The 57261-nt window shown below is 44.7% G+C and carries 54 protein-coding genes and 1 tRNA gene (2 of these 55 running past the window's edge); 31 read left to right on the top strand and 24 right to left on the bottom strand.

What is annotated here, in order from left to right; all coding sequences use genetic code 11:
* From LEP1GSC058_RS03395 to LEP1GSC058_RS03345, 11 genes are all read left to right on the top strand, one after another.
* Positions 1–2003: the 3' portion of a flagellar biosynthesis protein FlhA gene (locus tag LEP1GSC058_RS03395; RefSeq protein WP_016547951.1), read on the top strand. 115 nt of this gene lie to the left of the window's left edge; only the last 2003 of its 2118 coding nucleotides appear in the window; the start codon falls outside the window, past its left edge; it ends in the stop codon at positions 2001–2003.
* 39 nt (positions 2004–2042) lie between these two features.
* The gene (flhF, locus tag LEP1GSC058_RS03390; RefSeq protein WP_016547780.1) at positions 2043–3320 is read left to right on the top strand and encodes a flagellar biosynthesis protein FlhF; all 1278 of its coding nucleotides are present in this window, start codon (positions 2043–2045) and stop codon (positions 3318–3320) included.
* 39 nt (positions 3321–3359) lie between these two features.
* Positions 3360–4268 (top strand): MinD/ParA family protein, encoded by a 909-nt coding sequence (locus LEP1GSC058_RS03385; protein WP_010569452.1) that lies wholly within the window; start codon positions 3360–3362, stop codon positions 4266–4268.
* On the top strand, positions 4265–4753 hold the full coding sequence (locus tag LEP1GSC058_RS03380; RefSeq protein WP_016547954.1) for a hypothetical protein: 489 nt from the start codon (positions 4265–4267) through the stop codon (positions 4751–4753). Before LEP1GSC058_RS03385 ends, LEP1GSC058_RS03380 begins: the two co-directional genes overlap by 4 nt.
* Positions 4754–5001: 248 nt before the next feature.
* Entirely contained in the window at positions 5002–5802 is an 801-nt protein-coding gene (gene whiG / locus LEP1GSC058_RS03375) for an RNA polymerase sigma factor WhiG (RefSeq protein WP_010418741.1), read from the top strand.
* 148 nt (positions 5803–5950) lie between these two features.
* Positions 5951–7936, top strand: a complete 1986-nt coding sequence (locus LEP1GSC058_RS03370; RefSeq protein WP_016548044.1) for a FapA family protein — start codon at positions 5951–5953, stop codon at positions 7934–7936.
* Between the two features lie 6 nt (positions 7937–7942).
* Entirely contained in the window at positions 7943–8308 is a 366-nt protein-coding gene (locus LEP1GSC058_RS03365; protein ID WP_039947946.1) for a hypothetical protein, read from the top strand.
* Between the two features lie 69 nt (positions 8309–8377).
* Entirely contained in the window at positions 8378–9595 is a 1218-nt protein-coding gene (locus tag LEP1GSC058_RS03360; protein ID WP_016547779.1) for a hypothetical protein, read from the top strand.
* A complete protein-coding gene (locus LEP1GSC058_RS03355; RefSeq protein WP_010418751.1) occupies positions 9596–9877 on the top strand; it encodes a DUF370 domain-containing protein in 282 nt (93 codons plus the stop codon). It abuts the gene before it with no gap.
* A 2-nt stretch (positions 9878–9879) separates the two neighbouring features.
* Positions 9880–10443 (top strand): guanylate kinase, encoded by a 564-nt coding sequence (gmk, locus tag LEP1GSC058_RS03350; RefSeq protein ID WP_016547962.1) that lies wholly within the window; start codon positions 9880–9882, stop codon positions 10441–10443.
* Between the two features lie 212 nt (positions 10444–10655).
* On the top strand, positions 10656–11603 hold the full coding sequence (locus LEP1GSC058_RS03345; RefSeq protein ID WP_232224596.1) for a DUF3089 domain-containing protein: 948 nt from the start codon (positions 10656–10658) through the stop codon (positions 11601–11603).
* A 40-nt stretch (positions 11604–11643) separates the two neighbouring features.
* Here LEP1GSC058_RS03345 and LEP1GSC058_RS03340 read toward each other — a convergent pair whose 3' ends face one another.
* The 8 genes from LEP1GSC058_RS03340 to fliF form a co-directional block, all read right to left on the bottom strand.
* Entirely contained in the window at positions 11644–12036 is a 393-nt protein-coding gene (locus LEP1GSC058_RS03340) for a TOBE domain protein (protein WP_016548131.1), read from the bottom strand.
* The gene (locus LEP1GSC058_RS03335) at positions 12036–12677 is read right to left on the bottom strand and encodes a periplasmic-type flagellar collar protein FlbB (protein WP_016548208.1); all 642 of its coding nucleotides are present in this window, start codon (positions 12675–12677) and stop codon (positions 12036–12038) included. The genes LEP1GSC058_RS03340 and LEP1GSC058_RS03335 overlap by 1 nt, the downstream gene beginning before the upstream one ends.
* Before the next feature lie 5 nt (positions 12678–12682).
* Positions 12683–12853 (bottom strand): hypothetical protein, encoded by a 171-nt coding sequence (locus LEP1GSC058_RS20120; RefSeq protein WP_016548250.1) that lies wholly within the window; start codon positions 12851–12853, stop codon positions 12683–12685.
* Positions 12834–13406 carry a flagellar export protein FliJ gene (gene fliJ / locus LEP1GSC058_RS03330; RefSeq protein ID WP_016547882.1) on the bottom strand — a complete coding sequence of 191 codons (573 nt, stop codon included), beginning with the start codon at positions 13404–13406 and terminating at the stop codon, positions 12834–12836. Before fliJ ends, LEP1GSC058_RS20120 begins: the two co-directional genes overlap by 20 nt.
* A gap of 3 nt (positions 13407–13409) precedes the next feature.
* On the bottom strand, positions 13410–14774 hold the full coding sequence (locus LEP1GSC058_RS03325; RefSeq protein ID WP_016548194.1) for a FliI/YscN family ATPase: 1365 nt from the start codon (positions 14772–14774) through the stop codon (positions 13410–13412).
* A gap of 486 nt (positions 14775–15260) precedes the next feature.
* Positions 15261–16184, bottom strand: a complete 924-nt coding sequence (gene fliH / locus LEP1GSC058_RS03315) for a flagellar assembly protein FliH (RefSeq protein WP_010418769.1) — start codon at positions 16182–16184, stop codon at positions 15261–15263.
* Positions 16185–16187: 3 nt separating this feature from the next.
* Complete coding sequence (locus LEP1GSC058_RS03310) at positions 16188–17156, bottom strand: FliG C-terminal domain-containing protein (protein WP_016547980.1); 969 nt, start codon at positions 17154–17156, stop codon at positions 16188–16190.
* The gene (gene fliF, locus LEP1GSC058_RS03305; protein ID WP_016548026.1) at positions 17156–18856 is read right to left on the bottom strand and encodes a flagellar basal-body MS-ring/collar protein FliF; all 1701 of its coding nucleotides are present in this window, start codon (positions 18854–18856) and stop codon (positions 17156–17158) included. Before fliF ends, LEP1GSC058_RS03310 begins: the two co-directional genes overlap by 1 nt.
* Positions 18857–19044: 188 nt before the next feature.
* Here fliF and LEP1GSC058_RS03300 point away from each other — a divergent pair, with 188 nt between their 5' ends.
* A complete protein-coding gene (locus LEP1GSC058_RS03300; RefSeq protein ID WP_016547942.1) occupies positions 19045–19761 on the top strand; it encodes a TrmH family RNA methyltransferase in 717 nt (238 codons plus the stop codon).
* A 20-nt stretch (positions 19762–19781) separates the two neighbouring features.
* Here LEP1GSC058_RS03300 and LEP1GSC058_RS03295 read toward each other — a convergent pair whose 3' ends face one another.
* The 6 genes from LEP1GSC058_RS03295 to LEP1GSC058_RS03270 form a co-directional block, all read right to left on the bottom strand.
* The gene (locus LEP1GSC058_RS03295; RefSeq protein WP_016548147.1) at positions 19782–20897 is read right to left on the bottom strand and encodes a M23 family metallopeptidase; all 1116 of its coding nucleotides are present in this window, start codon (positions 20895–20897) and stop codon (positions 19782–19784) included.
* Positions 20894–21913 (bottom strand): N-acetylneuraminate synthase family protein, encoded by a 1020-nt coding sequence (locus LEP1GSC058_RS03290; RefSeq protein WP_016548279.1) that lies wholly within the window; start codon positions 21911–21913, stop codon positions 20894–20896. Before LEP1GSC058_RS03290 ends, LEP1GSC058_RS03295 begins: the two co-directional genes overlap by 4 nt.
* A 135-nt stretch (positions 21914–22048) precedes the next feature.
* A complete protein-coding gene (locus LEP1GSC058_RS03285) occupies positions 22049–23998 on the bottom strand; it encodes an LTA synthase family protein (protein ID WP_016548188.1) in 1950 nt (649 codons plus the stop codon).
* Between the two features lie 79 nt (positions 23999–24077).
* Complete coding sequence (gene feoB / locus LEP1GSC058_RS03280) at positions 24078–26204, bottom strand: ferrous iron transport protein B (protein ID WP_039947991.1); 2127 nt, start codon at positions 26202–26204, stop codon at positions 24078–24080.
* Between the two features lie 17 nt (positions 26205–26221).
* Positions 26222–26464: a FeoA family protein gene (locus LEP1GSC058_RS03275; protein WP_016547811.1), complete on the bottom strand. Its 243-nt coding sequence runs from the start codon at positions 26462–26464 to the stop codon at positions 26222–26224.
* Positions 26461–27762 carry an ABC1 kinase family protein gene (locus tag LEP1GSC058_RS03270; RefSeq protein ID WP_016547812.1) on the bottom strand — a complete coding sequence of 434 codons (1302 nt, stop codon included), beginning with the start codon at positions 27760–27762 and terminating at the stop codon, positions 26461–26463. Before LEP1GSC058_RS03270 ends, LEP1GSC058_RS03275 begins: the two co-directional genes overlap by 4 nt.
* A gap of 203 nt (positions 27763–27965) precedes the next feature.
* On the opposite strand from LEP1GSC058_RS03270, the gene LEP1GSC058_RS03265 reads away from it, so the two are divergent.
* The gene (locus LEP1GSC058_RS03265) at positions 27966–29969 is read left to right on the top strand and encodes a phenylalanine--tRNA ligase subunit alpha (protein WP_016548185.1); all 2004 of its coding nucleotides are present in this window, start codon (positions 27966–27968) and stop codon (positions 29967–29969) included.
* A 53-nt stretch (positions 29970–30022) separates the two neighbouring features.
* Here the strand turns inward: LEP1GSC058_RS03265 and LEP1GSC058_RS03260 are convergent, their stop codons facing one another.
* Together LEP1GSC058_RS03260 and LEP1GSC058_RS03255 are read right to left on the bottom strand one after the other, a co-directional pair.
* Positions 30023–30295, bottom strand: a complete 273-nt coding sequence (locus LEP1GSC058_RS03260; protein WP_039947990.1) for a hypothetical protein — start codon at positions 30293–30295, stop codon at positions 30023–30025.
* A gap of 106 nt (positions 30296–30401) precedes the next feature.
* The gene (locus LEP1GSC058_RS03255; protein WP_016548005.1) at positions 30402–32945 is read right to left on the bottom strand and encodes a methyl-accepting chemotaxis protein; all 2544 of its coding nucleotides are present in this window, start codon (positions 32943–32945) and stop codon (positions 30402–30404) included.
* Between the two features lie 182 nt (positions 32946–33127).
* On the opposite strand from LEP1GSC058_RS03255, the gene LEP1GSC058_RS03250 reads away from it, so the two are divergent.
* The gene (locus LEP1GSC058_RS03250; protein ID WP_016547893.1) at positions 33128–34072 is read left to right on the top strand and encodes a metallophosphoesterase; all 945 of its coding nucleotides are present in this window, start codon (positions 33128–33130) and stop codon (positions 34070–34072) included.
* Here the strand turns inward: LEP1GSC058_RS03250 and LEP1GSC058_RS03245 are convergent.
* Entirely contained in the window at positions 34069–35193 is a 1125-nt protein-coding gene (locus LEP1GSC058_RS03245; protein ID WP_016547955.1) for a tetratricopeptide repeat protein, read from the bottom strand. The genes LEP1GSC058_RS03250 and LEP1GSC058_RS03245 overlap by 4 nt on opposite strands.
* A 360-nt stretch (positions 35194–35553) precedes the next feature.
* Here LEP1GSC058_RS03245 and ilvB point away from each other — a divergent pair, with 360 nt between their 5' ends.
* From ilvB to LEP1GSC058_RS03230, 3 genes are all read left to right on the top strand, one after another.
* The gene (gene ilvB, locus LEP1GSC058_RS03240; protein ID WP_016547788.1) at positions 35554–37263 is read left to right on the top strand and encodes a biosynthetic-type acetolactate synthase large subunit; all 1710 of its coding nucleotides are present in this window, start codon (positions 35554–35556) and stop codon (positions 37261–37263) included.
* Positions 37260–37739 carry an acetolactate synthase small subunit gene (gene ilvN, locus LEP1GSC058_RS03235; RefSeq protein ID WP_016548163.1) on the top strand — a complete coding sequence of 160 codons (480 nt, stop codon included), beginning with the start codon at positions 37260–37262 and terminating at the stop codon, positions 37737–37739. Before ilvB ends, ilvN begins: the two co-directional genes overlap by 4 nt.
* A gap of 269 nt (positions 37740–38008) precedes the next feature.
* Positions 38009–40078, top strand: a complete 2070-nt coding sequence (locus LEP1GSC058_RS03230) for a methyl-accepting chemotaxis protein (protein WP_039947944.1) — start codon at positions 38009–38011, stop codon at positions 40076–40078.
* A gap of 75 nt (positions 40079–40153) precedes the next feature.
* On the opposite strand, the gene hemW is transcribed toward LEP1GSC058_RS03230, so the two are convergent.
* Together hemW and nagZ are read right to left on the bottom strand one after the other, a co-directional pair.
* Entirely contained in the window at positions 40154–41314 is a 1161-nt protein-coding gene (gene hemW, locus LEP1GSC058_RS03225) for a radical SAM family heme chaperone HemW (RefSeq protein WP_016548114.1), read from the bottom strand.
* A gap of 1 nt (position 41315) precedes the next feature.
* Positions 41316–43079, bottom strand: coding sequence for a beta-N-acetylhexosaminidase (gene nagZ, locus LEP1GSC058_RS03220; protein WP_039947988.1), 1764 nt, complete (start codon positions 43077–43079; stop codon positions 41316–41318).
* A 132-nt stretch (positions 43080–43211) separates the two neighbouring features.
* Between nagZ and LEP1GSC058_RS03215 the strand changes: the two genes are divergently transcribed.
* Together LEP1GSC058_RS03215 and LEP1GSC058_RS03210 are read left to right on the top strand one after the other, a co-directional pair.
* On the top strand, positions 43212–43892 hold the full coding sequence (locus LEP1GSC058_RS03215; RefSeq protein ID WP_016547934.1) for an arylesterase: 681 nt from the start codon (positions 43212–43214) through the stop codon (positions 43890–43892).
* 103 nt (positions 43893–43995) lie between these two features.
* Positions 43996–46152 carry a molybdopterin oxidoreductase family protein gene (locus tag LEP1GSC058_RS03210; protein WP_039947943.1) on the top strand — a complete coding sequence of 719 codons (2157 nt, stop codon included), beginning with the start codon at positions 43996–43998 and terminating at the stop codon, positions 46150–46152.
* On the opposite strand, the gene LEP1GSC058_RS03205 is transcribed toward LEP1GSC058_RS03210, so the two are convergent.
* Positions 46149–47225, bottom strand: coding sequence for a HesA/MoeB/ThiF family protein (locus LEP1GSC058_RS03205; RefSeq protein WP_016548097.1), 1077 nt, complete (start codon positions 47223–47225; stop codon positions 46149–46151). The two genes, LEP1GSC058_RS03210 and LEP1GSC058_RS03205, sit on opposite strands and share 4 nt — an antisense overlap.
* Before the next feature lie 161 nt (positions 47226–47386).
* Here LEP1GSC058_RS03205 and LEP1GSC058_RS03200 point away from each other — a divergent pair, with 161 nt between their 5' ends.
* From LEP1GSC058_RS03200 to clpX, 8 genes are all read left to right on the top strand, one after another.
* Entirely contained in the window at positions 47387–48331 is a 945-nt protein-coding gene (locus LEP1GSC058_RS03200) for a GTP 3',8-cyclase MoaA (protein ID WP_039947942.1), read from the top strand.
* A gap of 4 nt (positions 48332–48335) precedes the next feature.
* Positions 48336–48578 carry a MoaD/ThiS family protein gene (locus tag LEP1GSC058_RS03195; RefSeq protein WP_039947941.1) on the top strand — a complete coding sequence of 81 codons (243 nt, stop codon included), beginning with the start codon at positions 48336–48338 and terminating at the stop codon, positions 48576–48578.
* Positions 48579–49019: a molybdenum cofactor biosynthesis protein MoaE gene (locus LEP1GSC058_RS03190; protein WP_016547986.1), complete on the top strand. Its 441-nt coding sequence runs from the start codon at positions 48579–48581 to the stop codon at positions 49017–49019. It abuts the gene before it with no gap.
* Entirely contained in the window at positions 49003–49614 is a 612-nt protein-coding gene (mobA, locus tag LEP1GSC058_RS03185; protein ID WP_016547840.1) for a molybdenum cofactor guanylyltransferase, read from the top strand. Before LEP1GSC058_RS03190 ends, mobA begins: the two co-directional genes overlap by 17 nt.
* A 328-nt stretch (positions 49615–49942) precedes the next feature.
* Positions 49943–50014, top strand: a tRNA-Gly gene (locus tag LEP1GSC058_RS03180).
* 32 nt (positions 50015–50046) lie between these two features.
* Positions 50047–51432, top strand: a complete 1386-nt coding sequence (gene tig / locus LEP1GSC058_RS03175; protein WP_016547997.1) for a trigger factor — start codon at positions 50047–50049, stop codon at positions 51430–51432.
* Positions 51429–52025: an ATP-dependent Clp endopeptidase proteolytic subunit ClpP gene (gene clpP / locus LEP1GSC058_RS03170; protein WP_016547863.1), complete on the top strand. Its 597-nt coding sequence runs from the start codon at positions 51429–51431 to the stop codon at positions 52023–52025. The genes tig and clpP overlap by 4 nt, the downstream gene beginning before the upstream one ends.
* Positions 52026–52044: 19 nt before the next feature.
* Positions 52045–53316, top strand: coding sequence for an ATP-dependent Clp protease ATP-binding subunit ClpX (clpX, locus tag LEP1GSC058_RS03165; protein WP_016547936.1), 1272 nt, complete (start codon positions 52045–52047; stop codon positions 53314–53316).
* A 41-nt stretch (positions 53317–53357) separates the two neighbouring features.
* On the opposite strand, the gene LEP1GSC058_RS03160 is transcribed toward clpX, so the two are convergent.
* The 4 genes from LEP1GSC058_RS03160 to LEP1GSC058_RS03145 form a co-directional block, all read right to left on the bottom strand.
* The gene (locus LEP1GSC058_RS03160; RefSeq protein WP_016547981.1) at positions 53358–53744 is read right to left on the bottom strand and encodes a DoxX family membrane protein; all 387 of its coding nucleotides are present in this window, start codon (positions 53742–53744) and stop codon (positions 53358–53360) included.
* A gap of 84 nt (positions 53745–53828) precedes the next feature.
* Positions 53829–54086 carry a hypothetical protein gene (locus LEP1GSC058_RS03155; RefSeq protein ID WP_016548101.1) on the bottom strand — a complete coding sequence of 86 codons (258 nt, stop codon included), beginning with the start codon at positions 54084–54086 and terminating at the stop codon, positions 53829–53831.
* Entirely contained in the window at positions 54083–54886 is an 804-nt protein-coding gene (gene tatC, locus LEP1GSC058_RS03150; protein ID WP_016548049.1) for a twin-arginine translocase subunit TatC, read from the bottom strand. Before tatC ends, LEP1GSC058_RS03155 begins: the two co-directional genes overlap by 4 nt.
* Positions 54887–54962: 76 nt before the next feature.
* Positions 54963–55202 carry a Sec-independent protein translocase subunit TatA/TatB gene (locus LEP1GSC058_RS03145; protein WP_016548230.1) on the bottom strand — a complete coding sequence of 80 codons (240 nt, stop codon included), beginning with the start codon at positions 55200–55202 and terminating at the stop codon, positions 54963–54965.
* Positions 55203–55309: 107 nt separating this feature from the next.
* Here LEP1GSC058_RS03145 and LEP1GSC058_RS20255 point away from each other — a divergent pair, with 107 nt between their 5' ends.
* The 4 genes in view from LEP1GSC058_RS20255 to LEP1GSC058_RS03130 are tightly spaced (at most 52 nt apart) and all read left to right on the top strand, a layout consistent with a single transcriptional unit that may run on beyond the window.
* Positions 55310–55477, top strand: a complete 168-nt coding sequence (locus tag LEP1GSC058_RS20255) for a hypothetical protein (protein ID WP_016547896.1) — start codon at positions 55310–55312, stop codon at positions 55475–55477.
* A 4-nt stretch (positions 55478–55481) separates the two neighbouring features.
* Positions 55482–56291: a hypothetical protein gene (locus LEP1GSC058_RS03140; RefSeq protein WP_016547856.1), complete on the top strand. Its 810-nt coding sequence runs from the start codon at positions 55482–55484 to the stop codon at positions 56289–56291.
* 52 nt (positions 56292–56343) lie between these two features.
* Complete coding sequence (gene trxA, locus LEP1GSC058_RS03135; RefSeq protein ID WP_016548032.1) at positions 56344–56658, top strand: thioredoxin; 315 nt, start codon at positions 56344–56346, stop codon at positions 56656–56658.
* 35 nt (positions 56659–56693) lie between these two features.
* A protein-coding gene (locus LEP1GSC058_RS03130; protein ID WP_016548011.1) for a cAMP/cGMP-dependent 3',5'-cyclic-AMP/GMP phosphodiesterase crosses the window boundary here: on the top strand, positions 56694–57261 show its 5' end (the start). The gene runs 1583 nt beyond the window's last position; the window shows 568 of its 2151 coding nt (coding positions 1–568); it begins with the start codon at positions 56694–56696; its stop codon lies beyond the right edge, outside the window.

Genomic DNA, 57261 nt, shown 5'->3' with positions numbered 1-57261 from the left:
TCAGTTTAGCGGTGAGTCTTTTGATCGTATTGACTTCTCTTTCGATCAAGGAACCCGCCGAATTCTCGGTTTTCCCGAGTCTTTTGTTGATAACTACGATTTATCGATTGGCGTTAAACGTATCCACCACTCGGCAGATTCTATCCAAAGGACCTGCGGTAAATAGCGCGATTATCGACGCATTCGGATCGTTTATCGTCGGAAGCGAATCCGGTTTGAGCAAATACGTAGTAGGATTCATCATCTTCCTGATCTTAGTGATCGTGCAAGTGCTGGTGATCACCAAGGGTGCGACTCGGATTTCGGAAGTCGCCGCTAGGTTCACGTTGGACGCTTTGCCCGGAAAGCAAATGGCCATTGATATGGAACTCTCTACGGGCAACATCAATGAAGAGGAAGCTAAGAAACGAAGAAAGAAGATAGAAGCCGAAGTGGATTTTTACGGATCCATGGATGGTGCGAGTAAATTCGTGCAAGGAGACGTCCGAGCCGGATTGATCATTACTGCGATCAATTTGATAGGCGGAGTCGTCATTGGCGCTAGCATTCGCGGCGAATCTTTCGTTTCCGCGATAGAGACCTACGGAAAATTCACGATCGGAGACGGATTGGTCTCTCAGATTCCGGCGTTGTTAACTACGGTTGCGACCGGTATTATCGTAACCCGCTCCGGTTCCGAATCGGATTTGGCGAAGCAGTTCAAGACTCAGCTATTTGCAAATTCGAAGGTTCTGTATGTCGTGGCTGCCTCGATGGGATTGGGTGCTTTCATTCCCGGATTGCCGTTAATACCGATGCTTTTGCTATCGGGCGGACTCGCGTATCTGGCATATTCGATGGAAAGAACCGTTCAGGAGCAATTGGACGTTTTAGAGAAAAAGGAAAAAGAATCCGTTTCGGATCGTAAGCCTAGAGATTATTACGATGAACTTAGGATCGAACCGATCGAAATCGAATTCGGTTATCATTTGGTTCCTCTGGTAGATACGTCTCAAGGCGGAACGCTTATGGATCAAATTTCCAATCTGCGCGCCAAATTTGCGAGAGAAAGCGGCATAGTTATTCCGCCGATTCGTATTTTAGATAATTTGGAAATTCCGCCGGATCAGTTTACGATCAAAATCAACGGCGTGGAAGTAGGTTCGAGCACGATTAGGCCGGATAAACTCATGGCGATGCCTTCGGCGGAAAGCCAAGAGATCACTTCCATCGAGGGTGAAGCTTTCGTCGAACCCGCGTATGGAAGAACGGCAAAATGGATTTCCTCGGATACGAAGGGAGACGCCGAATCGAAAGGATTCATCGTCGTGGACGCTTCGACGGTAATCATCACTTATCTACGGGAATTACTCGCGACTCATGCTGCGAGTTTATTGGGAAGAGAGGAAGTGAAAAAACTATTGGATCATTATCGCTCTCAATATCCGACATTGGTTCAGGAACTGGAAGCGGACAAACCGGGAAATCTCGGAATGCTTCAGCAGGTTTTACAGAATCTTCTTCGGGAAGGTTTGGGAATTCGAAATTTGGTGCCGATTTTGGAAACTATAGCAAACAAGATGCCCAAGTATCCGAATCCCTACGTTCTTACTGAATTCGTAAGACAAGCAATCTCGAACACGATCGTAAAAGATTACATGGTGGACGGGAAGCTGCAGGCTGTCGTCGTAGAAGGAAGAGTCTTGGACCGTTTGAACAAATCGCTCGCGCAGGATCGTCTCGAAGGTAGAGATATTTTGGTTCTACCTCCCGAATTTCAGCGACGTCTTTTGGAATCGGTGGCAGAGATGAATCGGAAAATTCAGGAGAGCAGGGGCTTTCCTATTTACGTAGTAAATCGAGAGGTTCGAATGCCCTTCGCTTATTTCCTTGCTAAGGAATTTCCTCCGCGAAATTTTGCGGTTCTTGCATTGGAGGAAGTTCATTCTTCCGTTCCCACAGTCATAGTGGGAGAATTGCGAGTCACCCAAGCGCAGGCAGCCGAGACCGCCGAGACAGTTTAATCAAAAGAATTATATAAGCTTAATAGAAAGGGAGGATGTATGGATTTCGCAAAGATTAGAGGCAAAGACCTACAAGATTGCTTAATGCAGATGAAAATGAAGTATGGACCGGAAGCTCACGTTATCGAGCATCGAATCCTGACCGAGGGAGGAGTTTTCGGAACCGGGCTAATGGCAAAAAAAGTCATCGAGATTCAGGTGGGAATTCCTGAAAAAGCGAGTTCTCGCGAAAAAGTGGAGAAGAAGCTTCAGGATCTAAAAGAACTCCTAAAACAGAAATCCAGTCAAAAGGTCGAAAGGCATAAAAACTTGGACGAAATTCCTTCCTGGGAAGAGCGTTCACGCCGCACGATTCCCTCCATCACTTCCTTGCCCGAAGAACTTATTTCCGACGCGCAAAAAGGAGAAGAAAAACTAGGAATCTCCTTTGCCCAAGAATTTGAGCCTAGATCGAGAAGCATTCGGAAATCCGAACCTGATTCCCATTTAAGTCGATTGAAAGATCGGTTAATTCAGGAAGGAATGAGCGTCAGATATGCCGACGAAATTGCATCGGCCGTCGAGCAGCGTTTATCTCCGTTAGATAGATCTAGGTCCGCGTCCGTTCAGGAAAAAGCGATCGAAGTACTTTCCGAGAGAGTGCAAGCCGAGGAGGATATTTTCAAGGGTACGGGACGCGGACAGAGAAAGGTGGTTTTTTTTGTCGGTCCGACCGGAAGCGGTAAGACTACCAGCATCGCAAAACTCGCGGCGAAATACCATTTGCATATGGGTAAAGCCGTTTCCCTGTATACCACCGACAACTATAGGATTGCCGCAATCGAGCAACTGAAACGGTACGCCGATACCATGGAAATGCCATTTTATGCGGTAAAGGATCTAAAACGTTTCCAGGAGACTCTTGCGAGAGACGGTTCCGAATTGATTTTAATCGACACTGCTGGTTATAGCCACCGGAATATGGATCAACTCGGGAAGATGCACGGTTATCTGTCGGCGTTCGGGGAAAAAGATAGTGTTGAAAATATCCTTGTATTATCGTCTACCTCATCGTATCATCATTCCCACTCGGTGATGAAAGCCTACGAACCTTTGGGTTTCCGCAGAATTTTATTAACCAAATTGGACGAAGCGGAATTTTTAGGTGGATTTCTGGAACTGGCCGATACACTAAATAAGGGTTTTACCCATCTAAGCGTCGGTCAAGAAGTGCCTTTTGATATGATCCCTGCGGATAAGCATCTACTTGCCGAGTGCGTGGTAAATCCGGAAAGAATCAAAGATATCAGGGGCGAAATCTTCTCTACAATCGGTTAAATCGATTAGGGACGAAGAACGTTCGAGAAAGAGGTTAGGATGGACCAAGCGACCCAACTACGGAAATTGACCGAGGGTAATACGAGTCTTAAACTCGTTTCTTCAACCAAACCTATGACCAAAATTATTGCAATAGCTTCGGGAAAAGGCGGGGTCGGAAAAAGTACGATTTCCGTGAATCTCGCTATCTCGATGGCTAAAGCGGGACAGAAGGTTTTGGTTTTCGACGGAGACTTGGGTCTCGCAAACGTAAACGTTATTTTGGGGATTATTCCCAAATACAATTTATACCACGTAGTTAAGGGACATAAGAGTTTAAAAGACATCATCATTCAAGCGCCGGAAGGTGTGGATATCATAGCAGGGGCGAGCGGTTATTCACAGCTTGCAAACCTGAACGATACGCAGAGAAACAATTTAATCAAAGGTTTTGCGGATCTAGAATCCTACGATTACATGATCATCGATACCGGGGCCGGAATTAGTTCCAACGTAATCGGACTAACTCTGCCTGCCGATGACGTCATCGTAGTGACCACTCCTGAGCCGACCGCAATCACCGATTCCTACGGTTTGATTAAAGCCATCGTCTCTCAGAGTAGGGACAAAAACCTGAAAATGGTCGTGAATCGAGTTCGCTCGGCGATCGAGGGGAAAAAAGTTGCGGATCGAGTCATCGATATCTCCGGCCAATTCCTGGAAGTCAGAGTCGAAAATCTAGGCTTTATCTTTCAAGACGACGAAGTTGAGAAAAGTATCCGGGAACAAAAACCGTATATTATTCATTCACCAAAAAGTAAGGCTGCTGCCTGTCTCAATCGGATCACTTATTCTCTATTGAATCAAGAAATGGATTCACAAGAGGATTCCGGAATCGGCGGTTTCTTTAAGAAATTCTTCAATTTCGTGGATGTTCGTGAGAAACAGCAAAGCTTAGACGACAATTGAACCTCCAGATCGCCTTCCTCGCTTTTTTTGCCTTCCTTGGCTTAGTCGTCAGCGCCGTCTGCGGATTCATGGCGGGAAATTATATTAGCCATATCCTTTTCATCACGTTTCTTTCTACGGTCGGAATGGGTGTCTTCGGGTTCGGAGTATATACGATTCTCGAGATGAAAGTTCCTGAGTTTTTAGAGCTATTACGAAACTTCGGAGGTTCGTACGTCTCTGCCGAAGACGGGGAAGCGAGAGAAGGAGGATCTGCCGGATTCTACGGAGAGAGGATCGACAGCGATATGTCCGGGGTAAATTTCGATTCACCAAGCAGTCCGGATGAAATTCGAACCACCGTTGCAGGAATTCCCCGTAAAAAGGCGGATAAATTCGGAGATCATATAATGGTCGAAAATATAGCCATCAAAAACGAACCAAAGCTCATGGCGGAAGCTATCCGAACCATGCTTGCCAAGGACGATGGCAGTTCGGAAAAATAATATTTCTAAATGGGATGCCTTGAGTCCGAATGCCGTGATTTTTTCTAAGAACTTTTTTCTTATTCTTCTTTTTTCATGAAACCGAGACCTATTTTATCCGAGGAGGGCATATTTTTCCCTCAACCGGCCCTCATTTACTAATGAGACAAAAAACTGCTTGATTTCCCCTTTTTTGCGACAAAAAATGCTATTGCAAATCGGTTTGGTCCACGACACTCTTAAACGAGGGACCTTCCCAGTCCGATGTTATGTCCAAACTTTTTGATAAATATAATAATACGGATGAGACGGAACTGTGGAAGTCCTATCGGGACACCAAAGACCAGAACATACGCAGTTATCTCGTAGAAAAATATTCTCCTCTAGTCAAACACGTTGCAGGTCGTATTGCGATCGGAATGCCCCAAAATGTCGAGTTCGATGATTTGGTTTCCTACGGAGTCTTCGGGCTTCTGGATGCGATCGAAAAATTCGATCCGGATCGGCAGATCAAATTCAAAACCTATGCAATGACTCGGATACGCGGTTCTATCTTTGATGAACTTCGTTCCATCGACTGGATTCCGCGCTCGATTCGTCAGAAGGCCAAACAGCTGGAACAAATCATCGGGATGTTGGAGAACAAAGAGGGCGCTCATGTCGAAGATGAAGCGATCGCTAAGGAAATGGGTATTTCCGTCGAAGAGTTCAATACCCTTTTAACTAAAATCAGCGGCACCTCTCTAGTTTCACTTAACGATATATGGTTTCTCGGTGATGAGAACGACGAAGTCTCTTTTATGGAAACTTTGGAATCTCCGATGAATATGAATCCCGATACGATTATCGAAAAGGAAGAAATCAAGAACGTAATCGTCGAAGCCATTAAGACTCTTCCGGATAAAGAAAAGAAAGTAATCGTCCTATATTATTACGAAGATCTAACACTGAAAGAGATCGGAGAAGTCCTGGAAGTCACCGAGTCGCGGATTTCACAGTTGCATACACGAGCAGTCGCAAGGCTTAGAAGCAAACTGGGAAAAGTGAAATCGGTCATAACCAAAAAATAAATTCTCCCTCTATTTTCGGAAATGCGGGCAAAACTGTATGCGAAGATTGCTCGATAATAAGGGCGTGTGCACCTGGGAGGAATCGCAGAATGATAACCGCAGTTCCATTCCCGAAACTAACCCTGCATCCAATCCCAGGTAGAATGATATGTCTTCCTTAACTTCTTTCTTAAAGGACCAATCCAAAGAATTAGATCGACTCCAGAAGGAGCAGGTTGAAGTCATTGCCGAAACATTGGAGAAGTGCGTGCAGCTTGCCGCCTCCCATCTTCGGAAAAAACCGCACGAGATCGACTATATCGTATTAAAACGAGGGAAAAAGAAACTCTTCGGTTCCGAACCTTGGCATATTCGAGCTTCCATCATTCCCGAAGACAATTTTCTGGACGAACTTTCCGAGCTGGATCAAAAGCTTACTGGCGGATCCGGTAAATTAGTCTCCAAGGATCTAAAGGAGTTCCTACAACCGAAAGATAGAGACGGTCGTATTTTAGTGCAAATACTTCGCAATGGAGTATATCTAACCGTTTTTCCTCCGTCAGGAGAAGGCAGAACGGTCGAGCTTTCCGAAGTTTCTAAAAAGTTATCCGTTAGGGGCGTTGATCAGGTCGACGACGGACAAATTCGGAAGTTGGTCAAAGAAGCAAAAGGGGAACCGATCTACATCTCCAACATGAAGGCTCGGCCTGGAATGGAAGCTAAGCTTGTCTTAGATGTCGCTATGGATCGGATGAAGGCAAAAGTAACCTTAGTTCCTCCAAAACCCGGGGGCCGTGATTTAGAGGTTCGTGATGTGATCAACTATCTCAAAAATGCAGGCGTTAAATACGGCATCAAGGAAGATGAAATTCAGCGTCGTCTTGAGGAAGAGTTCTATAACCAGCCCTTTACAGCCGCCGAAGGTGATCTACCCATCAACGGAAAAAATGCCACGATTATCTATCGAGTTCGTACTCAGAAGAACGTCATATTCAGGGAGGATGAATCCGGCCGCGTCGACTATAAAGATATGGACCTAATCGAGAATGTGGTAGTAGGTCAGTTGCTCGCGGAAAAGATTCCCGCAGAAAAAGGGAAATACGGTCGGACTCTGTTTAACGAACTTCTACCGGCCAAAGACGGATTAGATACGGAGTTGAAGCAAGGAAAGGGAACTATCCTGTCCGAAGATAGAACCAAACTTACTGCGGAAGTAAATGGACAAGTCGTTTATGCTGCCGGCCGCCTCTCCGTAGAAACGGTATATAGAGTAAACGGCGACGTAGGAATTAAAACCGGAAATGTTACCTTCCTCGGTTCGGTTATTATTACCGGCAATGTGGAAGATAACTATTCCGTAAAAGCTGCGGGAAATATCGAGATTTACGGGACTGTGCAAAAAGCGAATGTCGAAGCGGATGGCGATATTATTATCAGGCAAGGTGTTTCCGGACGTGACGAAGCTCGCATCGAATCTACCGGCGGAAACGTGATCGCTAAGTTTATACAGAATGCAACTGTCATAACGGAGAAGGACGTAATCGTGCAGGAAGGGATTCTGCATTGTTTTGTCAGCGCAGGCGGCAAAGTGGTCTCAAACGGGAAACGAGGTCAAATTGTAGGAGGAACGATTCGTGCTGCCGAACTTATTGCCGCGAAGGTGATCGGGTCCTCTGCCAATCCTCCGACGGAACTCGTGGTCGGAACCGATCCGAAAGTCTTGAAGCAGATCGCAGATTACGAAGAAAAATTGGCGGAAAACCGCGGCAAATTCGAACAGCTTACAAAAAGCCTCAAGACCTTGAAAGCGCGTAAAGAAAGCGACCCAGCTTCGTTCACACAGGACCATGAGCAACAATTGGCCAAGACAGCTAAAGCGGTGGAGAAACTGGAAACTAGAGTTCGAGAATACGAGAACGAGATCCAGAACCTTCAAAATTATATGGAAGATAGAGCCGCCAATGGTAAGATTTGTATTGAAAAGACTTTATACGGCGGCGTAACTCTCAAAATCCGTAATTCCGACTTTAAGACTAGGAACGAAATCAAACATAAGACTTTCGTCGAGGAAAACGGCGTTATTAGGCAACTTCCATACCAAGACCCGGAACCCGAGAAAAAAGACTGGAGAAAAAATCGAAGTCGAGTAAAATAAGAGGCGATGAGGCTAAATGAGCCCTTGCTGGGATATGGCGCCGCTACGGAGATCCTTCGTCGCACGATGGTGGAGCATCCTCATACTCTGACAAACGTAATCGCCCAAAATGAAAAGGCGGTTCGAGAGTACAATATAGATAAAAAATATGCGGTGCAGATGTATGCGGAAACGTTTTCACTTTCTCCCGAATATAGGGAAAGACTGAGGACTGCATACACTCAAAAAATCGGCGAGATCGAAAAGGAAATTCGCTCGTTTAAAGGGCCTCGTCCGGAAGGTGGCAAGGATAAGATCGTATCCTATGATAAGTCAGGAAGAAAGATAGAATACAAAACCGCTTCCCGCTCATCATTGGATTTGATAGCTTAGGAAAACGCAATAATCTACAAAATCCACTCGGAGGAATGTTGTTGGAAACCCTCTCCCGAGGTTGGAAAGATGGAACTCTTTGCCGTATTTTTTTTAAACGTAGTTATCGGTGTAGGTCTGTACATCGGAATCACCGCTCAAGTAACGAAGCGGATTCGTACTCATATGATCCGCCGCATAAACGAAGAGGTCCGCACCCTCGTCGACGAAATTCAGACGGAAACCGAAAACCATATCGAACTCCTGAATTCAAAAGTACAAGCATATAAAATTCTGGTTCAGAAGACCGATTCGTTGGAAGAAACGTTACGCTCCATTCTCAGAAAAGTCGAAGAACTACCGAATCGAGTCGTAGAAAAGGTTTCCATCGATCTTGAAACTCCGTCGGATATTATTAAGGAATTTGAAAGTGAACCGGAATTGGAAGTTCGTTCGGAAGAAACTGTTTTCACTCCGAATGAAGCCAATTGGGAAGAAATACCGAAATCGACAGAGGCGGCTTTTAGGGACGAATACCTCACCTTGATTCGTGAGAAACAAAAGGAATTAAAGAAGTTGCAAGATCCTTTGGAAGACAAACGTACCGCTTTGACCTCCAAAGCAGGAACCGGAGTCGGACATTTGTATAAGCAAAATCTTCCCGAAGAGATTCCTTCGACTTCAGGTAGAAAGCCTTCAATCAAGACTTCCGCTAGAATCGGAAACATCGAGACTCAAGGTTTTTCGGAGTCGGATTCCGGAACGATCGGAATTCTCAAAAATTTCGGGAAAAAAATTAAAGACGCGCTAGGTTGGAAGGACCCGGAGGAATTACTGGCTTCCCCATCTCCGACTCGACCTCCGCAGCCGATTTATAATCCGAGTTCGACATTCGATATTTCCTTGGACGGGGATCCCTTCAAGGAAGGGAGTTCTCTTTCATCCGAGGCCGGAGGAACCGGAAGTCTAAAATTCCAATCCGGTTATAAAGCCGGATCGGGATCGGAAGATTATACGACTCCATCGAACGCAAAAATTCGAGACAATAAAATTCCGATCGAGCAGGATTTCGGAAGACTATTGGAAAGAAAAATTTCCGGCAGAGAACCGCAGAAGCCTGATACCGCAAAAATTTCCCCGGAAGCGATCTTAAAGGAATTACCCGGCGGAACGACGAAGATAGAGAAAGTAGTTTTCCTCTTGAAAAAAGGTTACTCTCATGCGGATATTTCAGAAGCACTGGATCTTGCGACCGGAGAGGTGGATATAATTGAACGATTTAGACTTGAAAGAAACCGGAGGGTTTAGATGTCTCAATTCAGCGTCCTGAACGTCGGTTTCGGGAATATAGTGATGGTCTCTAAGATCGTCGGCATTATTCATTCCGATTCTGCGTCCGCGAAACGGATTCGAAACGAAGCCAAGAGTAATAATAGTTTAATAGACGCTACGCAAGGAAAGAAGACCCGTTCCATCATAATCACGGACTCGAATCATTTGGTTCTTTCAAACCTTAGAGTGGAGGCCTTGACTCGCAGAATCGAAAGTAGGGATAATTCGATTGCTGAGGAAGAGGAAGAAAAAGACTGAAATTGTCTGCAAAGCTTTTTGTTCTTTCCTCCGTGGCTGGTGGCGGCAAATCCACTTTAATCGACCGAATTCGTGAAAAGCACCCCGAGATTGCGTTTTCCATTTCTTGCACCACTCGACCTCCACGCCCGGGAGATCAGGAAGGTGTCACCTATTTCTTTTTAACCAACGATGCTTTCGAACGGGGAATTCAAGAGGGTGAATTTTTGGAATGGGCCCGAGTCCATGATTTTTATTACGGAACGCCTAGGAAATATATCGAAGAATGCCTCTCGAAAGATCGTTCGGTTATCATGGACCTTGACGTACAAGGGGCCGCTCTTGTTAAAGAAAAACTGAAAGAGATAGCCGTTACTATTTTTATTCTTCCTCCGAGCGAAGACGAATGGGAGAAAAGACTTAGAGGACGCGGAACCGATTCCGAAGAGAGTATTACTAAGCGAATTCGAAACGGCAAACAGGAATTAGCGCGAAAAGACGAATTTCAATACATAATCGTTAATGATGATTTGGAAAAGGCGGTTGCCAGGTTGGAGCATATCCTTCTTTCCGGATCCAAGCTCTGACTGAGCAAATTTTTGCCTGCGAATTCTATTATCTTCCGAGAGTTGACCGGAAATCGGAGTCAGGGTAGGTTTGGCGAATGAGATTACTACGAATATTGCGGATCATTTTTCGTTATTCGATGTCGTATCGTTCCCTTTTGCTTCTTTTGATGCCCGTTTTGTTTTGCGGAATTTCATGTTTATTTTTACTGAAACCTAAAGAGAACATTGAAATGAGTAATCGATTAGCTTCTCCGGATTACTCAAGCTTGAAATATTGGGCTTCGCATCCGGATAAGATCGATCCCGCCGACGATGTGCCCAAGAATTCAGGATTTGTAGATCGGCAATCGGACGCTAAAGCCGACGTATTTTTCGTACATCCGACTACGCTTATCATCGGCGGCAAATATTGGAACGCGGATCTGGCGGATGAAAGCTTAAATAGTAAAACCGACAAAGGACCGATTCGATCTCAGGCAAGCGCATTTAACGATTGTTGCAAGATTTATGCCCCTCGCTACAGACAGGCAACATTTTACGTTTTTGTGGAAGAGACTTCACAGGGAAACGCAGCAATCGATTTCGCCTATGCAGACGTCAAAAATGCGTTTTTGTATTATATCAAAAATCTAAATAAAGGTCGCCCTTGGATCATCGCTTCTCATAGCCAAGGGACTCGGCACGTTAGTCGACTTCTGAAGGAGGTCATATCTTTTTCCGATTATAAGAGAAATTTGATCGCTGCTTACGCCATCGGATTTCCCTATCGCGCCGAAGAAGTAGGGCTTCCCGCTTGCGAATCTCAGGAATCCATCGGATGCGTAATCAATTGGAATTCGTATAAATGGGGAAAAGCGCCGAATCGACTCGTTGATCGGTTTCGCACTTCCTTATGCGTAAATCCGCTTACATGGAAGAAGGACGAGAATTACGCTGCGAAAGAACTGAATTTGGGCGGTCTTCCGATAAGTTTTGATCGAATTTTACCGACGATTGCGGATGCAAAATGTAACGACGGGATTCTTTGGGTGCACGAACCCGACAGTAGGGGATTCCCGACTATCGGTAAGGACGATACGTACCATCTAGTCGACTATCATTTATTCTATTCGAATATTCGACAAAATGCAAAGGTACGTGTGGAAAAATTTCTTTCTCTAACTTCCGGAACAAAGTGATGCGAACGGGATAAATTATCTCGGCCGTCTAAAATTAAACTCAATTCGAGCAATAAGGTTGTTCTACCACTATGGAAGGCATATCCGTTCGCTTACCATCCAGTTCGAGTTTTTTATTTTTTAAATAGAAACCGCATACTTCCACGTATGCACCTACGTTGACTCGATTTATTAATCCTGAATCGTCGGAATCGAGAACGACCGGTTTGCCGGAAAATTGAAGTACGAATCTTACGGAATTTCCTTTATACAAAACATGAGAAACATTCCCCGACAATCGGACGGTTTCTCCTACGGCTTTGGACGGATCTCGGACTAGATCCTCGCCGGTTACGTATTTTGCTTTTTTTCCCTTTGCGGAAAGGGAAACCGAGTACAACACGATAATTACGAATGAAAGAAATAAATGTAATGGTTTTCTTATGGAGTTCATTATAATTCCTCGGATTCAGGTGAAGATTCCGGCGCGCGAATCGTATCGGAACGTGACAGCCACTTATTCGTAATAGTAGCTCTACGCTCGGCCGGAAATAAAGTCAGTAAATAAGTCGTAATTGTCTGGCGTCCATCTTGCTCGGCATCCTTATCCATTTGAATGAATACATCGATGATATCCTTATCCGGCCAATTCGTCAGCATTTGAACCGCGTTGTCTGGCGGCATATTTGCTACCTTATCCGCCAGAACTTTGACCAGCTTTTCCCTGCTGTTTTTTTCGGCTTCTGCGGACTTTAATTCTTTTTCTTTTGTCGTTAGCCCGCGTTTTAACTCCCCGATTTTTTCCAATTCGGCATCGAGACGTTCTCGTTCTTTTTTTATTTCTTCCTCTTTTTGCAGGATCTCGTCCCTATCTTTCGCGAGCCGTTCCATCTCTTTTCGAAATTCGAGCTTTTCCAATTCGGAAGGCGATTCTGAGTCGGCATTGACCAATCCGGGTTCTTTTCTTAGAAACGGAAAGAACTCAGACGCATCTATAATCTGAAAATAATCGAACGCAAAAAAACCTATGAGTAGGAGGAAGAATATTAATAAAACGAGATAAACAGCTCGTGCTTTATCGGTGAGGCTTGCCATAATCCTTAAACCCGGATATCCAATCTTGATCCGGAAATCCTTTTTTCCAATTGATCCGCTTTAGTTTCAAGGTCGGTTATTTTTTCCCGTAGGTTAACCATAGAACTTACCACCGGATCCGACTGGACGCTTTTTTTCACTTCCAGAAAGGGCAGTTCACTTTTTAAAACGCTCATAAAGTTTTCTGAGCTCAGAAAGTCCCGCATCTTCCGCACCGGTCCGCTCGACGCTTCCCGTATCGTAGGTAAATACTTTCGGATCCCTTCCAGTTTCTTTAATTCCATCCCTTTCCTCCCGTTGTTCCCTAAAATATCTGACTAAGAAGAGTTCTTCCGCCTCGACTTGTTCGCCCTTCTTATAACGTTTAATGTATTCCGCAAAGCGCTTCTCCTTAAGGAGTTCCATCACTTTCTTATCTTTTCTCGCTTCCGTAACTTCGGCCCTTTTTTTCGATACGGGCTCGTCGTAAGAACGGATTTCTTCGAGCAGTTCCGTATTTCTAGTAAGAAGCTGGCGAATATAAGTTTGCATATACGAATACTCTCGCAAGCCCGAACTTCCTTCCAAAGGGGTAGAAGCGATACTTTGAATCTTGGATTCGTTCTCCTCGATTTCAAGGTTTCGAAGATTGATTTCCGCTACGAGTTCGGACAATTCTTGCAGCTTCTTATCTTCCGCAATTTTCCGAAGGCGAAGAACCGGATCCAGTCGAAATCTAAATCTCTTCATGGATTAGAATTCCTCCTCCTCTCGCTCTTCCCTTAGAATATCGCGAAGTGCGCTCAACGTTTGCGGAAACGGACTTTTTTCGGATAGTTTTTGTCGAAGAAATGTATCGATCTTTTCTTTTTTCCGAATCGCCAAATCCACTTTAGCATCCGAACCTCGAACATACGCGTTGAGAAGTATTAATTCTTCGACCGAATTGTATGTCGAAACTAATTCACGTATCATACCGGCTCTCATAAAATGATCTTCGTCGGTAATCGATTGCATTACCCGCGAGAGAGACGCAGGGATATCGATAGCGGGGTAATGATTACGCTCCGCGATCTTTCTAGACAGAACGATGTGACCGTCTATGTACCCGCGCACGGCATCCGCTACGGGATCTTCCATTTCGTCGGTATCCGTTAGGATCGTATAAAAGCCGGTGATGCTACCGCCACCTTTGGAAGTTCCTGAACGCTCGACCAGCCTAGCGAGCTTACTGAATACGGAGGAACTGAATCCTCTAGTTATCGGCGGCTCATGATTGGAGACGGAGATTTCTCTGTTTGCATGAGCGAATCGAGTCAAAGAATCCATCATTAAGTTAACGTGAAGTCCTTGTTCTCGGAAATATTCCGCTACGGAAGTAGCCAGAAGGGCGCAGTTGACTTGCTCCATTTTCGGCGAATCGGAAGTTGCGGCAAATACGACCGATCTTGCAAGACCTTCCTTCCCGAGGTCGCGCTCAATAAATTCATTCACTTCTCGGCCACGCTCTCCTACTAACGCGATTACGTTTACGTCCGCATCGGTGAATCGTGCGATCATTCCTAAGAGGCTGGATTTTCCCACTCCGGAACCTGAAAAAATTCCCAATCGTTGACCGCGACCGACCGTTAAGATCCCGTCGATCGCTCGTACGCCGGTCAATAAAATATCACGAATGATCGGGCGATCTAAAGGATTGATACTTTCGCCTTCAGGGGATTTTTCATCGGAAGTAATGATTAAGCCTTTCTTATCGATCGGTTTTCCGACTCCGTTTAATACGCGCCCGAGAAGTTCCCTTCCTACGGGAACGTTAAGGCGTCGCCCCGAAGAAAAAACAAAAGCGTCGGGATAGACTCCTTCGACTGGGCCGAGCGGCATCAGTGTGTAGACATGATTTTCAAATCCGACGATTTCGCATTGGAGATAGCCTTCTATGCCGGCTTTTTCGACATCCATGATTTCGCCGATTTTCGAATCAGGAGGTCCTTCCGAGTATATGACGTTTCCTGCGACTCGAACGACTCGACCCGATTTACGGATTGTCTCTGTTCGATCCAAGATGAGGAAATACTTGGAGATGACGTCGACCTTCTCGTGAAATTTCTTCTCAATCATTATAGCTGAACCGGGCCTATGAATAAGTTTACAGTAGGGAAAAATTTCTCTAGAGTCAAGTTATAATGTGAATATAATAGAATTATGTCGCATACTTCCGAATGGAAAGACAGCTGGATAAAATTCAGAGAGTTTCGCCAAAACGGAAGTGGTAGGCAGGGAAAGTCAAGAGCAGCGAGGTGGGACCTGGCTACCGACGACTCCGCCCTTTGACGGAGCGAGAAGGATTTTGTAGGAGCTCCTACATTCGGGCACGTTAAGAAAAGCATTGCAAAATTGTTTAAAAAAATGTATAGGGCGTACTTCCACCGATCCGGCCCCCGCCCAGGAGGGTGGGGAACGTCCAAAATCCTTCTCTCCTTTCCCTTTCTCAATAGGCCCGAATGCGGCGAAACCCCTGCATTGGCAGCGAAGAGATTCCCCATACCCGGCCCCCTCTTTGAGAGGAGACCGGGCAGGAGAGTAGGGATAGACGTGAATGGTAGATTATATCGGCTCCGCATTTCGGATGGCTTCTTCGATTTCTTTGAGTTGGGTGGAAATACGGGCGTCGATTGCGCCGACATCGGTTTCAATAATAACTCCGCCTCTGTCCACGCGAGAATCTTCGTAAATATTGACTTTTCTCAGAGACTCCATGAGTTTAATGAGTTCGTCTTTATGTGCGGTAGTGATTTCAAGATCGGCAAAGTTAACTCGAATGTCCACTCTGTCCCTATCCTTGATTCTTTTAAGAGCTTCCCTGATATTGTTTAGTACGATTTCTTTTCGTTCGATGATCTCGTCTTTGATGATCTTGCGCGCGATGATCAAGATCATTTCGACCATTTGTTTTTCCGATGCTTGGATCAATTCGGCCCGAATATCTATGGCTTTTCCGACGATGGTTCCTAAGCGATCGATCAATCGTCGAACCTCTCCTTGACCTTTCCGGAACCCGACTTCTCGACCAGCCTCAAAGCCTTTGAGATACGCTTCGTGTTCGATTTCGGCCGTCTTCATTTCGGCCTCTTTGATCATCCGTTCCGCTTCCATCTTGGCTCGTTCCAAGATTTGCTCGGCTTTTGCTTTACCGGAATCCTCGTCTAGTTTGATTTTCTCTTTCGAGTCCTGGATCATTTGGAAAGCTTTCTTACGGCCTTCCTCTTCGATTTCCTCGGCTTTACGACGGGAATCTTCCAGCATCTTTTTGATGCTTTCTTCCGTTTCTTCCTTATAACGATTTAGCTCCGCCTCGATTTCTTCGATTGAAGGACCTTGGTATTGCTCGATGATGTTTCCTTCCTGGTCGACCTCGAACTCTTCTGCGTCTTCGTCCCGGTGGAATTTTTTATACTTATCCGGTATTTGCAGCTCGACCTGATCTTGCATGTCGGCGATTTGAATGGGTTTAAAGACGAGTTTGGCCATAGTTCAGACGTTTCTCCGGAACTTGATTCTTCCCGATTCTACGGAATCCTTGAAAATTTCAAGAATACCGTTTTGGGCGGTTTCGATCTCCGCTAGAGATATCGGACCCATCGAATCTTCCTCTAATCGGACGACCGAAACCAGAGAAGGTTCCATCCTTTCTAAGAGTTGTGTACGGGTTTCAGGTTCGGTTCCTCTAAAGGCAACTGCGACCACGATCGGGTGAATATCTGAAAGAAATTTATTCAGATTCTCCCGATTTAGCTCTAGAAAATCTTCCATCCGAAAGAAGTGTTCATTTATATTTTCGGCAAATGCGGGGTTCTTTTCGCGTATCCGAGTGAATAATTTCCGAGAATCTTGCGGGTCCATTTTTCCCAACAGATCCGCGGCGCGTTTCCCCATTCTGTCTCTTATCGGTGTGCTTATTCCGGGATGCTTTATGGCCTCTTTCTTAAAGCGTAGAAATCGTTCCAGGGAATCCTTTCCGGATTCCGAGGATAAATCCAAATCTCGAATTTGAAGTAGAATGTTTTCCTGGAGCTCGTAAGGGAACTCCTCCAATACGCGAGCTGAAACATCCGGATCGGCAAAACAGAGAATGAATGCAATTCTATCGGGTTCTTCCCCGGCGACAATTCTGGATAATTCTTCCTTATTAAATTCTTTTAGCTCGCTGAGCCAGTCGGGTTCGGTTGAAAGTCCCTCTTTAAGAATGGACTCCAATTCTTGGATGAGGGCGAACGTATCCTTATCCAATCCTTCTTTCGTGACGGAGGAAATTCCTTCCAGAAAGGAGCCTAATAATTCACGTTCCTCTTTGGCTTCGAGCTTACCGCTCTTGTGGAAGCTCTCCAAGAGTCTGCTCGTATCCTTAGGACCGAGGTGGCGAAATACTTCCGGGGGAAGGTGCTCCCCCAATATTCGGAGGAGGCGACCCGCCCGGTTTTTATTACCGGACAGGGATTCCATTAAGTTGCTTCCTCTTCAGATAACCAAGTGCGCAGAAGCTGTGCGACTTCTTCCGGTTTTTCCTTGGATAGGTTGATCGCATTTTCGAGAAGTTCCCTACGAAGTTTTTCATCGAGAGAAAGTTCTACTTCCGCACTGCCGTCATCCATAACTCGGAGGGCTGCTTCACGCATCATTTGCTGCATTGCTGCCAGTTCTTCTTCGCGGAGTCTGCGGCGTCTTGCGATTTCTTTCTTGATAGCTCTGTAGATTAGGATGGTTAGAATCAAGAAGAGAATGATCACTAAGGACGCGATTACCATTTGGCGGATCGCTTTTTGTTTTTTCAGTTCCTCATCTTCGGCGGCAAATTGCGCCGATCGATCCTTAGGAATACTGATCACGGAGATTTGATCGCCTCTTGCTTTATCTATTCCGACAGCCGCTTCTAAGTTCTTACGGATCGTCCTAAGATCGTCGTCGGAAACGGGTATATACGTTCTATCGTAACCTGTTCCGTCTTCTTTTTCTTTTTTGGTCCATTGTCCGTCGATGACCACTGAGAGATTGACTTTTTCGATCTTCCAGGGTTGTTTTTGGACTTCGCTTACTCGACGGTTAAATTCAAAGTTATTGATGTTTTCGGTCTTCTTATACTCGGCTTTTTGGTAATCGGTATCTTTATAGCCTGGCGGAAGGTTGGGTTCGCTTCCTGCCGGGCCGTCCGGGGTAAAACCTCGACCATTAAACTGTTCGCTGGTTTCTTTCGAAGAAACTTTTAAACTGTATCCGTCGACTATTTTCAATTCCGAGTAAGGAGTGTTCGGATCATCGGGTCTTTCTACAACGGGTGTTACGGTATTGTCCTTGTACGATTCCTTGTCCCAGTTGAGCATATATTCGAAGCGCGTAATATCCACACGGTCTTCTCCGCCTAAATACCAGCGTAAAGTATTTCTAACGTCGATTAATCTTTGAATCCTTTGTTCTTCTTGAATTCGCAGTTTTTCCTGCACGACTCTGAGTTCCAGTCGTTCTTTCTCGAGATCTTCCTCGAAGTCGGAGATGATTTTCCCGTCCGCATCCGCGACAACGACGTTCTCCGGCTTTAATTTAGGCACCGCTCTTGAAACGAGATTTACAATTCCTTTAACTTCTTTTTTTGACATCCCGTCTACACCGGGGATAAAATGAAGAATCACGGATGCTTTTACCGGAGAAGCGTTCGAGCTAAATAGTTCTTCCTCCGGAATTGCGATGTTTACGAACGCCTTGTCGACGGGTCGTAGTGTCATCAAGGATTGCTCGATGGCGCCTTTTAAAGCTCTATACTTTTTGATGTCTTTGTCGAATTGAGTTTCGGTGAATTTCTCGACGTTGAATAATTCCCAGCCTTGAACTCCGGCAGGAATTAAGTTTTCTTGGGCAAGCTTAGTGATGATTTCCTGTCTTTGTTCCGGATCCACACTCACTACACTGGTGTCCGAAGTTCCGTACTGGTACCCCATAGAATCCAGCTTTTTGGTGACTTCTGCAAAATCCTTAGACGTCATATCTTTGAATAGGATGATCCTATTCTTTTGGGAAGAAACGGTCGCTAAAAGTCCGACAGCTACTAAAACCGTTAAAGCGACACCGCCCAGAATTAGCTTCTTGGTCATATCTAAGGAGCCGACAAACTCCTTAATATTATTTAGAATCTTTTGTAATTGCTCGGGCATATTTCTTCACCACCGACTAGATAGGGGACATAATAGATTTTCGGAAACAAAGTACAATCTCTTTTTAAAAAAAACTTTAGAAATTTTTTTTTCTTACGTTCTAAATGTTAAGTATTGTTTTCCTTTCTCCGCTTTACGATCGACTTGTCCGTTTCTATGTATCCGCGTATGTTGAGAATATGCGGCCAATGATTGAATTCGAGGAAGTTCCGAACCTAACAGAGGCGCGAGCTCTCAATCGATATTTTTCGGAGATGCTATCCGAGTCTCGGCGTCAAAAAATCGAGGAAGTTCTCTCGTTTCGCACAAAGTACTTAACAATTGTGTTGGAGGATATATTCCAACCTTTTAATGCGAGTGCAACATTGAGAACTTCCGAATGTCTGGGTTTAAGCGACGTCTATGCGGTTGAAAATCGGAATTCATATAAACCGAATGCGGGAGTTGCAAAGGGAGCTCAAAAATGGCTGAGAATTCATCGCTACCAATCGATGGGTGAGGACAATACTACGCTTTGTTTGCGTCATTTGAAAGAATCAGGATATAGAATCGTTGCGACGTCTCCTCAGGACGGGGAAACCCGTCACTCGCTTGAGGACTTACCGTTGGATCGACCGACGGCAGTGTTATTCGGAGCCGAAGAAATAGGTCTTTCGGCAATCGCCTTATCCCAAGCCGACTTTCACTTGCGATTGCCGATGTTCGGATTTACCGAAAGTTATAATCTATCCGTAACCGTTGCGATTGTTCTTTCTCATCTAATTCCTCGTGTGAGGAGAGAGGTAGAAGGATGGACTCTCAACGAGGAAGAGGCCGTTCATCTGCGCAATTTTCTATATAAGAAGACGATCAATAACGGTCCGGTTATCGAGGCTGAATTTTTGCGCCGCTGGAGAAGAGTCTAATCCGTAATTCTGTTCCCGATCTATTTTAAGAGAAACTCGGAGCGAGAAAAAAAGAATTGAAGCAATTTTCTCATTTGCGGTCCGGAAACTCCGGCTCCAAGATATTCGCCGTCGACCCAGATTTCGAAGTGTAAGTGAATATTTTCGTCGGATTCTTTTGCTTCTCCGATTAAACCGGAGTTTCCGGCTGTGCCGATTTCTTCCCCTGCTTTTACGTTAGATCCGATACCAAGTCCTTTTTTAATCGAGGATAGATGGTTAAAAGAGGACATCACACCGTTTCCATGATCGATCCAAACCTGCCTTCCCCCAAAATCCTTCTCCACATAAGTGACTCCGTTTTTTTGCGCTTGGGCGGAGTGAAACTGAAATTCGGATACGGTCATCGGCACGTAATCCAAGTCCGCGCGTACTACGATCCCGTCGCCCGGGGATATTAGAGAATCGGAAAAGGTAAGCTTCCGCGTGGTTCCGTCTTTTTCTTTTTTGAAATAAATATCAAGACCTTTGTGAATTCCATTTCTATACTCTCTCGGTGCGCCCGGCAGTTGAGCTTCCTTCGGCGGAAGCAATCCTTCCGGAACGGGATACATATAGCCGGTTAATCGTTTTGGCACCTCATTCAAAGGGATATCGTTGAGTAAAACTTTGAATTCGCTGATTACGATGCTTTTGTCTTCTTTCTTAGGAAAATATATCCGAACCAGGGAGGCATCCATCGGTGGAATGCGATGAGTGTTTACTAACTCCACCCGGTCATTTTTAAAAATCGTCTTCCATGTTTCCTGATACAATACTTGAATTTCATACTCATCGACGGAGCGCTTACCTCGGAAGACGGGTACGACTAATTCAATTCCGTTGATCAGACGTTTGGATCCGAAATCGACGGTTATCCATTCCGGATTTAGGCTTGAGGCGGAATACCAATGAGTTTTCGGGTCGGAATCGAAAAGATTGAATGCTCCGTATTCTTCATGAAAAATCGACGAAACGGAGTAAGAAAACGGAGTTACCAGCGATCTCCCAAAATCCAGATAATCGATTTCCGAGCCTAAGGCGCCGAACGTTTTAGGAACGGCATGGATCCGGAAAGAGAATACGAAGATAAGAAAAAAATAAACTCCTCGTTTCATACTTCGGATCGGAACGCGTCGCCGGGCTTCAATGCTGCTCCTTCCTTTAGCAAGGTATTCGCTTCTTCGATTTTCCATGAATCAAGATAGGTTGCGTTTTCTTGACTTAAATCCGGTCGTAACGCGATCGGGTTCCCGTCCTTTCCAAGATACAAGGATCTGCGACCGAAAAATCGTCCCGCAGCCTCTTCCGGTTGGACGATTTTTTTTCTCTCCCCTCTCATATGAAATGCAAGGCGGGCATTTTCAGCATAGGCGGAAAATTCTGTGGGATCTACCGAGACAATGTGATCCGGACCCGAAAGTTTTTTATCCAGCGTAAAATGTTTTTCTAATGCGGTCGCGCCCATACTTACCGCTAATGCCCCTGCCAAGGTTCCGCCGGTGTGATCCGAAAATCCTAAAGGACCCGGGAATATATGGCGGTAATAAGATAAGGTTCTTAGATTCGCCTTTTCAGGCGGAGTGGGATAAAGAGACACGCAATGAAACAGTAGGAGGTCACTCACGCCTTGACGTTCCAAAAATTCCAAGGCTCGCAGTACTTCGAATCCATCCGCTGCACCCGTAGATAGAAAAATCGGCAGCTTAGTGGACGCGCATTTTTCTAGAAGTGCCTTGTTTACGATATCCCCGCTTGCAATTTTTAGCGCACCTACGCCAATCGATACTAGCAGATCTACGCTTTTCGAATCCAAAGGAGTGGAAAAGAAAAATAGTCCCTCATCTTCCGCGGTCTTTTTGAAATCGCGATGAAGAGCCTCGGAAAGTTCGTACTGTTTGAATATATCCACCAAAACTTTCGCTTTCGGATTGGAGACGTCTAGGAAGTCTTGAGTGTGATAGGTTTGAAATTTCACGGCATTCGCGCCCGATTTTTTGGCGGCTTGTATGGATCTTTTTCCGATTTCCGGATCGCCGTTGTGATTGAGTCCGATTTCCGCGATTAGAAAGGGGGGAGTGTCGGAACCGAGTTCTCGTTGACCGTCCAATTTAAATTGTTTCGAAAATGCCATTCATATATACCTGAAAGTTTGTATTCTAAAGATCGGTTTTTTTTTTGCATTAGAAAGCCGGAATTTCTGCCCGAATGCAACCAATGAGATTTTCGGAAACATAAGGGGATCCAAAAGTGGAGATTCTTTTCGTATTTATTTTTCCTTGGGGGGATAAATCGAGTTCGAATTTAAAAGTTCATAGCTTAAATTAAAGAAGGCTTTGGCTTTCTTTTCATATTGATCGCAAATTGATTGCGATGCTTTACAAAAATTGGTTTTCTTTGCCGGTGAAAACGGAGTCGCGTCTCTTAGGTCACCGTCGGTGAATCGATAGAAAGATATATCATTTTCTATCCAACCGATTACGCTCGAAAATGCGAAGTACGCTTTCCCTTCTTCCCGATCCGAAAGCAAATCTCGGCCCATGGCGGCGAATTTTAGTTTTTTTCCGACCAATCCCAATATGGTAGGCAATACGTCTAATTGCGAGGAAATTCGAGCGTCGATTCCAGGTTTAATATATTTCGGAGAATATAGAAGCAACGGAATATTTCTATCCTCGTACGGATTTAGATTTCTATGATGCGTGTGGTCGGCTACGAAGACGAAGATCGTATTGTCAAAGTAAGGAGATTTTCGGACTTTCTCCATAAATTTACCTAACGCCCAATCCGAATAATGATAAGTATTAAAATAATCGTAGTCCTGAACCGAATTCGGAAAGATTTCAAAATCCTTCTTTGGCACTTCGTACGGATAATGCGTGGTTAATGTAAGAGATATTGCGAGAAAAGGAGGCTTCGTTGCTGACATCCTTTTTTGAAGTTCATCCAATACGTCTTCGTCGAAATATCCCCAGGCGCCGGAAGTATATTCGTTTTTTTGCCGCATTTCTTCCCTTCCTACTATCGTGTCAAAGCCCCAATGAGGAAAAAGAAAACTCATATTATCGAAACCTATGTCGCCACCATGGACAAATAGCGTACTATAACCCGCCTGCTTTAATACGGTTCCGAGTCCTCCGAAATTACCAAGAACCTGGTGCGTACGAATTACGGTAATTCCCGGTCTGTCGGGAATGCCGGTGAGAATGGATAAAAGACCGTTAGTCGTTCTTCCTCCTGTAGCAAAGAAATGAGGAAAATACTTACCCGTTGCAACGAGGGAATTAAAATTCGGAGTCAATTCCTTCCCTTCGATCATCCCGCTTCCGTTGGGGCGGATGAATTTTCCGGTCCAACTTTCGAGTAGAATGATCACGATGTTGGGAGGAGTTCCCGGTCTCGTCTCTTTTGTTTCTCGTAGAATCGGATATCGATCGTCGATGAAATTTGCTCCCGGATAATCGATTTCATCTTTAACGATCGCGAGCGATTCGGAATGGGGGAGTTTTAGGTTAGGAGAAATTGCCGTGGACTTTAGATCCATCAAAGTGGTAAATACGCCGTTCAATGGCAGGTTATTTAAGAACCCGTTTTGTGAATGTATAGCCTCGGTTGATCGCAACGGTCGCGACTGGATGCCCCCTCGAAATAGCAAAAATACGACCAAAATTGAAATCGGAATCTGAATCAGCTCCGCTGTCCTGTTATCGACCGAGAATCGATAACCGTTCCATTTTATGAAGGACCAGATTAGCAAAGGGAGTCCGAAAAAAATTATAAACAGACCACTTACAACCAACGCCGGCGCGTTTTGCATTGCTGCGGAAAGAATCACAAGAAAGTCTTTACCTAAAAATACGAAACCTTCATAGCCGAGATGCTTATTCGCTTCTCCGTAATAAATCGTATCGCCGATCAGATGTCCGAACATCCACATAAGCAGTATGATCGGCGGGATGCCCCAGGCATAGCGGTAGGATTTCCAGCGATTGCCGAAATAAAAGCTGGATAGCAGCCAGAATGGGCCGATCGTGATCGCGGTAACGGAAAGATCAAAGCGGATTCCGATCAAAAACGAAAGCAATATATCTCTCCATGGAGAATTATCGATTTTGTCGAAATAGACCAGAAGAAGGACGATTCTAAATATCGTTAAAAGTAAAAATATTCCTGCGGAATAAAAGCCGATGATTTTAAGATTTGGCGGGATACGCTTCATTCAATTTTCCAAAAAAGATGACCGAGATCGTTTTACAGGCTCTGTATGCGGAACGTCAAGGATAGATTTCGAATCTTCACTAGGTCCATCCGAACGCTTTGCCGGCCTGAAAAACGATAAACGAAGAGATATATGCGAGAATCGTCATGTACCCGAACAGGAAAAAAGGCCAAAATAAGGAATTTGTTTCCCTCTTTACGACTGCTAATGTGGACATACATTGGCAGGCAAACGCGAAGAAGACGAGTAGGCTTAAAGCGCTGGCGAGACTCCATACCGGTTTTCCGGTTTGCGGATCTTTATCGTTTCTCAAGGCGCTGCGCAAATCTTCCTGTTCCGCTTCCTCTCCCTGGACTCCGTAAATGATGGAAAGCGTCGACACCATAACTTCCCTAGCTGCGAAAGACGTGATTAAACCTATTCCCATTTTCCATCCGAAACCGATAGGCTTCAGAATCGGCTCCATTGCTTTACCTAAACGGCCCGCATAAGATTCGGAAATTTGCACGGACTTGGCCTGGTGCAGAGGTAGATTATGGATCTTGGATTCCTCGACTCTGGGATAATTAGCTAAAAACCATAAAAGGATAGAAATAGAAAGAATGACTTTTCCGGCATTCAATAAGAATGTTTTAATTTTCTTATATACTACGATGAAAAGGCTTTTGACGGAAGGGAAGTGATAGCGCGGGAGTTCCATCAGAAAGTAGCTGGGTTCGGATAAGAAAAAGGCTTTTTTAAAAACGAATGCAGCCGTCATGGAGGCGATCATTCCAAGTACGAAGAGTCCGAACAAAACAAGAGCTTTCGTTTGGAAAATTCCGAAAACGGGTCGATCCGAGAACACGGTACCGATGACAAGGATATACACCGGATATCTAGCCGAACAGGTGATCAAAGGAGAAACAAGAATGGTCGTAATTCGATCCGCTTTGTTTTCAATCGTTCTTGTACCCATAATGGCGGGAACTGCGCAGGCCGCCGATGAAAGTAAGGGAATGAAGGATTTTCCCGATAATCCGAATCTTCCCATGAAGCGGTCCATAACAAACGAGGCGCGGGCAATGTAACCGCTTTCTTCCATGATTCCGATAAAGAAGAAAAGAAGGCTAATTTGCGGAATAAATACTAGAACGGCGCCTACTCCGCCGATTGCTCCTTCCTGGATAAGGGATCGAATAGGACCTTCGGGTAAAAGGCCCCCTACAAATGCAGCTAACGCTCCCACCTGAGTTTCTATCCAATCCATCGGAATTTCCGACCAAGCAAAAAGCATTTGAAATACAAAAGCCATTATCGCCAGAAAGGAAATCAACCCCCAAACCGGATGCAATAGAATCCGATCAGCGAATCTTAAAACGCCGCCCGTCGCGTTTTCTTTGCCCAAAAGGGCGCGGGATAATAATTTCTTGATCCAGAAAGATTTTTGAACCAGCTCATTTCGATAAGAAAAGTTTAATCCGGTTTTCTTCCATGCATCCGTTACCAAAGTTCGGGCCTCTTCGGGTAGATAGGATAATCCCGGAATTCCGGTCAAAAGTTTTTCTCCCGACAATTCCTTTAACGAATTCTCCACGACGAAACGAAGCGCTACCGGATCGGAACTTGTTAGATGGGAAAGAATCGATTCCAGGAATTGTTCGCGTTTCTTATCCCAAGCGAAGGAGGCCGAGGGAGTGCGAAAAGAGGACGTGTCGAAAAGGGCCTCCTTCAGCTCTTGGGTCCCTTCTCCCGTTCTTGGATTAATAAACAGGAATTTCGTTCCGAACGCCTTGATGAGCGGATTGAGATCCAACTGTAATCCCTTTTTTTCAAGAGCATCCTTCATAGTAACGACGACTAACGTTGGAACTTTAAGAGACGCAACCTGTAATAGAAACTGTAACCCTCTCTCGACGGCGACCCCATCCAGTACGAATAGAATACGATCGGTTTCCTTGTGCGAGAGAAGCACCCTAGTGGTAACTTGCTTGTCTTCGGATTCTCCCCCTAAACTATACGCTCCCGGGAGATCCATCAATCTTATGGAAGCGTCGCCTAACCGAATCTTACCTTCCGCTTTTTCTACGGTCACACCGTTGAAATTTCCCGTCTTTTGTCTCAGTCCTGTTAGTCTATTGAAAAGCGTAGATTTACCGCAATTGGGATTGCCCGTTAGCAGAATTCGAAACGAATCTGATCCGACTTTCGATCCCTCCGGAAGAATTTCCTTCTGTAAGACCTTCACTTTGATTCCTCTAATTCCAACAATTCCGCTTCTATATTTCTTAAAGCTAATTGAACTAATCCGATTTTTACGATTACTTTATCTTGGCTAGGATACTTGGCAAGTATCTGCAGCTTTGTTCCGGGCAGAAAGCCCATGTCCAATAAATTACGAACGAGCCCTTCTTTTCCGGGGAGTTCCTTTAGACCTGATAAAATGGGTGAATCGCCAGGCTCTAATTCGAAAAGGGTCTTTTTCATCGGATAAATTTTTCTCTATCTCTTATTAGATCGATATCAGGAGCGAACGCCTTAACATAACGATCGAAGTATAAAATTTGTTTGATTAAAAGTCCAAATTCTTTGGGAATTTTGAGACCGTTTCTTTGAGCTAACTCGCGGAACTCGAATAGGATTGCATTCAGTTTCTTCTCATCGAAAGCTTCCAATTCTCCCATTTGAATCCCTAAAACCATTTCGCTCATTTCTCCGAAAACTTTTTCGAGGTCTTTCGCCAGACGCGCTTCGTCGACTCCTTGCGCCGTCGAGTCCATTAAAATCAGGCCGTTAGCGATTCTTGCCGGCCGATTTGTCGCAAGACCTTCTAGGAAAACCATCAATCCTTCCCATATTTTAGGAGATATTCTGCCTACGATTCCGAAATCGATGAATCCTACCGTTCCATCTCTTAGGATCATTAAATTCCCTGCATGAACGTCGGCGTGAAAAAAGCCGGATCTAGAAAGCGTCGAGAACCACACTTCCAACGCATTGGAAAGAGTCCTCTGCGGGTCCTTGGAATACTTTCGGAGAGACGCCTCATCGGTAATCGGAGCCCCGTAGAACCTCTCCATAACTAATACTTTCTTGGTGCTTAAATTATGATAAACTTTAGGAACTCTTGCTCGGGTTTCTCCCGATGCGAGGAGCGCTCTTTCGAACTCTTCGATATTCTCGGCTTCCTTATAGAAATCGATTTCTTCGAAAATCGAAGCCTGGAATAACTTCATCATGCCGGATAGTCCGGAACGACTAAGTCCAGGCACAAAAATTTCGAAAACAAGACTTGCTAGATAGAGTAAGTTTAGGTCGGCTCCGAGAGCCGACTCTATATCCGGTCTTTGGACCTTGATTACTACGTCTAGCCCGTCTTTGGTAACTGCAGAATGAACTTGGGCGATAGAGGCCGACGCTAGGGGATTACGGTCGATACTCCGAAAATGGTCTTCGGGCTTCCCGCCAAGCTCTTTGCGGATAACGTTCTCCACTTCTTTAAAGGAAATAGGGCGGACGGAATCCAGGCATTTTTGCATTTCCGTAACGATTTCCTCCGGGAAGAGGGAGGGCGCGGAGGCAATAAATTGCCCGAGTTTAATATAAGTTGCTCCCAGTTCTTCGAAGGCTTCCCGCAAACGTAAAGGGAGATCCTTAGATGCGCTGCCACCGACGGCAAGGTCTTTCAAAAGCAGAAGGGTCTTGGTTGAAAAGACGAAACCGCTCGATACCATTCTCGCGGCGCCACCTAACCCGAGGCGAAGGCTCTCTAGGAATCCAGCCATACGGTTCCAGATTAGAAGCGAAGGGTAGGAGGACAATCTAAATCGAAAGGTCGATTAGATTGTTATAGGTTTTTCTCTCAAAAACCGACTGTGGAACGGGCAAGCGAATCTTTCCGGAACTAAGAAGACCAAGACTGTATTTTGGTTTACGAATCAGTCGAGAATTAGAGGATGGCTCTCGAGCGATTAATTCGGTCAACGGTATGAGCGGCGAAACAGTTTTGTTACAAGAACTCGAGAAACTCGAACTAAACGACTTAAAAAAGATCGCCGCACTTTGGAATATTCCTAAGCCGCCTTACAAGGAAAAGAATAAAAATCTTAAGTTCTTGTACGACACTTTTCTGGATGAATTTTATCTAAAAGGTGTTTTGGAGAAGCTCACGGTTCTCCAAGTAAATATTTATACTTCGATCCTTAAAAACAAGAATGTCTTAACGCTAGGTGAGATTTCACGTAAAGTGAATATTCCACCGATTAACGTTGAGATGGAATTGAATCTTCTGCGGAAGTATCATCTTGTTTATCAACGCAAAAATCGTGAACGCCTTACTAACAACTTAGATAAATATCATGCTTTCGACGAGTTAGCGGATCTCGTCCCCTTGGATCAAAACCTAAAAGGGGATAAATATAAGATTAGCATCGAGAAACTTCTCGATCATAAAAAACTAACAGATATCTCCGCAGAATGGAAAAAGGCCGTAAAGGCTCCGCCTAAGCTAGATACGATCCGTAAGTTCTATTCCCATGCAACGACTCCTGAAGCTTTCGAGAGCGCAATTATTTCGCTTTCGGAATTGGAAAGGGATACTCTTGTTCGCATTTATCTGAGCGGCGGCGTTGCGGATGCGGATGATATCCGTAGTTTCGTGGTTATGAACCGCGGAAAATACGAGGTAATCGTTCCTTCTTTGGTCGAGAAAGGCCTTGTTGCGGACGTTTGCTTTGTAGAGGAAAAATTCGTAAGAGTTTTTTCCCTTCCCGAAGAACTATTAAAATACATCCAGCATAATCCGATTCTCCCTTCCGTTAAGAAAGGAACTCGTCAACGCCAGGAAAAGTCCGCGACTAACGAGTTGGATTTCTTCTTAAATACTAAGAAACTCCTATCTTATATCAGTCGAAAAGGCTTAGTTCTCGCAAAATCGGGAAAAGTCAAGCAAGCGGATCATAAAAGAACCGAGCAGGAATTACTGAATCCCGATATCAGTATTTTCCCTGAAAAAAGCCAAATCTATCAAATGGAACTGATTCTTCCGATATTGCGTCTATTAAATTTGGGTGATATCAAGGGAGAGAACATCATTCTTAGGGGTGATGTGGAAGGCTTCTTGAAGAAGGATATTTTCGAAATCATGAAGCTCGTGATTCATGAAGTTAACGAAGCCAGAATGAAGCGAATTAATCCGCCGGAAGTGTTTCAGCCGACGGAGATGCCTTTTTACGATAAGATGATTTTAGACAAGTGCGTGAACTTAATCATCAAATCCAAGCGTATTCATTTATCCGTAATTTTCTCTACGATTATCCGGGATCATTTGATCATGTCTCCCGGATTCAGAACGAAGAATTTTCAGACCGATTTAGCCGATCTTCGCAAAGAGATCATGAGCGCTATTTTCTACCTGCACTTATTCGGTCTGTTGGAAGTCGAGTATCCGAATCGCTTTCTCGCGTTATCTAAATTAGGCGAATACTTCTTCCAAACCGGGGAATTAACGAACGCCACCGAAAAGGGCGGGATTACTATCAACCCCGACTTTTCAGTGATTGCGTTTCCCGAAAAAGTTTCCACGAACGGCATTCATCTACTCAAAGCATTTACGGAACTTAAGGATTATGATCGAGTTTATACGTTCGTCCTAACGAAAGAAGCGTACCAGCTCGGAATTCTACTCGGTTATAAACCGTCGGAATTTATCGACTTCCTCAAGGCTTCCAGCAAGGCGGAATTAGCGCAAAACCTTCTTTTCTTATTGGAAGATTGGGGGGGAAATCTTCCCGTTGTGGAAGTCGCTGAAGATTGTGTGCTTGTGAGAACCAAAGATCAGAACGTCATGGAATTACTTTTAGGCCAGATAAAAGGCAAGAAGATCGTTTTGGATGAAATCGGCCCGAACGCGGTACTCGTAGATAAAACCAGAGTGCAGGACGTAATAACGGTCGCCGAAAAGCTTAATCTAATCATCAGATTAACCCGTTAGTTCGAGATTTAACTCGCCGTTTAAATCTCGAACCCGAAAGCCCAGCGTGGAGATTACTCGGTAATCACTTTAATTTTGGTTTTGAATTCCCATTTGCGAAAGGGGGCCAGCGCTTGCAGGCGTTCGTCGCTAACAAAGAAAAGTCCTTCCCCGTATTTGACCAGACCTCCCTTATAATGGGCGTATTTGGTTTTATGGTCAACCAAACCGATTTCTTTCACTTTGTTCCAGTCGTCGCAGGTCTTGAGAGTTGGAACTCGTCTAAGGTATAACTCTTTGATTACGCTGTCCTTAACCGAGTCCCGGAGAATCTTTTCCCATTCCATATATGCGCAAATTACAGGCAATTCACTAAAAATCAAGGAGTTTACTTTCGTTTTGGAGACTCCGAAATCACGGAGCCTCCCAAGCGGAAATGAAGCTTCCATCGAATCAAAAATGAAAGTATCCGGAGTCCTTTTTAAGATCTTCCGCGAGATTCGCCAGCCCGACAGAACTGGAACTGAGTTCTTCCGACGAAGCGGCGTTGGACTGAGTTAAATCGTTTATGTTCGATATAGTTCTTGCGATTTCTTCGATCGCCAATTTCTGCTCCTGAACGGCGGCGCGAATCGAATCCGATCTGCTCTTTACCTCTACGCCACTTCGATTAACAGATTCGTTCCGTTTTAACTGTTCGCCCATGAAGGAAGACACTTCGGACATTCTATCGTAGATGATTTGAATATCGCGAATAATCCCGCCGATAACGGCTACGGTCTCTTTGATATTACCGACTCCGATTCCGATTTCCGCTTCGTTGGATTGAATGATTTCTTCTATATCTTTCGTACTGTTCGATGTTTTGTCAGCAAGCTTGGAAATTTCGTCCGCAACCACCGCAAATCCTTTCCCGGCATTTCCAGCCCTGGCTGCTTCGATCGCAGCGTTTAAGGCAAGTAAATGAATTTGCTCCGATATATTCGTGATAATTTCGATTACGCCGCTGATCTCTTCGGAACTGCGGGAAATTTTTCCGATACTTGCGTTGGTCAATTCGAGGGTTTTTCCACCCTTCTTCGCATCCTCCGTGATTCTCTTTACCTGTCCTAAAGTATCTTCGACGTTTTTGGAAGTATTTCGTATCGAAGCCGAAAATTCATTCATTTCCCCGCCGAGTCTATCCAAAAGTCTCACCTGTTCTTCCGTTTGGTAGGAGATGGAGTCCATTCCCGCCGAAATTTCCTCTATAGAGGCGGAAATTTCCTCCGCGGAAGCCGCTTGCCCTTGCGCGTTATCCGAAATCGATCGCAAAGTCGCCGACATTTCTTCCGACGAGGAGGCGAGATTAGAAGATGCATCGGATATTTTACCAAGAACGTTTTTTACCTTTTTATTAAATTCGTTGATGCTGATGGACATTTCCCCGATTTCGTTTCTAGAAAATACGGAAATCGTATGCCCTAAATCCCCTTCGGCCATCTTCTCGATTAGGTCCCGGCTCTCTTTCAAGGGTTGCAAATTTTTAGTTAGGACGAAATAAATCAAAGCGCCCACGAAAATTAATCCTACGAAAGAGATCGCGATCATATAGAGGGCGGTGTTTAAAGCCTGATTAGAAATCTCCTCGTTTTCCACCGCAACGAAGGATTTAAACCCGTATTTCTGATTCGTTTTATAGATCATAAACTTAAAGATCCCGTCAAGAGTATACCGAACAGGCACGTCGTCCACGCTTCCCGTAAACGCATCCCTAAACGAAAATTCTTGAATATTCTTGAGTCGAAACGAAGGGTTAATATGATTTAGGAAGGTCATCTTCGGAGACATGATCCCGGGATAGCCGGTCTTTCCTACCTTGATCGACTGCAGGATCCAGGTAGTCAGGTCGCCGATTTTAAAGGAAAAGACTGCAAACGATTTAGGACCATTCGGAATTTGTAACTCTTTTATGTAAAGAATGACCGGAGCGCCTGTGACGGAGGAGGCACCCGGTTCGGTTAGGTAGATTCCGTTTTTCTCCAGAATGACTTTTAGTTCTTTTGGGGCCGGAAGAGCGAATTGATTCACATAGGCTGAAGGCTCTTCGACCAAAGTTCCGCTTGAGGACAATTTCCTGTAGCTGTCCGTTTCTTCCGTCCAAACCGCGATTCCTTCGAATTTTACGCTAGTTAGTAGAAACCGATTTAAAGATTCGGAAGCGTCCTTATATTGAAATTTCGATAATTGGAATACTATGTTTCGGTTTTCGGTCACGTCCTTCGCTTCCGATTCCGCCTCACGATAGAGAGTTTCCGTTAGCAGGTCTAGCGTTTGAGAAATGTTCTTCATCTGTCCGAAATAAGCGATTCGAATCGAATTATAGGTAAGTTTATAAACCACCGTCGAAACTCCGATCGATAGTACGAACACGATAAAGAAAAACGTTAAGGATAAAGTTCTATTTAAGCTTAGTTTAACTAGAGAGCCGGAATCGATGGATCCGAATAGGTCGGTACGGCTTAAATTGTCCTTTAGGCGATCCGTCGCGAGGTAAAAATGCATCGCCAAACTGGCCGTGATGAACAGAAGAATCCCGAAAAGATTGTAAATGTCCGCGCCGGTTTCCGGAGAAAGATAATCGAAGAGGATAGCTGTGATTGCTCCTCCCAAAAACATTCGTAAACCGACGTCGATCGAGTGAATAAACGGAAGTCGGAATAACGCCCTTTGCGCTTTAAAAACGGTATCTCGATTTACTGCACCTGTCGCGAATTGGTTTCTATAATTTAAAAGAGGTGAAAGTTTCCAACGAGTCGCAAAGAAGGTATATGCTAGCAAAGCTGCAGATACTGTAGCGGCGGAAAAAATCAGGTTTCGGGTTTGCTTAGCGTCTAAATCCAAGACAAGGTAAAAAAGGAGAAGACCGATCGGAACTGCGACAGTGTAGCCGATTACTTCCGTAAAAAGGATGAAACGAAGTGTGAATCTGTTAATATCCTTACTAATACCTTGCATGCGCCTTCCTTTTATCAGATTGATTCGTAGGATTCAATTGTCTTTATCGACCGTAAAACTTCTTTCGAAATAAAAAGTCGGTCTGTGCAGTTAGACTCGAATGACTCCCTAGAAAAATTCTTTCTTGGTGGAATACAAGGAATTATTAAAGAGAAACATATAATCCTTTTAGGTTAACCAAATTGAAAAATCTCACACTAGCTTTGATCGGAGACATTCACGGATTTTGGACTTCGGTCGATACCGACTATTTCTCGCATAGCGCGTATGATGCGATCCTCTTCACGGGAGACTTGGGTACTTACACGACTGCAAGCGCTTACAGAGTAGCGAAAGAAATTTCCAAAATTCGAAAGCCTTGTTATTTAATTCCCGGGAATCACGACACTACGTCGGTATTTCAGTTGCTTGTCGAAATTTTTTCTCTGAATTCGTACTGGACGATTTTGAGTTTACCCGCTCATCTACATCGCTATTCGAAGTTTCGCCGCATTTTGGGTGATATAAAAGTTTGCGAATATTCTCTTCACTCGGAAATTTCCGATTTGGCTTTGATCGGTGGTCGCCCTCTTTCCATGGGTTCCCGCTTGAATTTTCTCCCGCTTTTGAAACAGCGCTTTGGGATTCGAAGCTTACGAGAATCCTCCCAAAAACTGATTTCATTGAGCAGAGATTCGGGGACTGTAGATAAGGATATTTTAATATTAGCGCATAATGGACCTGCCGGGTTAGGGGGGCGAGCGACCGATATCTGGGGTTGCGATTTTCGTAAAGAGGCCGGCGATTTCGGAGATCTGGATCTCGCCGAATGTCTGGATACGATTCGCGCCGAGGGCAGGATCGTGAGCGTAGTCGCAGCGGGGCATATGCATCATCATGCCAAACGATCCCTTCTATTTCGAACTTGGAAAGTCCGAAAAGCAGGAACTCTTTATGTGAATGCTGCGCGAGTTCCGAGAATCTTCAAGGATAAGGAAGGGCAGGGATGGCACCATCATATTCGACTTACAAGGACGAATGGGCATTGGGACGCCGAGGCGATTTACCTAAAGGGCGGGAGGGAGGAAGTCGCTCCCCTTCCGAAAGAGATCGAAAAGGAGAGGACTCGGATCAAGGAAGAGTCTTAGTTCTCTTGGGTGATAAAATCCAGTTTTGCTTTGACCTCTTCGTTTAACGGCTGCTTCCGGTGAAATTCTTCCAAAATTTTTATGGCTTCGTCTTTTTTGGAAACATCATAATATAGTTCAGAAAGTTCGATTACCGGTCTGGGATCCATCGGGAACTTTTTATGAAGATCGAGATAAATTTCCTCGGCTTTGTCCCTACTTCCTTTGAGCTTGAGCGAGGATGCTTTTCCGAGAAGAGCGAAATAGTCTTCTCCTTCGGAAAGGATCCGATTGAAGCACTCGAGAGCTTTATCGTATTCGCCCATACCTCTGAGGCTATCCGCATAACGATTGATAATAAGTTTATTGTCTGGATCGAATTCCAAGATTCTTTCCCAGAACTCGTTAGCTTTGCGAAAATCTTTTTTACCGCGATACGATTCCGCTAATCCGTATAATGCGAAGAAATTTCTCGGATCCAAGTCGGCGGCCCTACGGTAATATTGGATCGCTTCGTCAAAATCCTTGATCTTTCTGTAGCTATTTCCGATCTCCGTAAGGATCTTAATGTTATCGGGTTGGATGACGAGCAGTTTTTCCCACCAATGAATCGCGTCTTTATATCTCTGGCAGGCAAAAAAGAGATGACCCAAGCCTACGATCACATATTGGTCTTTGGGATTAATCTGAAGCGCCTGCATATAATATACTTCGGATTCTTTGAAGTTCTTAAGTTTGCGATGAGCGTCGGCTACTCGGCTGAGAATCGAGGCATCAGTGATGGTAATGTGCCGGTATTCTTCCGCCACTTCGATGACTCGGTTGAGAAGATTCATCTCTCGATAGCAGTTCATCAACCCCATTAAGGAAAATTTGTTAGAGGAATCTTCCTTGATACATCTATTATAGTATTCTAATGCTTGCTTGAATTCCTTGCGCTTGAAATGGAGATCTCCCATTCCGACCAATCCGTAGGTGTTCGCCGGTTCTTTTGCTAGGAGTTCTCTGAGTTTGGACTCGGCTTTATCCCATTGCCTACTGTCCAAATAACGGTATGCTTCTTTGGCTAGGTTCTTGATCTGCGCAAAATGCGAGTCCTCATCTTCCTTACCGACTTGCGTCTTTTCAATAGGTTCACTCATGAGATCGAACGTTCCTTTTTACATTTTAAACGAGGAGTAAAACGTTCCTCATTCAATATTTTATTTAATATATTACTTTGACGATTGAGTATAGATTTTCCTCTCGAGGAAATCCGTAAAGAATATTTGAATTAAGGAAAAAAAGATGAAATATGCCGTTTCGTCGTTCGTTAAAGGACTTCGCGTAACTACAAAAGGTTAGAGCGATGCGAAAGTTATGTTTTTCTTAGGAGAGGTTTCGATCGAAGGGCGGAATCTATCTCCACTATGAAAGACGCTTTCACCTATCGCTAAGACGACTGGGGAACCTCTTGACAGGCTCTTGCCAGATCATTGAATGGACCCAGGGCGGGGGGAACAATGCCTAATAGCGAAGGTAAAATAACCGGCGCAAGACTTATGGTCGAGCTACTGGAAGAATACGGAGTCGATATCGTATTCGGTTACCCGGGTGGGGCTATCTTGCCCTTTTACGACGAATTATACAAGAGTACAAAGATTAAGCATATTCTCGTTCGGCATGAGCAGGGCGCAGTTCACATGGCGGAAGGATACGCTAGATCAACCGGGAAATTAGGAGTGTGCATCGCTACATCCGGCCCGGGAGCGACAAACTTAGTCACAGGGTTGACTGACGCGAAAATGGACTCGGTTCCGGTTCTCGCAATCACTGGACAGGTCGCAACGAATACGATAGGAACGGACGCCTTCCAAGAAGCCGATATTTACGGAATCACGATTCCGATTACGAAATATAATGCTTTGATTAAATCAGCTAACGATCTTGCCAGACATTTCAAAGAAGCTACCTTGATTGCAATGGGCGGAAGACCCGGTCCAGTCTTGTTGGATTTTCCAAAGGATGTTCAAACGGAGCTCACGGATGTTCGACAAGCCGGAATCCTGAAAATCAACGCTCGTCATTATGAAAAGCCGAAAGTTTCGGGAGATCTGGAATCCTTTGCCGCCGCTTTAAACCGAGCCAAACGTCCTCTTCTTTATGTGGGCGGTGGAGCGATCAATTCCAACGCTTATAAAGAAATTCGAGAGTTGGCGGAAAAAGGGGATATCCCGGTAACGACTACTCTCATGGGGATCGGAGCTTTCCCGGGGACTCATACTCTATCCATGGGTATGCTCGGTATGCACGGAACAGCTTACGCGAATAAGGCGATTTTGGAATGCGACTACATATTGAATTTGGGAGCCCGATTCGATGACCGTGTCGCCAAACCGGGAGAGTTTGCTGAAAAAGCTGTACGCGCCCATGTCGATATTGATTCTGCGGAATTTAATAAACGCGTTCCTGTCGATTATTTGCTTCACGGCGATTTACGAGACGTATTGAAGGCCTTAATTCCGAAAGTAAAAGAGATAGATCGAAAAGAATGGGTAACGTTCTTAAACGATATAAAGAAAAAACATCCGCTTCAGTTCGATGATTCCACTGATACGATTAAACCCCAGGGTTTTTTAAATCGTCTTCACGAAAAGACGCGGGGAAAGGCTATCGTTTCCACCGATGTCGGTCAGCATCAAATGTGGGCCGCCCAGTATTTCCTTTTTGATGAACCGAACCGATGGCTAACGTCCGGAGGACTCGGTACGATGGGATACGGTTTACCGGCGGCAATCGGCGCTAAATTCGGAAACCCGGATAAGACGGTTATTTGCGTCTCGGGCGACGGTTCGATTCAGATGAATATTCAAGAACTTGCAACGATTGCCATGTATAAGAAAGGCGTAAAGGTTATAGTGTTTAACAATAACTTTCTCGGAATGGTTCGACAATGGCAGGAACTTTTTTACGAAGAGCGGTTTTCCGAATCGGAATGGAATTACAATCCGGATTTCGTGAAGTTAGCGGAGGCCTATTCGATGAAAGCCATGAGGATTTCATCCAAAAATGAAATTGGATCCGCCATCGATTTCTTGCTGGAAGACGACGAGGCTTGTTTTCTCGAAGTGATGATTCCGGCGGAAGAAAAAGTGTTTCCGATGATACCTGCAGGGAAATCGCAGAAGGACATGATAGAGTTTGCCGATTTGATCGGAACGCGTAAGAAATGAAGCATATTCTTAAGATTTTAGTCAATAATCACCCCGGCGTTATGAGTCATGTTTCCGGATTGTTTACACGCCGTAGTTATAATATAGATTCGATCGCCGTAGGAGTCACCGATCAACCTGACGTTTCCAGTATGGTCATCGTCGTAAAGGGGGATGATTCGGTCGTTGAGCAAGTAAAACGCCAACTTTTAAAGCTACCGGACGTGATCGACGTGGAAGATCTCGCCTATCATGATTGTATCAGCAGGGAATTGGTTCTTGTGGTAGTGCGTAGCGATGATAAGAACAGGACCGAGATTATCTCCATATGCGAAGTCTTTCAGGCGAGGATCGCAGATTTGACACAATCCTCGTTGACCATCGAATTTTCAGGTAACGTTCGTCAAGTGAACGCATTCATAGAGATGATGCAAAAATTCGGCATTGATGAGATCGCACGGACCGGTCAAATAGCCCTTCGCTATAGATCCGTATAAATGAACGATAGTTTACGGTCGCCGGATCAAGTCCGACGCCGGAGAATTTCTTAAGTCTTTAATTTCGCTTAACAGCGAGGCCAATTGTTACATTTTTGTTACGATTGGGTTGCGACTGCAGTCCCGAGCGGGGTATTCCATTCCCGAATTTTTCGGGAAACTTAAGTCCGGCGAACGCGACTCCGCTTTTAATGCTCTTTTTTCGCAATTTGATCTCGATATCATGAATTACGGTTCTACTTTTTTATACATAAACGTCAAATTTACTCATGAGCATTCGCACTAGGATATCCTTATACCTTTCCCTAGTTTTGTTTATCGGCTTTTCCTTTCTTACTCTGATCAACTCGATTCTATCGTTTCGAAATCTTCGAGCGGAGATAAATGCCGCATCCACAGTTACTGCGGAACGCTGGACTTATGAAGTGAAAGATTATCTGGATTTGGCGATGGGAATGACTCGCGGTTTTCGAATGCTTCTGATTTTTTCGAATCCGCAACGTTCCGAAGTCGTGGATACGATGCGCGAAATTCTTAAAAGAAATCCTCAATGGTTCGGCATGTGGACCGTGTATGAACCGGATGCATTCGACGGTAAAGACGGCCAATTTAAGAATTCTGCCGGGCATGATTCATCCGGAAGGTTTGTCAGTTATATTCACAGGAAAATCGATAAGGATGAATTGGTTCTCGATGCGACTGTCGGCTACGACGACAGTAATACGGAGTTTTATCAGGTCCCTAAGAAAACTTTAGAACCGTTAGTTACGGATCCTTACTATTATAAAGTGGACGGTAAGGACATTCTCATGATCTCGCTCGCGGTTCCGATCAGTCACGGTAATAATTTCTGGGGCGTCCTTGGAATGGATATTACTAGCGAGCAATTGCAGAAAGTGATGGGACCTATCAAACCGTTCCGAGATTCGGGATTTATCGCTTTGATTTCTCCGAACGGTGTCTTCGCAGCAAACGGACAAGATCCTTCTTTAGTCGGTAAAAAAATCCAGGATTCGAAAGAATTGGAGTTGGTTCTTGAAAAAGGGCAAGGGAAGGAAAAATTCTTCTACTCGTCCGACGGTTTTACGCATTACTTCTTCCCTTTTAAAATCGGAAAGGGAAAAACGAGTTGGATCATGCAGGTTAGTATTCCTGATAAGGTATTTTATAACGAACTTACGGAGGTACTTTTGCAAAGTATAATATCCTCCTTAAGCATCGTTTTAATCATCATAGTCGTTCTGAATCTGATTTTCCAACGTTTGATTTCCTCCGGGCTCCTGAAAGCCATTGGATTCTCGGAGGAAATCGCTAAGGGAAATCTGATCGTTCGATCGGACTATAAACGACCGGATGAGATCGGGTCGCTTTTATCTTCCATGAGTTCGATGCGTGATCATCTGCTTTCCGTCGTTAAGGAGATCGGAAGTTCGACGTCCGAACTGACTGCTACTGCGGATAACATGTCCAAATCTTCCCGAAATTTTTCAGAGGTCGCTCAAACCCAAGCAGCCGCCGCGGAAGAATGCTCTTCTGCCGTGGAAGAACTGTCCGCATCCGCAATGAATGTGGGAAAGTCGATACAGAAAGCCGTATCGAGCATGAAGGAAATCGACGGCAATGTAGTTCATCTACGCGAACAGATCGCCAGCATTAACGGGGAAATGCAAGGTCTCGTAGGAGTAGCGGTCGCTTCCAAAGAAGAAGCCGTAACCGGAGAAACCGCGATGATGATGTCCACGAACGCTATGGGTGAGATCGGTGATAGCGCCTCTCGTATCAGCGAAATTCTCTCCATCATCACCGAGATTTCCGAGAAAACGAATCTATTGGCATTGAATGCTGCGATAGAGGCCGCAAGAGCGGGAGAAGCTGGAAAAGGTTTTGCAGTAGTCGCCGAGGAAATCGGTAAATTGGCTTCTCAGACGTCTTCGAGCGTTCAGGAGATCGGCGGCTTGGTCGATTCTACGAACGATGCCGTAATGAACGGAAATAAAAAGGTTTCCGAAGCCTCGCAAGTTTTGAAGCGATTGCGGGATAGAGTTGAGGAATTTGACAAATCCGCTAAATCGGTTCTTTCTTCCGTCAAGACTCAGGAGGATAATACGCAGGAGATTGCCGAAAACGCGACGACATTGATTGATTTTAGCCTGCAAATCGAGGAAGCGGTCGCAGAGCAACGGCGAACAACGGAAGAAATTACGAAGACGATCATAAATATTTCCGAGGGAACCCAAGAAATTGCAAGAGGTGCTGACGATCTGACTTCCTTCTCGGGAGAAATGCATAAGCAAGCCAATCAACTTTCAAGGCATATCGGAAAATTTAGAACCGACTAAACGTTTCCTGTTTGTAAACTTTTTCCCTTCTTTTTTTCGGGTATGGGTACGGCGATATATTTCATCGGATGAATTCTAAATTTGCGCTAAATCCAAAATTTGGGCGTCCAGAAAAAGCACCGCCTCAGGTTTCCATTGGAAAACGGTTCCGTCTAACGTGCTTAGGCCCGACTCGGATTTCTCCCGCAATTTTTTCAGTAAATCGGGGGCTTTTTCCGGAATAAGCTTTAGAAATTCATCAAGTTCCACCGGGAGAAACACTCGGAAGAGGGATAAAATCAGCTCTTCGAAAGGAGTCGGACGTTCGTATATATCGGCCCGATTCCCTTTCAAATATGCGTTAGTATTTCTTTGGTTGGAATATCTGCCCGAAGGTAAAAAACCGTGAGCCCCCGGTCCGATACCAAGATAGTATTCGTAAGTCCAATACTTCATGTTATGCCGGGAATAAAATCCCGGTTTGGAATAATTGGATACCTCGTATTGCTGGAAATTTTTCCTTCTCAAAATTTCGGGTAGATCTTTTAGAATTCTTTCCTGTATCTCTTCCTGAGGGGGGGGAAGCCTCCCGGAGATTACGCTTCTACTATATTCCGTACCCTTTTCAACGGTGAGCGCATACAAGCTGATATGCGAAACTCCTGCAGATAGGATCAGTTCCGCGTCCGCATAGAATTCTTCCTCAGTCTGATTCGGGACTCCGAACATCAAGTCGGCGCCGAAATTTTTTATTTTGGATTCGGATACGATTTCCAGAACTTTCGGATAATTCTCAGGATCGTAATAGCGGTCTAAGAATTTCAATGTTCGAGGTTGAAAGGATTGGATTCCGATATGAACTCGATTTACGCCTGCATCGCTTAATTCCCGCAGTAAGCCATCCGTTAAATCCTCCGGATTGCATTCCAAGGAAATTTCCGCATTATCGGCAAGATCGATATTGTTTTTTAAAAAGTTCAGAAAATCGGCGTATCGCTCGGGGGACGCCTTTGAAGGAGTTCCTCCTCCAAAAAAAACGGTATCGAAAGAAAGTTCCGAATGTTGAGGGGATGCTTCTAGTCTGGAAACGGTCTCTTGTTCGTATTTACGAAATAAATCCTTTTCTAAAGGAGAAGGTTCCAGGCCGATTCCTTCCGAATAGAAATCGCAATAGGAACATTTCTTAATGCAAAAAGGGTAATGCACATAAACTCCGCTCTTCCCCGTTTTTTTTATCGTAGGGAGAAGCGGATCCAAATTACGGGGTTCCTTGAGCGGCCTTGATTTCTTTCTCTTTTGTGCCGGTTTTTAATACGAGATCCACTTTCGGAATTTCCTCTTTTCGATCTAGAATGGAATAGAGTAGGGCCTTCTTGGATTCATACGTAGGCGAAAATGAGAAAAGAATTTTAAGATTAGGAAATTCCGGTAAATGCAAAAACGGCGTTCCGTAATGCAAAACCACTATCTCGACTTGAGGAAATTTTTTCGCCAGACTACCTGCCATATCCAAATCTACTTGTGAAGCCCCCGTTAAGATAATTCTCTTTCCTTTTCTTTTTTCCAAAGCGCTTGAGATTTGCGAGAAATTCAAATTTTGCAAAGATCTCGCGGTTAATTCCGCGGAAAAATCCGAACCCTTAACGGCAAATAACGTCTCGGTTAAGGAAACTGTCACGGGATTATAGGAATTCGGATACGAAACGATGGATTTCCGGCTCACATCCCTATTCAGATCCGGCAGATTCCAGTCGGCGTTCAATGATTCACGGCGAGAGGATTGCTCTTCATAATATTTACGTAATGTTTCGGAAATGTCTTCGGCCAGAATATCCTTTGCTCTTCCTTCCTTCTGTTTTTTCGAATAGTCCCAAACGATGCCGTGTTTTAGTTTCAATAGGATTTGTCTCTTGGCGGCTTCTTTTAATATATCCCTCCCATCTCTATAGAGGGTTCCTTTTTTATAAGCTTTTAAGATATGATCCTTCATATCCTGAGTGGTTTTTCCCCAACTGGTCATCAGGATGATATCTGCCCCCGCAAGTAGAGCCAGTACGCCCGGATCGTACGTTTGGTAATGTTCGTCGATAGCATCCATTTCCATCGCATCAGTGATTACGATTCCCTCGAATTTAAGCTCTTTCCTGAGTACGTCAGTGAGAATTCTAGAAGATAGAGTCGCGGGAAAATCTGAATCGATCTTAGGATAGACGATATGAGCGCTCATAACCGCTTCGGCTCCGTTTTCGATCGCGGCCTTAAACGGAACTAATTCCAATGAACGAAGTTCTTCCAGATTTTTTTCGATTTTCGGAAGCCCTAAATGACTATCTACGTTTGTGTCGCCGTGACCCGGGAAATGTTTGATTACGGGGATGGCTCCTCCTAAGCGGGCGCCTTCTTCGTAAGCGACTCCTGCACTTAAGACCGTCTCGAGGTTACTTCCTAAAGACCGAGTGTTGATAACCGGATTATCGGGATTATTATTAATATCCAAATCGGGAGCGAATAAAAAATTCAGACCTAGTTTCCGAAGCTGGTAGGAGGTCACGAATCCGACTTTTTTCGCGTATTCCTGATCCTTGGCTTGTCCAAGAGCCATTGCCCCCGGAAATTGAGTCACTCCATCTCGAACTCGAATGACTCGACCACCTTCCTGGTCGACCGAAATCAATAAAGGGAGCCCCGTTAGTTTTAGGGTCTTTTTTTGCAAAGAATCGTTTAAAGACGCAATTTCTTCCCGATTTCCCAGATTTCTTCCGAATAAAATTACGCCGCCGGGTAAAATCGTCTCTAATTCTTTTTCGGCGACGGAATCCAAAGTCGTTCCCGGAATTGCTACATGAATCACTTGCCCGACCAATTCTTGAGGAGTGAGTTTATTGACGATCTCGTCGGCTTGACGAAGCATTCCTTCTTGGATTTCTTGGGCCTGGAGTTCCGCACGATAATGCCCTAACCATTGGAGTGAAACTAGAAAGAGTCCGGCAAAAACGACTGCCAGAAGGATACGCTTGATCATGAAACCTAATTCATATCCGACTTGGTATCCGTAAAGCATTACTTGGGGACTTTCAATCGGGACCTTCCTTGAAAATTTTGTGTCTAAGGGAAATCACGCTATACTGGCTTTGAGTAAATTCGAGGAGGGTGAATGTTTCACCGATTGAAAACCGTATGTTTCTATGCCGTAATGGTTGTCCTATGTTTCCATAGTCTGGAGATGGAAGCCGAAAAAGGGAAGGATGCTTCTTCGGCAAAACCCAAGGAGCAGAAGGTCGGAAAGAAAATCCTTTTTTTCGGCGATAGTCTCACTGCCGGGTTCGGTCTGGATTCTCCCGACCATGCCTTTCCGTATTTAGTTTGGAAAGATCTTCTGAAGACCTATCCTGGGCTTGAATTTACGAACGCAGGCGTGAGCGGAGATACTACCTCCGGAGGATTAGCTCGACTCGATTGGGTTCTTTCTTCTCCGTATGATATCTTTGTGTTAGAGCTAGGTGCGAACGATTCGATGCGGGGAGTTTCGCCGAAAGTCACCGAGGAAAATCTAAGATCGATCATTAGGCGAACAAGGTCGAAATATCCGAAAATTAAAATCTTACTCCTAGGAATGAGGACGTTTCCCAATTTAGGAAAGGCTTATTCGGATGAATTTCGTGCGATCTATCCTAGAATATCAAGGGAAGAAAAGGTCGATCTGCTTCCCTTTTTGCTTATTGGCGTGGCCGGAGAAAAGAATTTGAACCAGAAGGACGGAATTCATCCTACTTCTGCCGGCCATAAGATATTAGCCAAAACCGTATTACCCTATATAAAGAAACTTATGAACTAGTTGGGTCTACAAAGGATTTGAATTTAAGTTAGGATTTCATTCAGAAATGCTTGCTCTTCTCGTCCGTTAGAGGTTACAATAGCCTCCGTTATACGGGGAAAATATGGGCGAAACACATTATAGATCTTGTACTTTATGCGAAGCGATGTGCGGATTGCGAATCGAAGTGGAAGATCATGTCGTAGTTGCGATTCGTGGAGACAAGGAGGATGCGTTTAGCCGCGGCCACCTTTGCGCAAAAGGACCCGAATTGAAGAATCTATATGAAGACGGAGATAGACTTAAATACCCGATAAAACGCACCGAATCAGGATGGGTTCGCGTTAGCTGGGAGGATGCTCTCTCTGACATCGCAGTCAGATTGCTCGCGATTCAGGATAAATATGGAAACGACTCAGTAGCGGTCTATAACGGAAATCCTACGGTTCATAATTACGGCTCAATGCTGTTCGGGCAACGATTCGCCAACAGACTCAAGACGAAAAATATGTACTCGGCAACTTCCGTAGACCAATTGCCGCATCAGCTATTATCCTATTTTATGTTTGGGCACCAGTTGCTAGTGCCGATACCCGATATCGATCATACGAATTTTTTTCTGATTTTGGGCGGAAATCCGTTCGCGTCCAACGGAAGCTTGATGAGCGTTCCGGACGTAAAAAAAAGACTGAAAGACATTCAGGAAAGGGGAGGGAAATACATAGTTGTCGATCCGAGAAGAACCGAAACCGCCGTTCATGCCGACGAGCATATTTTTATTCGACCCGGCTCGGATGCGTTTTTCCTTTTGGCAATAGTTAATGTTTTATTTAAAAAGAATTTTGTAAAGTCCTCGGATCTGGTTTCCGCTTCCGACATACAAACGATTCGGAAGATGGCGGAGGAGTTTACTCCCGAAAGAGCGGAGGAAGTTACGGGAGTCTCGGCCGAAACGATTGAACGAATCGCGACGGAGTTTGCCAATGCAAAAGGTGCAGTTTGTTACGGGCGAGTAGGCGTATCGACGCAGGAGTTCGGCGCAATTTGTCAGTGGCTGATTAATTCCATCAACATTCTGACAGGAAATATGGACTCGCGGGGGGGCGCTATGTTCACTCTACCTGCCGTGGATGTAATTGATCCTAAGAGCGCAATGCGCACGTCCCCCGGAAGTTTTGACACCTTTCAATCCAGAGTCCGAAAATTACCCGAGTTTAACGACGAATTACCGGTTGCAGCCTTGGCGGAAGAAATATTAACCGAGGGCGAGGGACAGATTAAAGCGTTCGTTACTTCGGCGGGTAATCCTGTACTTTCCACTCCAAACGGGGGAAAGTTGGAAAAGGCATTGTCCACTCTCGAATTTATGGTTAGCGTCGATTTCTATCTAAATGAAACGACAAAGTATGCCAATTATATACTCCCGCCGACTTCGGCCCTCGAGCACGATCATTACGACTTGATCTTCAACGTCTTTGCCGTTCGAAATACCGCTAGATATTGCCAGCCGGTCTTCGAACCCGAAGAGGGAATGCTACACGATTGGGAAATTTTTTCCGATCTAACGAAACGGATAGAGTTGTTACGTTCGGGAAAATCGCTTCCGAACGAATTAATAAAAACTAAATTAACTCCCGCCTCGATAATCGACCATGCTCTTCGTTCGGGACCTTACGGTTCGAAAGGAAAACGAAATGTAGATATGAGTCTTGAATTGTTGAAGAATAGCCCGCACGGAGTGGATTTAGGTCCTTTAGAACCCTGTTTTCCGGAGCGACTTTATACGGAAAATAAGAAAATTCAGTTGGTTCCGGAACGGGTTCAAGCGGATATGAATCGACTTCGAAAAAGATTCCAAGAGTTGCACGCTGCTTTCCGATCGCAGAACGGTTTCTTGCTGATCGGAAGAAGACACTTAAGAAACAATAATTCCTGGATGCATAATATGCCCAAATTAATGACGGGTAAAGATCGTTGTACTTTAATGATGCATCCTGAAGACGCAAGTTTACTTGGAATTAACGAAGAGGAAGAAGTTCTGGTCGAGTCGAGAGTAGGAAAAATCTTGATCCCGGCGGAGTTGACCGACGATATGATGCGCGGCGTGGTTTGCATCCCTCACGGGTTCGGGCACGGAAAGGAGGGAACGATATTGCATGTCGCCGCCCAGTTTGCCGGGGCAAGTATTAACGATTTGACTGATGATCAAGCGTTGGACGAACTCTCCGGTAACGCCGCTTTTAGCGGAATTCCTGTTTCTATCCGACGAAAGACCGCTTAAGGTCTTTTCCCCGCCAGAAGCGCCTGAAGGCTTCTTCTCCCGCCGGAGAGCGAATAAATATCGGGAAACATTTCCCGAAGAAGTTCCACGGCCTTAGCAGATCGCACCCCGGATTCGCATATGAGGACCAAAGGAGTCTCCGACGCGATAGCGGGTTTTTCCCCCGAAGCAATCCTGCTCAGAGGAAGGCGGATCGCTCCCTGGATCGGAGTCGTGTTCTGTTCTTCTTCCTCACGAACATCCATTAAGATTATTGCATGTGTTTCCCTTCGGTTCAAATAATCTTCCGGTGAAAGTTCCTTAATGAAATCAGTCTGAAACCCCGATTCTCCTATCGATCCGCAAGTCGTACAATTAGGGTCCGTTTTGATTTTGCTTTCGTAAATAACTGGCGATTCCCATTCGAGCAAAAATAGCGAATCGTAGGAAACGGAATTCGGGTCCAGGAGATAGCGAACGGCAAGAGACGCTTGTTGCAATCCTGCCAACGCGGTTTGGATTCCCAGAACACCCGCATCGGTACAACTCAAGGTTTCGTTCTCATCTAATCTAGGATACAGGCAGCGGTAACAAGGTTTTCCGTTCGGAGAAAACAACGAGAATTGCGCGCTGGTTCGATATACGGATGCGGTGATCAAAGGCTTCTTTGCGCGAAAGCAAAGATCATTGATCGCATACTTAGCAGGGCTTGTATCAGTGCAATCGATGACAAGATCCCAATCGTTCAAAAACTCGGGAGCAATTGTCCTAGAAAACGAATTCGAAAAGAGTTCTGTAACCAGATCGGGAACTCTTGCTTTCAAAAACTCGGAAGTAACCTCCGTTTTTAATCGTCCGATATCGAACAGGGTAAAGGCGGTTTGCCTGTGTAAGTTCGTCAATTCGATTCGGTCGAAGTCCATCAAACCAAGCCTACCTATACCCGCCGTTGCTAAATGAAGTGCAGCCGGAGAACCTAAGCCGCCTAGACCGACTAGCAAGACGGAAGATTTCAATAGTTTTAATTGGCCCGCTTCTCCGATTGCCGGAACCCGGATTTGTCGTGAGAAGAATTTTCTTTGATCCGAGTTCATACAGAATATATGCTCTATTCGTCGGGAATTCGCAACTCATTTTGTTTGAACGTTAAACCGATCCGTCCGAATTTCTTACTTATTTCGAATTAGATTATTCCCACCGATTCTATTTTAGCTTCCAAGTTTTCGTATGAAGAGTAAGATAGGTTTTGCAAATCATGAAGACCCGGAAATTCGAAGTATTGCGAGTGAGTGTGACGTCGTCCTGCGGATTCGGCTGCGTGTATTGTGCTCCCGGTGGCGGTGAGAACGAGATTACCGTTAACCAAAGTAAGCCTAGGGCTATTTTTCTTTCTCCGGAAACGTTTCAAATAAAACTGAATACGCTAAGAGATCAGTTGGAGATTAAAGAAGTTCACTTAACGGGCGGCGAACCGACTAATCATAAAAATCTTCCTGAATTGATCCGAGTCGCGGTTGACCAGGGCGTTCCGGAGATCGCCTTGACTTCCAACGGCTTTTTTGCGGATGGCCTGATTGAAACGTTAAAGAATTCCGGATTAACAAGAATGAACTTTTCTTTGGACTCTTTATCTCCGACTGGCTTTTCTAGAATTTCGGGAAAAGACTTATCCGTCGGAAGGCTCTTACGAAGAATCGAAGAGGCGATTTCGGCCGGACTTCAGGTAAAATTGAATAGCACGATCGTAAAAGGCTATAATGAAGACCAGATCGTTCCTTTATTAGAATGGGCAGGATCAAGGCGGGTTCCTATTCGCTATTTGGAATTAATGAAAATGGGACCCTTGCATGCGGATCATTCCGATCTCTTTTACTCCGCAGAGGAAATTCGTACAAGAATTAGGGAAAAATTCACCTTCAAGCCCGTCGAGACTCCGTTGGAATCCACGGCCAGATATCATCAAACTGCCGAAGGATTTATTTTCGGTATCATAGCGAATCATACCGAACCTTTCTGCGAGGGTTGCAATCGACTCAGGATGGATGCCAATGGAAGAATCTACGGTTGCTTAAGCGATTCCACCTCGTTTCACCTATCTACCGATAAGGTTGAAGTCGCCGAAGCGTTGAAATCGGCGATGCAAACGAAAAAAAATCATTTTACCGGAAGCGAATTGTCCATGAAATACATAGGGGGTTAAAAGAGTGAAGATAGAGCTACTTTGTTTCGCTGCAATGAAGGATTTCTTTCCAGCTAAGGAAAGCATAGATTTGGAAGCGATTCGGACGATTGCCGATTTGCGTTCCGTCCTTGAATCGAAAAACCCGCTTTCAGGCCCTTTGCTTCGAATCAGTCGCTTTGCGGTCGACCAAGTGATCGTCGGGGAAGATCATTCACTAGTCGACGGGCAAACGGTTGCAGTTCTGCCTCCATCTAGCGGGGGTTAAATGGCCTTCCTTCAGGAACTTTCTTATATCAAGTCCCATCCATTAGAGCTTCCGCATGAAGTGCCCGACCTGCCGGAAACCGGCGGCTTGGTTTTGTTTGCGGGAATTGTGCGAAATATCAATGAAGGTAAAAAGGTCAGATATCTGGAATATGAAGCATTTCCGGAAATGGCCGATAAAATGATTCGATCCATATTGGATGAAGCGGAAAAAAAATGGGGATTACAGTACGCTAATTGTCAGCATAGGTTAGGCAAATTAGAAATCTCTGAAATAGCCGTGATCGTGGCTACCGGCTCGATGCATCGAGAGGAAGCCTATGCGGCGAATCGTTATATAATCGATCGAGTAAAGCACGAGGTTCCGATTTGGAAACGCGAATTTTACGAAGATGGAACCTCTGAATGGTCCCAGGGTTGCCAGCATGGCCACCAACATTGAGCCGATCGGAGTCGTACTAGCCGGTGGATTTAGTTCGAGAATGGGAAGGGACAAAGGTTTACTTCCTGTCGGAACCGGGAAACTTTTCCTAACCAGATGTATTCGTAGATTGAGTTTCGTATGTTCTAGAATACTCGTTTCTATACGTTCGGATCAACTTCCGGAATATTCCTCAATCGTTTTGACGAAAGACCTGGTTTGCGATTTGCGGTTTTCTTTCGGCGGCCCGTTAGCGGGCTTGCTAAGCGTCTTCGCCTTTTGCCGAAAGAATCATATAACTGCACCGTTGCTAACTCTCCCGGTTGATATGCCTTTTGTTCGTGTTCGAAGTCTGGCTAGGATGAAGGAAGCCGACGGAGGATTTTCTAAAGGGGTATTCTACCGAGTAAGAGGGGAGTTAGAACCGATCTGCGGGTTATTTCCTTACTTTTATTTGGAAGATTGGATGAGCGAATTGGAGGGGGGCTCCCTTTCGGATGTTTCTCCTAAATCAAAACTTGCAGATAGAGATTTAGTTCTTTTAGATCTACCCGAGCTCGAGGAAAAATTCTTTAGAAATATCAATTCTCCATCGGACTATATTCGAATTAAATAATATTTCTTCCTGCATCCGTTTTTTGCACAAAATGGCGAGTCGTTTTTGATACGGGTCCTTATTGGACATCCGGTAATCCCTAAATCATCCGGAAATTTTTAACGGAAACGACTTCTTGGAGTTTATGGGAGGCTTTTCTTGTTTATGGAGAATTGCGGATCGATTCGTTAGAATCGACTCCTCCGTTAAATTCTTTATCCGCACGTTTAAGTTTTATCTTGCGCGATTCCTATTTTAGCTCTCTTTTCATTCCAAATTCCTACTAATTTCAATGGAAAAACCTGTTTACAGGTCGTTCCGGGCCAAAATTATGGTTTTTACCAATCGTGCGGGAATAGCTCAGTGGTAGAGCACCTCCTTGCCAAGGAGGGGGTCGCGGGTTCGAATCCCGTTTCCCGCTTTTTCTTTTTTCGCCTTTCGGCGCCTCAATCCATGGAATTCAAGACAAAGAAAAACCCAAACGCATCCGTTGAACTCAAACTTACTTTTGACAAAAGCGATCTAGAGAAAGCTTTTGAGAAAGCGTACATTCAAAAACAAAAGGAACTCAAAGTCCCTGGCTTCCGTCCCGGCAAAGCGCCTTTACCGATGGTAAAGCGTCACCTAGGCGACTCCGTTGCTAGCGACGCGATTAATATCCTTCTTGTAGACTCTGTCGACTCGTTACGGGAGAAGTTGGAGCATAAGATGGTTCGCTTTCCGAAATTTACCATCGACGATTATGTTCCTGAAAAAAGTCTCGTAGCGACCGCAGTCTATGATACCGAACCGGAAGTGAGCCTCGGTAAATATAAGAAGATTAAAATCAAACTCCCTGAAGTCAACGTGACCGAAGAAGATATTTTGGACGAGCTCGAAGGCGTAAGAAAGCAGTTGGCTCGTAAGCTCTTAAGGGAGCCGGAAGAAACTGCGCAAGCCGGCGATACCATCGATATGGAATTCGTCGTCACCGAAGACGGTAAGGAACCGCAGAATGCAAAGAACGGTTCCAGCGACTATAAATTAGGCGATACCAATAATCTTCCGGGCTTTGACGAGAATTTGTACGGCATGAAAGCCGGAGAACCCAAGAATTTTTCGTATACCTATCCGCAGGATTATCCTAGAGAAGATCTGGCCGGTAAGACGATTCAATTTGAAATGACTCTCAAAGCCATATATAAAGAAGTTCTTCCCGAATTGGATGACGATCTTGCCAATGAGTATGACGGTTCTGAATCATTAGCCGCCCTGAAGGATAAATTTAAAGAGAGCCTTCGTAAGAATTATTCGGAAGGCGTAAAATCCAAAAAGTTGGAAGAAGTATATAAGGAACTTGTTGAAGATTCCAAATTCGTCTTTCCCGAATCTTATCTTTCAGAGGAATCCGAGCATGTGTATCGGAACATGATGAGAGATATCATGGGCCGGGGACAGGGAGCGCAATTTTCCGAAGAACAGATTCCATCCATGGAAAAATATGCTGAAATGGTAAATAAGCCTCTGGAAGAGATTAAAACCTCCTTTTCCGGTATAGCAGAAAACCGACTCAAGGGCTATTTTGCACGCCAAAAGCTCGCTTCCGTGGAAAATATCACCTTATCCGAGGAAGAATTCTCGAAGGAATTAGCCGATCTTGCGTTAAGATATGGTATGGGTGAAGCCGATTTTAGAAAAGAGTTGGAAAAAGGTAAACTTCTCGATACTTACCGGGACAATTTTTTGTCAAAAAAGATAGACGATACGCTCTTCGAGCTTGTAGAAAAGAAATACAACGAGAAGATGAGTATCCGACAACTTAAGGAATTCCTGTCTAATAAGGAAAGTGGAGGAGTATGAGCGTAATTCCAGTCGTCATTGAGCAAACAGGTCGGGGAGAGAGATCCTACGATATTTATTCACGTCTTCTAAAGGATAGAATCATTTTCCTTGGGAATGCGATCTCAGACGAATACGCGAATGTGGTGATTGCTCAGCTTCTCTTTCTCGACGCCGAAAATCCCGATCGAGATATTTATCTCTATATTAATTCTCCGGGTGGATATGTTTCCTCCGGGCTTGCAATTTACGATACAATGCAGTATATTAAAGCGGATGTTAGGACTCTTTGTGTGGGACAAGCTTCTTCAATGGCGGCGCTGCTTTTAGCGGGTGGAGCGAAAGGAAAACGTTCCGCACTTCCTCACTCCAGGATCATGATGCATCAGCCGACCGGAGGAGCAACCGGTCAGGCTTCGGACATCGCGATTCAGGCGAAAGAAGTTCTAAAACTTAAGGAAGTTCTTAACGGTCTTTATACGAAGCATACTGGAAAATCAGTTGAGCAAATTCAAAAGGACACCGAACGCGATCTTTACATGACCGCCGAGGAAGCTCAAACCTACGGTATTATCGATTCCGTGATTTCCATAGAGCGCAGTACTAAGAACTAATAGAGAAAGGATAGGCATCGTGGCTAAGAAACCGACCGGAACCAATGGTAAACAAAAACTGTTTTGTTCTTTTTGCGGAAAGGAGCAAGATTCGGTCAAACGTCTTGTTGCAGGTCCCGGTGTTTATATCTGCGACGAATGTATTTCTCTATGTAACGAAATTATCGCGGAAGAGCCCGAGCAGGAAAAGGAACGCACGGAACTCTTGGGCGAAGTCCCGAATCCGGCGGCAATCAAGTCCATACTAGATCAGTATGTTATCGGACAGGACCATGCTAAGAAAGCCCTGTCAGTCGCCGTATATAACCATTATAAACGGATTTATCTTAAAGATAAGAAAGCCGAAATCGAATTAGAAAAATCAAATATTCTTTTGATCGGACCTACCGGATCCGGTAAAACCCTTCTGGCCCAAACTCTGGCTCGAATTATTAAAGTTCCTTTTGCGATCGTGGATGCGACTGCATTGACGGAAGCAGGGTACGTCGGAGAGGATGTCGAGAACATCATCCTTAAATTGATTCAAAACGCGGACAATGATATTAAAAAAGCCGAAATCGGTATCATTTATATCGATGAAGTCGATAAAATCGCGCGCAAGTCGGATAGTGCTTCGATAACGAGAGACGTGAGTGGTGAGGGCGTTCAACAAGCCTTACTAAAAATTATCGAAGGGACTGTGGCGAATGTACCTCCTCAGGGTGGAAGAAAGCACCCACACCAAGAATATCTGCAGGTAGATACTAAGAATATCCTGTTTATTTTAGGCGGAGCATTTGTAGATCTAGATAATATCATTAAAACTAGAACCGGCGTTAAAACAATCGGATTCGGCAGTGATGATAAAGAAGGTAAACAGTTACGGGATGAAACGAAAGGAGAAATTCTTTCCAGAGTCATTCCTGAAGACTTAATGAAATTCGGTTTAATTCCGGAATTCATCGGTCGTATGCCGGTAATCGCCACTCTTCAAGATTTGAGCGTAGATATGCTCAAGAGGATCTTCAAAGAACCTAAGAATTCCATTCTTCGTCAGTATACGAAAATTATGGAAATGGAAAACGTAAAACTTTCCTTCGAAGACGCAGCCGTGGATCGGATCGCGCAACTTGCGATTCAGCGGGAATCCGGCGCTCGGGGATTGCGGGCAATCGTTGAAAATCTTATGCTAGAACTTATGTATGAAATTCCTTCCCGAAAAGACGTCGAAGAAGTGATCATTACCGAGGACTCAGTGAACGGAATCAAACCTCCGGAGTTGATTCTGAAGAAAGAGCCCAAAATCGCGTAAAGAATCTTTCCAGTCCTATACAAACGATTTTTAAGTTTTCCCTATTTGGAAGAAAGTTTTCTAAACAGGGGATTACTGTCCTTTGTAAGATACCATTGCATTAAAAACCCCAAAAGAGCGATCGTTGCGGAGATTGTGCCGACCCCAGCTTCTCCGGAATAACCTAAAACTGAAACATGGGCGGCTAAGGCCCCAAGCATAATGCATGAGCCGAGGCCGGCCCCTGCCCATTGCGCTTTAGGGATGAAAATCAAAACAACCGTAAGTAATTCTAGGCTGCCGGTGAAATACCTTCCGATCGGTTCGACGCCTAATTTGGAAAACGTTGCTATCGATTTTTCGGCGCCAGAAAATTTTAATAAGAATGCCGGTATAAAGATTAAAGCGGTAAGTATCCTGAGTGTCCAATTGAGAATAGCCGTTTTCATGTCTGCTCCTATTTGACCAGAAGCTTTGTTCGTATTCGGAAACTGGCAAGGCGATTTTAAGGCGAGTTTGGGAAAGTTTCCTTTCTAAAAGCGAATTCCGAATTCGACCAATCGAAAGGATAGAGGTCCGTAAGATGTCTTTTTGCCTGCTTCCGACTCGAGCCATCTTCTAAAATCTAAAACGAGCTCCCTCGTTTCGCGGAATTTCTCTCCACATTTCAACTTTGCAATTTCCGTAAGAAGATTTGCTTTTCTCTTCCATCTAGTTCCCTTAACGGATCGCTTAAACGATAATGGACTTTCCAAACCGTGTTTAGGATATCTTTCGGAATAAGTTCTCAATCCCTTTCGATAATTTTCATCAAAAGGATGGAGATTGCAAATAGGATTACTAACGGAACGAATAGCATTAGCATCGAGATCACGTCGGGACCGGGCGATAGAATAGCTGCAGCGACCGCTAATCCGAGAATCGCCTCCCTCCAATGAGCCAACAAGAATGATGACTTCAAGATTCCGAGAGCGCTCATTAACACTAAGACTACGGGTAATTGGAAAGCTAAACCGAATATTAAATGTATGTTAAAAAAGACATCATAATATTCATCTATGGGTAGCTTTGTATCGATATCCAAGGGGCGAAACGTTACCAAGAAGAGTTTCAGAAAATTCTCGAAGGCTTGCGTCCAACAGAGCCAGACCCCTAACCAGAATAAAATCGTGGAGAAAGCGATCAGAGCCTTGCCTAGTCTCGCGGCCTTAGATTCGAGAGCCGGGGCTACAAATCCCCATAAAAAGACTAACGTAAAAGGAAAACTTAAGAGTAGGGATACCATGAAGCTCGTTCGAAGGTAGACCATAAACGGCGCCATCAGTTTGATTTGATAAAAAGTCGCCGATTCTCCCAGGACGTTTTTATAAGGGCGGGTAAAAATTTTGTGAATTTCTTCGCCGAAAAACAAGGAAGCGATAAAGAAGATCGAAAAAACCAGGATCGTTCTAAGAAGAACAAGTCGTAATTCCTCAAGGTGTTCCCCTAAGGTCATGAATTTTTCCTTATCTTGCGCGACCGCTTCCCGATCGGGGATCGGATTCGGAATTTCTGTGATTAGATCCTGAGGTTTCTTTTTTTTGGCGGGCATTCCGAGGAATCCGATTCAGTTATTGATTGGGGTCGATATCCGTAGAGGCGGTGTGTTGCGCCCCTACGGTTTTGTGCTAAGCGGACTTTTTAGACTTCTTCGTAGATTGAGCGGTCTTAGTCGGGGGCTCCTGGATTTTAGGAGCTTCGCTTTCCGTATCCCCGGAGATCGATTTGCGGAATTGGCGAATTCCATCCCCTAAATCCTTAGCGAGCGAGGGAAGTCGCTTGCCTCCAAAAAGCAGGAGTGCTAAAAACAGGATAATGAGGATTTCCGGCCAACCTAGGTTACCGATGAATGCCAGTGGTAAATACATGGATCTTCCTCCTTTGTTAGAATTTCCAGCCGGTTTTATATGTCAAATAGATAGTGGCAAGGAACCGATAATTCTATGAGAACCTATTGTGATCGAGGAGTCAGGAAATGAGAGTCGAACCGCCGGTTTTCGATGCGATTTATTCCTCTCCGCCCGTTATTCAACCGGGTTCGGAAGCGGCAAGGGAAGATGTGGATAGAAAGGAAGAGAAAACCCAAAATTCCGATTATATGTACGCGCTTTCCACCGGCAGCATTATTAACGTACAGGTATAAATGAATGGCCTTAACCAAGGAACAAAAGCAGGAATTTCAGGAGAAGCTTTCGGACTTCCGCGCGTATTTGGATGATTTGAAAAAGGAAGGAAACCTTCTTAAAGCTCAATCTCGGAAGGATCCGAAAATGGAGCCGTATTTCAATATAGCGCTTTCTTTGAATTCGATTAAGAATATCAACACCTGCCTTCTCATTAACGAAATCTCCGTGGCAATTCTGGACCTGAAGTCGGATACGTATTTGAACCAGGGTAGAAAAGAAATTTATAACGCGATCTCCTTTATGGAGAAAGTAGTCGGTTCGGATTTTGAAGGCAGTTTAGCGGAGAATAAGGATCTTCTTGTCAAAATCCCGGAATTTAATCCGCTTCAGAGACTGAATTATATTAAAGGACTTCGTCTCTCGACTAGTAAAACGATCGAAGCTTTCGGATCCAATTCAAAATGGAAATGGAGTTTTCCGGAAATTCATTTCAAAATAGCCATTCTTAGTAAGAATCTTTTTGACTACCGGGCTTTCGAGAAGGAAAGAGACTTGGAGAACCCGTACTACTATCCTCGTCAGGAACATTATAACCTGATTTTGGAACTGTGTAACTTTGCGGCTCAGGAATATCGGGCAAAGTTCGATTTATCAACGCAGGACGTAGGTGATCTTAAAAAGTCCATCGTTCTTTTGGAAGTAAACAGGAAAATTCTGCAGATAACAGGCGAAACGGAAGACCTCGGAAAGACGAAAACATTGATAGAATCGCTAAAAGAAAAAGTGGAATCTCTAGAAGCTGAGAAGGAAAAGAAGAAAAAGAAGAAATAGACCCGTCCTATTTGTTATAAAGAGTGGGAAAAAAAGGAGTAAAAACAAACCCATGGCATTGTCCGAAATCAACGACGCAACTTTTAATACTGAAATCTCCGGCGGAATGGTCCTAGTGGACTGTTGGGCCGAATGGTGTGGTCCTTGTAGAATGGTCACTCCCGTTCTCGAAGAACTTTCGAACGAACTTACCGATATTTTGAAAATTAAAAAATTGAACGTAGATGATAACCAAGATACGGCTCAAAAATTAGGAATTCAATCTTTACCGACGTTACTTTTATTTAAGGACGGAACGTTAGTTGATAAGATCATCGGGGCTCTCCCGAAGGCCCAGATCAAAAACTTTATAGAAAGGCACAAATAAAATACGCTTCTGAAGCGATCCGTCAGGAATCTTTCATGCTAAAAGAACAGTCTAGGGAATATATCGAACTTCAACGCGGAGGCTATCTCGTTGAAACGAGCGAGGGCTTTTTTCAAATCGGGTCGCCGCCCGAGACCATCAAGGACACGATGGCGGAGAAAAAAACGCCCCTCGTTTTTATTTTGCCGAACAAGTTCTTTCACGTTGAAAAGGGAATAAGCACCGCAGAGCTAGAGTTTCCTATCTATTTCAATTTCTTTCTTCGCCAAAGAAAAACCACGATCATCTGTACCGAGGAGCAACGGAAGCAGCTCATTACCGTACTTAAAGAATCTTTAATGGGTCCGGAAGAGATTAATTTAGAATCGGAATATTTGAACGGGGCCGAATCTTTCGGGTTCCCGGATATGAAAGCGGAGATGTCCTACTTTCGAAGCTATAAGGGCCTGGACGATGTGGTCGATTTTAAGGTTTTTGCGGCGGACGATATGGTCACGCTAGGCAAGGTGATCGTTCACAAGCTTCCTTCCGGAGATTTTCGAATCACGGACGGAAATAAGGAAACGGAACTGCCGGGCGAGGTCGGATTCAATATCAAATATG

The organism is Leptospira fainei serovar Hurstbridge str. BUT 6 (assembly GCF_000306235.2).
In the GTDB taxonomy this organism is placed as follows: domain Bacteria; phylum Spirochaetota; class Leptospiria; order Leptospirales; family Leptospiraceae; genus Leptospira_B; species Leptospira_B fainei.
This window is presented reverse-complemented; position numbering and strand designations above follow the sequence as displayed.

What these genes read in the sequence shown, in the direction of transcription:
- flhF (WP_016547780.1), top strand. Translation starts at nt 2,043, where the DNA reads ATGGATTTCGCAAAGATTAGAGGCAAAGACCTACAAGATTGCTTAATG.
- LEP1GSC058_RS03385 (WP_010569452.1), top strand. Translation starts at nt 3,360, where the DNA reads ATGGACCAAGCGACCCAACTACGGAAATTGACCGAGGGTAATACGAGT.
- whiG (WP_010418741.1), top strand. Translation starts at nt 5,002, where the DNA reads ATGTCCAAACTTTTTGATAAATATAATAATACGGATGAGACGGAACTG.
- LEP1GSC058_RS03370 (WP_016548044.1), top strand. Translation starts at nt 5,951, where the DNA reads ATGTCTTCCTTAACTTCTTTCTTAAAGGACCAATCCAAAGAATTAGAT.
- LEP1GSC058_RS03365 (WP_039947946.1), top strand. Translation starts at nt 7,943, where the DNA reads ATGAGGCTAAATGAGCCCTTGCTGGGATATGGCGCCGCTACGGAGATC.
- LEP1GSC058_RS03360 (WP_016547779.1), top strand. Translation starts at nt 8,378, where the DNA reads ATGGAACTCTTTGCCGTATTTTTTTTAAACGTAGTTATCGGTGTAGGT.
- LEP1GSC058_RS03355 (WP_010418751.1), top strand. Translation starts at nt 9,596, where the DNA reads ATGTCTCAATTCAGCGTCCTGAACGTCGGTTTCGGGAATATAGTGATG.
- LEP1GSC058_RS03345 (WP_232224596.1), top strand. Translation starts at nt 10,656, where the DNA reads ATGAGTAATCGATTAGCTTCTCCGGATTACTCAAGCTTGAAATATTGG.
- LEP1GSC058_RS03340 (WP_016548131.1), bottom strand. Translation starts at nt 12,036, where the DNA reads ATGAACTCCATAAGAAAACCATTACATTTATTTCTTTCATTCGTAATT.
- LEP1GSC058_RS03335 (WP_016548208.1), bottom strand. Translation starts at nt 12,677, where the DNA reads ATGGCAAGCCTCACCGATAAAGCACGAGCTGTTTATCTCGTTTTATTA.
- LEP1GSC058_RS20120 (WP_016548250.1), bottom strand. Translation starts at nt 12,853, where the DNA reads ATGAGCGTTTTAAAAAGTGAACTGCCCTTTCTGGAAGTGAAAAAAAGC.
- fliJ (WP_016547882.1), bottom strand. Translation starts at nt 13,406, where the DNA reads ATGAAGAGATTTAGATTTCGACTGGATCCGGTTCTTCGCCTTCGGAAA.
- LEP1GSC058_RS03325 (WP_016548194.1), bottom strand. Translation starts at nt 14,774, where the DNA reads ATGATTGAGAAGAAATTTCACGAGAAGGTCGACGTCATCTCCAAGTAT.
- fliH (WP_010418769.1), bottom strand. Translation starts at nt 16,184, where the DNA reads ATGGCCAAACTCGTCTTTAAACCCATTCAAATCGCCGACATGCAAGAT.
- LEP1GSC058_RS03310 (WP_016547980.1), bottom strand. Translation starts at nt 17,156, where the DNA reads ATGGAATCCCTGTCCGGTAATAAAAACCGGGCGGGTCGCCTCCTCCGA.
- fliF (WP_016548026.1), bottom strand. Translation starts at nt 18,856, where the DNA reads ATGCCCGAGCAATTACAAAAGATTCTAAATAATATTAAGGAGTTTGTC.
- LEP1GSC058_RS03300 (WP_016547942.1), top strand. Translation starts at nt 19,045, where the DNA reads ATGATTGAATTCGAGGAAGTTCCGAACCTAACAGAGGCGCGAGCTCTC.
- LEP1GSC058_RS03295 (WP_016548147.1), bottom strand. Translation starts at nt 20,897, where the DNA reads ATGAAACGAGGAGTTTATTTTTTTCTTATCTTCGTATTCTCTTTCCGG.
- LEP1GSC058_RS03290 (WP_016548279.1), bottom strand. Translation starts at nt 21,913, where the DNA reads ATGGCATTTTCGAAACAATTTAAATTGGACGGTCAACGAGAACTCGGT.
- LEP1GSC058_RS03285 (WP_016548188.1), bottom strand. Translation starts at nt 23,998, where the DNA reads ATGAAGCGTATCCCGCCAAATCTTAAAATCATCGGCTTTTATTCCGCA.
- LEP1GSC058_RS03275 (WP_016547811.1), bottom strand. Translation starts at nt 26,464, where the DNA reads ATGAAAAAGACCCTTTTCGAATTAGAGCCTGGCGATTCACCCATTTTA.
- LEP1GSC058_RS03270 (WP_016547812.1), bottom strand. Translation starts at nt 27,762, where the DNA reads ATGGCTGGATTCCTAGAGAGCCTTCGCCTCGGGTTAGGTGGCGCCGCG.
- LEP1GSC058_RS03265 (WP_016548185.1), top strand. Translation starts at nt 27,966, where the DNA reads ATGAGCGGCGAAACAGTTTTGTTACAAGAACTCGAGAAACTCGAACTA.
- LEP1GSC058_RS03260 (WP_039947990.1), bottom strand. Translation starts at nt 30,295, where the DNA reads ATGGAATGGGAAAAGATTCTCCGGGACTCGGTTAAGGACAGCGTAATC.
- LEP1GSC058_RS03255 (WP_016548005.1), bottom strand. Translation starts at nt 32,945, where the DNA reads ATGCAAGGTATTAGTAAGGATATTAACAGATTCACACTTCGTTTCATC.
- LEP1GSC058_RS03245 (WP_016547955.1), bottom strand. Translation starts at nt 35,193, where the DNA reads ATGAGTGAACCTATTGAAAAGACGCAAGTCGGTAAGGAAGATGAGGAC.
- ilvB (WP_016547788.1), top strand. Translation starts at nt 35,554, where the DNA reads ATGCCTAATAGCGAAGGTAAAATAACCGGCGCAAGACTTATGGTCGAG.
- ilvN (WP_016548163.1), top strand. Translation starts at nt 37,260, where the DNA reads ATGAAGCATATTCTTAAGATTTTAGTCAATAATCACCCCGGCGTTATG.
- LEP1GSC058_RS03230 (WP_039947944.1), top strand. Translation starts at nt 38,009, where the DNA reads ATGAGCATTCGCACTAGGATATCCTTATACCTTTCCCTAGTTTTGTTT.
- nagZ (WP_039947988.1), bottom strand. Translation starts at nt 43,079, where the DNA reads ATGATCAAGCGTATCCTTCTGGCAGTCGTTTTTGCCGGACTCTTTCTA.
- LEP1GSC058_RS03215 (WP_016547934.1), top strand. Translation starts at nt 43,212, where the DNA reads ATGTTTCACCGATTGAAAACCGTATGTTTCTATGCCGTAATGGTTGTC.
- LEP1GSC058_RS03210 (WP_039947943.1), top strand. Translation starts at nt 43,996, where the DNA reads ATGGGCGAAACACATTATAGATCTTGTACTTTATGCGAAGCGATGTGC.
- LEP1GSC058_RS03205 (WP_016548097.1), bottom strand. Translation starts at nt 47,225, where the DNA reads ATGAACTCGGATCAAAGAAAATTCTTCTCACGACAAATCCGGGTTCCG.
- LEP1GSC058_RS03200 (WP_039947942.1), top strand. Translation starts at nt 47,387, where the DNA reads ATGAAGACCCGGAAATTCGAAGTATTGCGAGTGAGTGTGACGTCGTCC.
- LEP1GSC058_RS03190 (WP_016547986.1), top strand. Translation starts at nt 48,579, where the DNA reads ATGGCCTTCCTTCAGGAACTTTCTTATATCAAGTCCCATCCATTAGAG.
- mobA (WP_016547840.1), top strand. Translation starts at nt 49,003, where the DNA reads ATGGCCACCAACATTGAGCCGATCGGAGTCGTACTAGCCGGTGGATTT.
- tig (WP_016547997.1), top strand. Translation starts at nt 50,047, where the DNA reads ATGGAATTCAAGACAAAGAAAAACCCAAACGCATCCGTTGAACTCAAA.
- clpP (WP_016547863.1), top strand. Translation starts at nt 51,429, where the DNA reads ATGAGCGTAATTCCAGTCGTCATTGAGCAAACAGGTCGGGGAGAGAGA.
- LEP1GSC058_RS03160 (WP_016547981.1), bottom strand. Translation starts at nt 53,744, where the DNA reads ATGAAAACGGCTATTCTCAATTGGACACTCAGGATACTTACCGCTTTA.
- tatC (WP_016548049.1), bottom strand. Translation starts at nt 54,886, where the DNA reads ATGCCCGCCAAAAAAAAGAAACCTCAGGATCTAATCACAGAAATTCCG.
- LEP1GSC058_RS03145 (WP_016548230.1), bottom strand. Translation starts at nt 55,202, where the DNA reads ATGTATTTACCACTGGCATTCATCGGTAACCTAGGTTGGCCGGAAATC.
- LEP1GSC058_RS20255 (WP_016547896.1), top strand. Translation starts at nt 55,310, where the DNA reads ATGAGAGTCGAACCGCCGGTTTTCGATGCGATTTATTCCTCTCCGCCC.
- LEP1GSC058_RS03140 (WP_016547856.1), top strand. Translation starts at nt 55,482, where the DNA reads ATGGCCTTAACCAAGGAACAAAAGCAGGAATTTCAGGAGAAGCTTTCG.
- trxA (WP_016548032.1), top strand. Translation starts at nt 56,344, where the DNA reads ATGGCATTGTCCGAAATCAACGACGCAACTTTTAATACTGAAATCTCC.